This window comes from Streptomyces sp. NPDC005752, from assembly GCF_040630715.1.
In the GTDB taxonomy this organism is placed as follows: domain Bacteria; phylum Actinomycetota; class Actinomycetes; order Streptomycetales; family Streptomycetaceae; genus Streptomyces.
The window spans coordinates 1-57671 of record NZ_JBEXYB010000033.1 but is presented as its reverse complement, the minus strand read 5'-3'; the positions used below and the strand labels follow the sequence as shown (position 1 = coordinate 57671).

At 69.8% G+C, this 57671-nt stretch carries 47 protein-coding genes (1 of these 47 running past the window's edge); 14 read left to right on the top strand and 33 right to left on the bottom strand.

Features of this window, described 5'->3' with window-relative positions; all coding sequences use genetic code 11:
- The 3 genes from ABZ441_RS25515 to ABZ441_RS25505 all read right to left on the bottom strand — a co-directional run.
- Positions 1-1463 carry the 5' portion of a cation acetate symporter gene (locus ABZ441_RS25515; protein ID WP_358978256.1) on the bottom strand. 130 nt of this gene lie to the left of the window's left edge, so 1463 of the gene's 1593 nt are visible here — the first part of the coding sequence; its start codon is at positions 1461-1463; its stop codon lies beyond the left edge, outside the window.
- Complete coding sequence (locus ABZ441_RS25510) at positions 1460-1933, bottom strand: DUF485 domain-containing protein (RefSeq protein WP_358978254.1); 474 nt, start codon at positions 1931-1933, stop codon at positions 1460-1462. The genes ABZ441_RS25515 and ABZ441_RS25510 overlap by 4 nt, the downstream gene beginning before the upstream one ends.
- Positions 1934-2171: 238 nt before the next feature.
- Positions 2172-4298 carry a DNA topoisomerase IV subunit B gene (locus ABZ441_RS25505; RefSeq protein ID WP_358978252.1) on the bottom strand — a complete coding sequence of 709 codons (2127 nt, stop codon included), beginning with the start codon at positions 4296-4298 and terminating at the stop codon, positions 2172-2174.
- A gap of 433 nt (positions 4299-4731) precedes the next feature.
- On the opposite strand from ABZ441_RS25505, the gene ABZ441_RS25500 reads away from it, so the two are divergent.
- Positions 4732-4965, top strand: coding sequence for a hypothetical protein (locus ABZ441_RS25500; protein ID WP_014153643.1), 234 nt, complete (start codon positions 4732-4734; stop codon positions 4963-4965).
- A gap of 112 nt (positions 4966-5077) precedes the next feature.
- On the opposite strand, the gene ABZ441_RS25495 is transcribed toward ABZ441_RS25500, so the two are convergent.
- From ABZ441_RS25495 to ABZ441_RS25470, 6 genes are all read right to left on the bottom strand, one after another.
- Positions 5078-5908: a serine protease gene (locus tag ABZ441_RS25495; RefSeq protein ID WP_358978249.1), complete on the bottom strand. Its 831-nt coding sequence runs from the start codon at positions 5906-5908 to the stop codon at positions 5078-5080.
- Positions 5909-6038: 130 nt separating this feature from the next.
- Positions 6039-7586, bottom strand: a complete 1548-nt coding sequence (locus tag ABZ441_RS25490) for an RNA polymerase sigma factor (protein WP_358978247.1) — start codon at positions 7584-7586, stop codon at positions 6039-6041.
- A 323-nt stretch (positions 7587-7909) separates the two neighbouring features.
- The gene (locus tag ABZ441_RS25485; RefSeq protein ID WP_358978245.1) at positions 7910-8797 is read right to left on the bottom strand and encodes a FadR/GntR family transcriptional regulator; all 888 of its coding nucleotides are present in this window, start codon (positions 8795-8797) and stop codon (positions 7910-7912) included.
- 160 nt (positions 8798-8957) lie between these two features.
- Positions 8958-10715, bottom strand: a complete 1758-nt coding sequence (locus tag ABZ441_RS25480) for an ATP-binding cassette domain-containing protein (RefSeq protein ID WP_358978243.1) — start codon at positions 10713-10715, stop codon at positions 8958-8960.
- Between the two features lie 144 nt (positions 10716-10859).
- Positions 10860-11624, bottom strand: coding sequence for an NUDIX domain-containing protein (locus tag ABZ441_RS25475; protein ID WP_358978241.1), 765 nt, complete (start codon positions 11622-11624; stop codon positions 10860-10862).
- Positions 11625-11790: 166 nt separating this feature from the next.
- Positions 11791-13158: a DUF4192 family protein gene (locus ABZ441_RS25470; RefSeq protein ID WP_358978239.1), complete on the bottom strand. Its 1368-nt coding sequence runs from the start codon at positions 13156-13158 to the stop codon at positions 11791-11793.
- Positions 13159-13268: 110 nt separating this feature from the next.
- Between ABZ441_RS25470 and ABZ441_RS25465 the strand changes: the two genes are divergently transcribed.
- Entirely contained in the window at positions 13269-15440 is a 2172-nt protein-coding gene (locus ABZ441_RS25465; RefSeq protein ID WP_358978237.1) for a RecQ family ATP-dependent DNA helicase, read from the top strand.
- A 215-nt stretch (positions 15441-15655) separates the two neighbouring features.
- Complete coding sequence (locus ABZ441_RS25460; protein ID WP_358978235.1) at positions 15656-16288, top strand: hypothetical protein; 633 nt, start codon at positions 15656-15658, stop codon at positions 16286-16288.
- 57 nt (positions 16289-16345) lie between these two features.
- On the opposite strand, the gene ABZ441_RS25455 is transcribed toward ABZ441_RS25460, so the two are convergent.
- The 6 genes from ABZ441_RS25455 to ABZ441_RS25430 all read right to left on the bottom strand — a co-directional run bounded on the left by ABZ441_RS25455 (position 16346) and on the right by ABZ441_RS25430 (position 22705).
- Positions 16346-17002, bottom strand: coding sequence for a hypothetical protein (locus ABZ441_RS25455; protein WP_358978233.1), 657 nt, complete (start codon positions 17000-17002; stop codon positions 16346-16348).
- 41 nt (positions 17003-17043) lie between these two features.
- Positions 17044-17754: a ribonuclease HII gene (locus ABZ441_RS25450; RefSeq protein WP_205023567.1), complete on the bottom strand. Its 711-nt coding sequence runs from the start codon at positions 17752-17754 to the stop codon at positions 17044-17046.
- Between the two features lie 567 nt (positions 17755-18321).
- Complete coding sequence (locus tag ABZ441_RS25445; protein ID WP_358978230.1) at positions 18322-20127, bottom strand: DUF4153 domain-containing protein; 1806 nt, start codon at positions 20125-20127, stop codon at positions 18322-18324.
- Between the two features lie 275 nt (positions 20128-20402).
- The gene (locus ABZ441_RS25440) at positions 20403-21314 is read right to left on the bottom strand and encodes an ADP-ribosylglycohydrolase family protein (protein ID WP_358978228.1); all 912 of its coding nucleotides are present in this window, start codon (positions 21312-21314) and stop codon (positions 20403-20405) included.
- A gap of 12 nt (positions 21315-21326) precedes the next feature.
- Positions 21327-22007, bottom strand: coding sequence for a histidine phosphatase family protein (locus tag ABZ441_RS25435; RefSeq protein WP_358978226.1), 681 nt, complete (start codon positions 22005-22007; stop codon positions 21327-21329).
- A gap of 92 nt (positions 22008-22099) precedes the next feature.
- On the bottom strand, positions 22100-22705 hold the full coding sequence (locus tag ABZ441_RS25430; protein WP_358978224.1) for a YdbC family protein: 606 nt from the start codon (positions 22703-22705) through the stop codon (positions 22100-22102).
- A 202-nt stretch (positions 22706-22907) separates the two neighbouring features.
- Here ABZ441_RS25430 and ABZ441_RS25425 point away from each other — a divergent pair, with 202 nt between their 5' ends.
- Both ABZ441_RS25425 and ABZ441_RS25420 read left to right on the top strand, forming a co-directional pair.
- Complete coding sequence (locus ABZ441_RS25425; RefSeq protein WP_358978222.1) at positions 22908-23438, top strand: TerD family protein; 531 nt, start codon at positions 22908-22910, stop codon at positions 23436-23438.
- Positions 23439-23491: 53 nt separating this feature from the next.
- Complete coding sequence (locus ABZ441_RS25420; RefSeq protein ID WP_358978220.1) at positions 23492-24064, top strand: dihydrofolate reductase family protein; 573 nt, start codon at positions 23492-23494, stop codon at positions 24062-24064.
- 128 nt (positions 24065-24192) lie between these two features.
- Here ABZ441_RS25420 and ABZ441_RS25415 read toward each other — a convergent pair whose 3' ends face one another.
- A complete protein-coding gene (locus ABZ441_RS25415; RefSeq protein WP_358978217.1) occupies positions 24193-27096 on the bottom strand; it encodes a vitamin B12-dependent ribonucleotide reductase in 2904 nt (967 codons plus the stop codon).
- A gap of 153 nt (positions 27097-27249) precedes the next feature.
- Positions 27250-27765, bottom strand: coding sequence for a transcriptional regulator NrdR (gene nrdR / locus ABZ441_RS25410; protein ID WP_358978215.1), 516 nt, complete (start codon positions 27763-27765; stop codon positions 27250-27252).
- Between the two features lie 533 nt (positions 27766-28298).
- Between nrdR and lexA the strand changes: the two genes are divergently transcribed.
- Positions 28299-29096, top strand: a complete 798-nt coding sequence (gene lexA / locus ABZ441_RS25405; RefSeq protein ID WP_031089315.1) for a transcriptional repressor LexA — start codon at positions 28299-28301, stop codon at positions 29094-29096.
- Positions 29097-29232: 136 nt separating this feature from the next.
- Here lexA and ABZ441_RS25400 read toward each other — a convergent pair whose 3' ends face one another.
- From ABZ441_RS25400 to ABZ441_RS25380, 5 genes are read right to left on the bottom strand one after another with little or no spacing between them, the layout of a single operon-like run.
- Positions 29233-31200 carry an ATP-dependent DNA helicase gene (locus ABZ441_RS25400; protein WP_358978213.1) on the bottom strand — a complete coding sequence of 656 codons (1968 nt, stop codon included), beginning with the start codon at positions 31198-31200 and terminating at the stop codon, positions 29233-29235.
- Between the two features lie 50 nt (positions 31201-31250).
- Positions 31251-33095, bottom strand: a complete 1845-nt coding sequence (locus tag ABZ441_RS25395) for an IucA/IucC family siderophore biosynthesis protein (protein ID WP_358978211.1) — start codon at positions 33093-33095, stop codon at positions 31251-31253.
- A 60-nt stretch (positions 33096-33155) separates the two neighbouring features.
- A complete protein-coding gene (locus ABZ441_RS25390; RefSeq protein WP_358978209.1) occupies positions 33156-33875 on the bottom strand; it encodes a GNAT family N-acetyltransferase in 720 nt (239 codons plus the stop codon).
- 40 nt (positions 33876-33915) lie between these two features.
- Entirely contained in the window at positions 33916-35829 is a 1914-nt protein-coding gene (locus ABZ441_RS25385; protein ID WP_358978206.1) for an IucA/IucC family protein, read from the bottom strand.
- 41 nt (positions 35830-35870) lie between these two features.
- Positions 35871-37262 (bottom strand): diaminobutyrate--2-oxoglutarate transaminase family protein, encoded by a 1392-nt coding sequence (locus ABZ441_RS25380; protein WP_358978204.1) that lies wholly within the window; start codon positions 37260-37262, stop codon positions 35871-35873.
- A gap of 338 nt (positions 37263-37600) precedes the next feature.
- Here ABZ441_RS25380 and ABZ441_RS25375 point away from each other — a divergent pair, with 338 nt between their 5' ends.
- On the top strand, positions 37601-38812 hold the full coding sequence (locus ABZ441_RS25375) for a hypothetical protein (protein WP_358978202.1): 1212 nt from the start codon (positions 37601-37603) through the stop codon (positions 38810-38812).
- A gap of 93 nt (positions 38813-38905) precedes the next feature.
- Here ABZ441_RS25375 and hflX read toward each other — a convergent pair whose 3' ends face one another.
- From hflX to miaA, 6 genes are all read right to left on the bottom strand, one after another.
- Positions 38906-40426, bottom strand: coding sequence for a GTPase HflX (gene hflX, locus ABZ441_RS25370; RefSeq protein ID WP_358978200.1), 1521 nt, complete (start codon positions 40424-40426; stop codon positions 38906-38908).
- A 132-nt stretch (positions 40427-40558) separates the two neighbouring features.
- Entirely contained in the window at positions 40559-42049 is a 1491-nt protein-coding gene (locus tag ABZ441_RS25365; RefSeq protein WP_358978198.1) for a M1 family metallopeptidase, read from the bottom strand.
- Between the two features lie 102 nt (positions 42050-42151).
- Complete coding sequence (locus ABZ441_RS25360; RefSeq protein ID WP_358978196.1) at positions 42152-44299, bottom strand: HD domain-containing protein; 2148 nt, start codon at positions 44297-44299, stop codon at positions 42152-42154.
- Positions 44300-44439: 140 nt separating this feature from the next.
- Positions 44440-45312, bottom strand: coding sequence for a diaminopimelate epimerase (dapF, locus tag ABZ441_RS25355; protein WP_358978194.1), 873 nt, complete (start codon positions 45310-45312; stop codon positions 44440-44442).
- Positions 45313-45379: 67 nt separating this feature from the next.
- On the bottom strand, positions 45380-45817 hold the full coding sequence (locus ABZ441_RS25350) for a hypothetical protein (protein WP_358978303.1): 438 nt from the start codon (positions 45815-45817) through the stop codon (positions 45380-45382).
- Positions 45818-45924: 107 nt separating this feature from the next.
- Positions 45925-46863, bottom strand: coding sequence for a tRNA (adenosine(37)-N6)-dimethylallyltransferase MiaA (gene miaA / locus ABZ441_RS25345; protein ID WP_358978192.1), 939 nt, complete (start codon positions 46861-46863; stop codon positions 45925-45927).
- Between the two features lie 199 nt (positions 46864-47062).
- On the opposite strand from miaA, the gene ABZ441_RS25340 reads away from it, so the two are divergent.
- On the top strand, positions 47063-47308 hold the full coding sequence (locus ABZ441_RS25340) for an antitoxin (protein WP_358978190.1): 246 nt from the start codon (positions 47063-47065) through the stop codon (positions 47306-47308).
- A gap of 83 nt (positions 47309-47391) precedes the next feature.
- Here ABZ441_RS25340 and ABZ441_RS25335 read toward each other — a convergent pair whose 3' ends face one another.
- Positions 47392-48111, bottom strand: a complete 720-nt coding sequence (locus tag ABZ441_RS25335) for a class III extradiol dioxygenase subunit B-like domain-containing protein (protein ID WP_358978188.1) — start codon at positions 48109-48111, stop codon at positions 47392-47394.
- Positions 48112-48125: 14 nt separating this feature from the next.
- Entirely contained in the window at positions 48126-49646 is a 1521-nt protein-coding gene (gene miaB, locus ABZ441_RS25330) for a tRNA (N6-isopentenyl adenosine(37)-C2)-methylthiotransferase MiaB (protein WP_358978186.1), read from the bottom strand.
- A gap of 99 nt (positions 49647-49745) precedes the next feature.
- Here miaB and ABZ441_RS25325 point away from each other — a divergent pair, with 99 nt between their 5' ends.
- Positions 49746-50744 (top strand): TAXI family TRAP transporter solute-binding subunit, encoded by a 999-nt coding sequence (locus ABZ441_RS25325; RefSeq protein ID WP_358978184.1) that lies wholly within the window; start codon positions 49746-49748, stop codon positions 50742-50744.
- A 15-nt stretch (positions 50745-50759) separates the two neighbouring features.
- Here ABZ441_RS25325 and ABZ441_RS25320 read toward each other — a convergent pair whose 3' ends face one another.
- Complete coding sequence (locus tag ABZ441_RS25320) at positions 50760-52154, bottom strand: HAMP domain-containing sensor histidine kinase (protein WP_358978182.1); 1395 nt, start codon at positions 52152-52154, stop codon at positions 50760-50762.
- 15 nt (positions 52155-52169) lie between these two features.
- Positions 52170-52862, bottom strand: coding sequence for a response regulator transcription factor (locus tag ABZ441_RS25315; protein ID WP_358978180.1), 693 nt, complete (start codon positions 52860-52862; stop codon positions 52170-52172).
- A gap of 382 nt (positions 52863-53244) precedes the next feature.
- Between ABZ441_RS25315 and ABZ441_RS25310 the strand changes: the two genes are divergently transcribed.
- The 5 genes from ABZ441_RS25310 to ABZ441_RS25290 all read left to right on the top strand — a co-directional run bounded on the left by ABZ441_RS25310 (position 53245) and on the right by ABZ441_RS25290 (position 57164).
- Positions 53245-54030, top strand: a complete 786-nt coding sequence (locus ABZ441_RS25310; RefSeq protein WP_358978178.1) for an amino acid ABC transporter ATP-binding protein — start codon at positions 53245-53247, stop codon at positions 54028-54030.
- A 31-nt stretch (positions 54031-54061) separates the two neighbouring features.
- Positions 54062-54985, top strand: a complete 924-nt coding sequence (locus ABZ441_RS25305; protein ID WP_358978176.1) for a glutamate ABC transporter substrate-binding protein — start codon at positions 54062-54064, stop codon at positions 54983-54985.
- Positions 54986-55138: 153 nt separating this feature from the next.
- A complete protein-coding gene (locus tag ABZ441_RS25300; RefSeq protein ID WP_205023540.1) occupies positions 55139-55786 on the top strand; it encodes an amino acid ABC transporter permease in 648 nt (215 codons plus the stop codon).
- Positions 55783-56715, top strand: coding sequence for an amino acid ABC transporter permease (locus ABZ441_RS25295; RefSeq protein ID WP_358978172.1), 933 nt, complete (start codon positions 55783-55785; stop codon positions 56713-56715). Before ABZ441_RS25300 ends, ABZ441_RS25295 begins: the two co-directional genes overlap by 4 nt.
- A 215-nt stretch (positions 56716-56930) precedes the next feature.
- Entirely contained in the window at positions 56931-57164 is a 234-nt protein-coding gene (locus tag ABZ441_RS25290; protein ID WP_358978171.1) for a hypothetical protein, read from the top strand.
- A gap of 311 nt (positions 57165-57475) precedes the next feature.
- On the opposite strand, the gene ABZ441_RS25285 is transcribed toward ABZ441_RS25290, so the two are convergent.
- Positions 57476-57671 (bottom strand): hypothetical protein (locus ABZ441_RS25285; RefSeq protein WP_358978169.1); only part of this gene is annotated, 196 nt, incomplete at its 5' end.

The following is a 57671-nucleotide window of genomic DNA, read 5'->3' as shown; positions in this document are numbered from 1 at the left end:
GGGTTCTCCAGGGGGAAGAGCGCGAGATCCACACCGGGGAAGAGCGAGGTGGGGCTCCCCGAGACGATCGGGGAGAGCAGGACGAGCACGACTGCCGGGATCAGGCCGCCGTAGACCGCCCAGACCGCTCCCCTCGTGGTGAAGTTCCGCCAGAACAGGGAGTAGAGCAGCGCGGGCAGGTTGGCGGAGGCCGCGACGGCGAAGGCCAGACCCACCAGGAAGGCGACGTTCAGATCCTGGGCGAGGAGTCCGAGGGCGATGGCCACCACTCCGACGCCCGCCGCCGCCACCCGTGCCACGCCGACCTCGCTCCGCGGTCTGGAACCCGGCCGCCGGAAGGAGGCGTAGAGGTCGTGGGCGACGGAGGCGGAGGAGGCGAGGGTGATCCCGGCGACGACGGCGAGGATCGTGGCGAAGGCGACGGCGGCCACGACCGCGAAGAGCACCGTTCCGCCCGTCGAACCCTCCCCACCCCCGAGGACGAGCGCCAGGAGCGGGACAGCGGTGTTCCCGGAGGCATTGGACGCCCGGACGTCCGCGGAGCCGACGAGCGCGGCCGCTCCGAACCCCAGCACGATGGTCATCAGGTAGAAGCTGCCGATCAGGCCGACGGACCAGACGACGGAGCGCCGCGCCGCGCGGGCGGTGGGAACGGTGTAGAAGCGCGACAGGATGTGCGGCAGGCCGGCCGTGCCGAGGACGAGCGCGAGGCCGAGGCTGATGAAGTCGAGACGCGCCGTCCAGTTCCCCCCGTACCTGAGCCCCGGCGCGAGGAAGTCCCGGCCGTGGCCGCTGCGCTCTGCAGCCGAATTGAGCAGGGCGTTGACGTCCCCGTGGAAGCGGGCGAGGACGAGCACGGTGAGCGCGACGGCGCCGGCCATCAGCAGCACCGCCTTGACGATCTGGATCCACGTCGTGGCGCGCATGCCGCCGAAGGACACGTAGACCACCATGAGCGCTCCCACTCCGACCACCGTCCACGATCGCGCGGTGTCGCTCGTTCCACCGAGCAGCAGCGCGACCAGGCTCCCCGCCCCCACCATCTGGGCCACCAGGTAGAGAACCGAGACCGTGACGGACGAGGCGCCCACCGCCGTACGCACCGGGCGTTCCGCCATCCGGGCGGCCACCACGTCGGCGAGGGTGAACCTCCCGCAGTTACGCACCAGTTCGGCGACGAGGAGCAGGACGACGAGCCAGGCCACGAGGAAACCCACGGAGTAGAGCATGCCGTCGTAGCCGAAGAGTGCGATCAGGCCCGAGATACCGAGGAAGGACGCGGCGGACATGTAGTCACCGGCGATGGCGAATCCGTTCTCCATCGGGGAGAACAGCCGTCCGCCCGCGTAGAACTCCTCGGCGGAACCCTGCCTGTTCCGGCTGACCCAGGTGGTGATGCCGAGCGTAACCGCGATGAACACACTGAACAGCAGCAGAGCCAGGGTCTGGTGGTCCTCCCTCACCGGCCGGCCCCTCTTGTCATCTCCTGGGTGTCCCAGCGCAGTTCCAGGGCGGCGCGGTCCCGGTGGAGACGCGCGTGACGTGCATACGCCCAGGTGAGCAGGAACGTGGTGAAGAACTGGCCGAGCCCCGCCACCATGGCCACGTTGAACGCGCCGACGACGGGCCGCGCCATCAGGTCGTGTGCGGTGGTGGCCACGACGACATAGGCGAGATACCAGAGCAGGAACGCGGCCGCCGCAGGAACCACGAACCGCCTGTACCGACGGCGCACTTCGCGAAACGCCGGGCTGTTCTGCACCTCCAGATAGATCTCGGCCGCGCTGTGGCAGCGCTGCTCCGCCTGCCGGCACGGCATGTCTGCCGTGACGGCCGACGCTCCGTCCGGCTCGCCCCACCCCGTGGCCGACGGCTCGTACCACGGGTCGTCGAGCCGCATAGCCGAGGCGCCCGGCCCTGCTTCCTTCTCCACCAAGAACTCCCTTGTCCACGAGCCTTTTCGGCCGCGTAGCCAAGAATGGGCAGATCGGGTAGATCTCGGGCACTTCATTCGCCGTGCTTCACCATTTCAGGTGACGGAGATGCCGGGCGGGTGTGCGAGCCCCCGGCCGTACGCATAGCGCGCAGCCCCTGTTCCGTCGCGCGCCCCTGTCGTGGCGACGGGGCCGCCCGTGGGTGGAGAAGATGCCTCCACCCACGGGTGGAGGTCGTCAGACGTCGATGCGCGAGCGGTCCAGGGTAGCGGCGGAGCTGGTGATGAACTCCTTGCGGGGGGCGACCTCGTTGCCCATCAGCAGATCGAAGACGTGCTCCGAGGATTCGAGGTCACCGATGTTGATCCGGCGCAGGGTCCGGTGGCGCGGGTCCATCGTGGTCTCCGCCAACTGGTCGGCGTCCATCTCTCCGAGACCCTTGTAGCGCTGGATCGAGTCCTTGAACCGGACGTTCTTGCGCTGCAACTCCAGCAGGGTCTGCCGGAGCTCGTTGTCGGAGTAGGTGTAGATGTACTTGTCCTGGCCCTTCTTGGGCTGGACGAGCTCGATCCGGTGCAGCGGGGGCACGGCCGCGAAGACCCGCCCGGCCTCGACCATGGGCCGCATGTAGCGCTGGAAGAGCGTGAGCAGCAGGGTGCGGATGTGCGAACCGTCGACGTCGGCGTCCGTCATCATGATGACCTTGCCGTAGCGTGCGGCGTCGATGTCGAAGGTACGTCCGGAGCCTGCTCCTATGACCTGGATGATGGCCCCGCACTCGGCGTTCTTGAGCATGTCCGACACGGACGACTTCTGTACGTTGAGGATCTTGCCGCGGATCGGCAGCAGGGCCTGGAACTCACTGTTGCGGGCCAGCTTCGCCGTACCGAGGGCCGAGTCGCCCTCCACGATGAAGAGCTCGCTGCGCTCCACGTCGTCGCTCCGGCAGTCTGCGAGCTTCGCGGGCAGCGAGGAGGACTCCAGCGCGGTCTTGCGGCGCTGCGCGTCCTTGTGCTGGCGTGCGGCGATGCGGGTTCGGGCCGCGGCCACCGCCTTGTCGAGCACCGCTCTGGCCTGGGCTTTGGCGTCCCGCTTCGTCGACGTGAGGAACGCCTTGAGCTCCTTGGCGACCACATTGGCCACGATCCGGTTGGCAGCCGAGGTGCCCAGCACCTCCTTCGTCTGTCCTTCGAACTGCGGCTCCGCGAGCCGTACGGTGACGACCGCGGTCAGGCCTTCCAGAGCGTCGTCCTTGACGACGTCGTCCTCGGCGACGCGCAGCAGCTTGGCGGAGCGCAGCACCTCGTTCACCGTCTTCGTGAGAGAGCGCTCGAATCCGGTGACGTGGGTGCCGCCCTTGGGGGTGGCGATGATGTTGACGAAGGACTTGAGGTTGGTGTCGTAGCCGGTGCCCCAGCGCAGGGCGATGTCGACGGCCAGCTCGCGGGTGACCTCGGTCGCCGTCATGTGTCCGCGGTCGTCCAGGACCGGCACGGTCTCCTTGAAGGTCCCCGTGCCGCTCAGGCGCTGGACGTCGCAGACGGCCTTGTCCTGCGCCAGGTACTCGCAGAACTCGCTGATCCCTCCGTCGAAACGGAAGGTCTCCTCCGTCTTGCCCTCTCCGTCGATGCCTCGCTCGTCGCGTACGACGATGGTCAGGCCGGGCACGAGGAAAGCGGTCTGGCGGGCCCGCTGGTACAGCGTCTCCAGGTTGAGCTTCGCGTCCTTGAGGAAGATCTGGCGGTCCGCCCAGTACCGCACCCGGGTACCCGTACGCGTCTTGGGAACCCGCTTGCCCTTGCGGAGACCGTTGGCGGGATCGAAGGGGCTGTCCGGCCCCTGCTCGGTGAACATGCCCGGGACACCGCGCCGGAAGCTGATGGAGTGGGTCGCGCTGTTGCGGTCGACCTCGACGTCCAGTCGGGCGGAGAGCGCGTTCACGACCGAGGCGCCGACGCCGTGCAGGCCACCCGACGCCGCGTAGGACCCGCCGCCGAACTTTCCGCCGGCGTGCAGTTTGGTCATGACGACCTCGATGCCGGAGAGCCCGGTCTTAGGCTCCACGTCCACGGGAATGCCGCGGCCGTTGTCCCGCACCTCGACGGAGGCGTCGTCGTGGAGGATGACCTCGATGGTGTCGCAGTGGCCCCCGAGGGCCTCGTCGACGGAGTTGTCGATGATCTCCCAGAGGCAGTGCATGAGTCCGCGGCTGTCCGTGGACCCGATGTACATGCCGGGGCGCTTACGGACCGCTTCGAGCCCTTCGAGGACGAGAAGGTGCCGCGCGGTGTAGTTGGAGCTGTCCCTGTCTGCGCCGCCTGCTCCGGTCAGCAGCGCAGTGGACGGCACGGAATCGGCGGTCACGCGGTTCGCTCCTCGCTGAATTTTCATTTGGGGCCCAGTGGGTGACGGGCTCGGCCTCGGTGGCCGCTGAGAGCCTACCGAGGCCTGGTAGAGCGGTTGTAACGCCACCCAGGGGGAATCCTTATGCTAGTCCAGCCTCGCATACGCGTTCGATCACTCGTTGGAGTGACATGCACATCACGTTCCCTTCGAGGCATGAACCATTTAGGCTCCGGGCACGTCCTCATGAACAACCGGCAAGCCAGCCGGCGGACCGGCCCACACAAGCAACGCGAAACCGTAGCGCTACGCAATACGGCACATTCGCCGCGAACCAGCAACAGACAGCCATCCCGAGAAGAAGTTTCGAAGAAATGCCACGAGCGGGAACGTTTTCGGCCTGGTTGGATGTTGACCCTGGTACGACAGCTCGTCGAGCTAGAGAAGAGGCGACGTGACTACTGTTCTGACCCCCGCGAGCCCGCTGACCGCAGCAGACCGCTGTGACCGTTGCGGCGCCCAGGCATATCTGCGCGTCGTGCTGATCAGTGGCGGTGAACTGCTGTTCTGCGCCCACCACGGGCGCAAGTTCGAGCCGGAACTCAAGAAGATCGCCGCGGAAATACAGGATGAGACAGATCGGCTCACGGCCGTGCAGGCCAGTGCCGCCGACGAGGAACAACACTGACACCTCGCATCCACGACGAGCTATGGGCACGGTCCAGGACCGGCCGACGGGCGGCTCCCTCAGGGGAAGCCGCCCGTTCTCACGTTTTCGGACGCCTGTGCGGTCTCCGCGGTCAGGTCCGGTCAGCCATCCACCGGATCGCTGCGGAGACGCGTGTGTACACCCCAGGACTTCCGGGGCTCCCGCAGCCACTGCCCCACGAGACGAGCCCGACGAGGCGCCCACGGGCCACCAGCGGGCCTCCGCTGTCCCCCTGGCACGCGTCGCGCCCACCCGCGGCGTCACCGGCACAGAGCATCGATGAGGCGTCGTACGCGCCTTGTGCGCCGCCCGGGTAAGCCCGTCGGCAGTCGCTGTCGGACATCACCCGCACCGTGGTGGCGCGCAGTCCTGACGCGTAGGCGCCGTACCCGGTGGTGTCCCCCCAGCCGTAGACCGTCGCCGGGGTCCCTGGCTCGTAGGCGGCACTCCCGGCCCCGGCCATCGGGATGGCACTGCCCTTCGGGAGTGGCCGGTCCAGGGTGAGGACCGCGAGATCGCCGGCGTTGCTGCCCGGGTCGTAAGCCGGGTTCACCCACACCGAACGCACCGGGATCTCCTGGCCGCCGGGCTCGTTCAGCTCGTCCCGCCCGGCGATGATCCGCAGATCCCGGACCTCCTGGACCGTGGCTCCCAGGACGTCGTCCCCCATGCAGTGGGCAGCCGTCAGCACCTTGGTGGGTGCGATCGCCACACCGCCGCAGAACTGACCCGCGCGGGTTCCGCCGAACCGGTCACGGCTCGACACGGCCACGGTCCACGGACTGTCCGCGACGGCCACGGGCCGTCCGCCGACGATGATGCTGTCCGCCGAGGCGGGCACCGGAGGACCGAGCGGTATCACAGCCGCAGCGACGGCCAAGGTACAGGCGGCGGGGAGGACACGGACGAGAGCGCGGGGCATGGAGGCTCCTTACACCGAGGTGGACATTGCCCACTCAGCGTCATCCGCCCCGGTGTCGCCCGCATGCTCACATGGGCCGGGCCCGAAACCCAATGAGGTTCCGGGCCCGGCCCATGTGTGCGTCCGAGATCTAGTCGAGGTAGTCGCGCAGCACCTGCGAACGCGACGGGTGGCGCAGCTTCGACATCGTCTTGGATTCGATCTGACGGATGCGCTCGCGCGTCACCCCGTAGACCTTGCCGATCTCGTCCAGGGTCTTCGGCTGACCGTCGGTGAGACCGAAACGCATCGAGACCACACCCGCCTCGCGCTCGGAGAGCGTGTCGAGTACGGAGTGCAGCTGCTCCTGGAGCAGCGTGAAGCTCACCGCGTCCGCGGGCACGACAGCCTCGGAGTCCTCGATCAGGTCCCCGAACTCGCTGTCCCCGTCCTCACCCAGCGGGGTGTGGAGGGAAATCGGCTCACGGCCGTACTTCTGGACCTCGATGACCTTCTCGGGGGTCATGTCGAGTTCCTTGGCCAGCTCCTCCGGGGTGGGCTCACGGCCCAGGTCCTGGAGCATCTGACGCTGCACCCGCGCGAGCTTGTTGATGACCTCGACCATGTGCACCGGGATACGGATGGTGCGTGCCTGGTCGGCCATGGCGCGGGTGATCGCCTGGCGGATCCACCACGTGGCGTACGTGGAGAACTTGTAGCCCTTGGTGTAGTCGAACTTCTCGACCGCACGGATCAGACCCAGGTTGCCCTCCTGGATGAGGTCCAGGAAGAGCATGCCGCGGCCGGTGTAGCGCTTGGCCAGCGAGACCACGAGGCGGAGGTTGGCCTCCAGCAGGTGGTTCTTGGCCCGTCGGCCGTCCTCGGCGATGATCTCCAGCTCGCGCTTGAGCTTCGGTGCGAGCTTGTCGGAGTTCGCCAGCTTGTCCTCGGCGAAGAGTCCGGCCTCGATGCGCTTGGCGAGCTCGACCTCCTGCTCGGCGTTGAGGAGGGGAACCTTGCCGATCTGCTTCAGGTAGTCCTTGACCGGGTCGGCCGTGGCGCCGGCGACGGCGACCTGCTGCGCAGGTGCGTCGTCCTCGTCGTCGTCGGAGAGGACGAAGCCCTTGTTCTCGCCCTCGCCCTCCTCTTCCTCACCCTTGCCGGCCTTTACCTCTTCGACCGCCTCGTCGCCGTCGAGCAGTTCGTCGTCCTGCTTGCCGGACTTCTTCGCTGCGGTCTTCTTGACCGCGGTCTTCTTCGCTGCGGTCTTCTTGGCAACCGTCTTCTTGGCTGCCGCCTTCTTCGCGGGAGCGGCAACGGCAGCGCCGTCGGCCGCCACGTCCGCGCTCTCGGCCGCCGGGGCGGCAGATGCCGCGACGGTCCGCGTCACGGCAGTCTTGGCCGAGACGGTCTTGGTGGCGGTGCGCTTGACCGGGCTCTTCGCTGCGACGCTCTTGCGGGCGCGCTTGGGCGACTCCGCGGCACTGACCATCAGCGTCACACCCTCTTCCTCGAGGATCTGGTTGAGGCTGCGCAGAACATTCTTCCACTGGGTTGGCGGAATCTGGTCAGCCTCGAAGGCCCGACGCACGTCATCGCCGGCGATCTGCCCATCAGCCTTTCCCCGCTCGATGAGCGCCATCACAGACTCGGACTCGGCGATCTCCGGCGGGAGCGTACGGGATGTGCTGGCCGACACGAACAACCTCTCGGAACGATGGAAACGGCTTCCGGCCCGGCCCTGGAGAGGGCTGGAACCGACGACCGTCGGCTGGGGATGTCGCCGACGGCGCGGGCTTGGCCTCAGAACTGCACAGCGCACTGTGTGGCTGCTGTATTCCTTCCGCGGCGGTCACCTCTTAAGTCATCGCACTGTTTCGAGGAGTGTTACGCCCAATTCGCGTGGCCCCAGTCACACCCCATCCGCGACAAACAGACCCAGAGGTCACATCTCCGTGTAAAGATGCCGCCGAACCGCACAGGCCGGGCGATGCACGCTGCGCGTACCCGGCCTTGCGGCGTTCAGTGCTCGCGAGGCGCGGGAACCACCCTCTCACCATCGGCGTGGCCGACCAGCAGCTGCCGCATGGCGGCCTCGGCGCCTGCGGAATCACCCGACGCGAGAGCTTCGACGATCCGCGCGTGGTGACCCAGGGACGCCTCGGCCGGCCGGTCACAGCCGGTGACGGGGCCTCCGGAAACATGCAGGGCCGCCGACACGATCCCGGACAGGTGCTCGAGCATGCGGTTGCCCGCCGCCTGGATCAGCAGGGCATGGAACTCCGCATCCGCCCTGGAGAAAGTGAGGACGTCCCCCTGCCCCATGGCGTGTCCCATGATCTCGATCATGTCGCCGAGACGCTGCTGAATGTCCTCGCGCCCGTGGCCCGCGGCCAGCCGCGCGGCCAGTGGCTCGATGGTCCACCGGAGGTCGTCCAATTCGCGGCGCTGGTCATCACGCTGCGGGCCGAAGGCGCGCCATTCGATGATGTCGGGGTCCAGCAGGTTCCAGTCACTCACCGGCCGGACCCGGGTGCCCACGTTGGGCCGGGCACTGACCAGGCCCTTGGCCTCGAGAACGCGCAGGGACTCCCTCACAACGGTGCGGGACACCTCGAATCGCTGCCCGATCTCCTCCGGGACCAGCGGTCGGTCGGCACCGAGGTCACCGGAAACGATCATCTGGCCGAGTTGCTGGACCAGTTGGCCGTGAAGTCCACGGCCGCGACTGGCCGTACCGCGTCGACTCACCCGCCCGAGGTCGGATTCGGCGCCGCCCCAGGAACGGAGAGCGGCACGCTCTCCGGCCGGCGTCTCCGTGTAGGGATAACGGTCGAGTTCGCCCGGCCCGGCGAGGCCGGAGTCGGCGGAGCGGGCGGCGGTCATCATGGTGTGCGCAAGGGTACTCACGCATCCTTTTTCGGCGCGGCTCCGCCAGCCCTTGAGGTCTTTGCTGAAAAGCACACGAAAGGGTGATCGGCACCCACCCCTCAATTGACGCGTTATCGGTAGAAATCACATCTTTTCAGGTGAGTTGCCTGCAAAGCGTCATGGCCATCGGACGACGCGGTCACCAACGAGCCTTGCCTCGAAGGCTGGTGAACACATACGCGCAGATCAGGGCAGACAGCGACAAGGAAAGCGCCAGCCCCGCAGGTTGAGCAACGACGCGCACGACTGCCATGACCCATCGGTCCGTCTCGTACGGCCATTGCAGCCAGCCGAGTTCGCGCAGCCGGCCCGGCAGTCCGGCGATCGAACGGGCGGAGGGCCCCGCCAGGAGCTTCTGCATCAGCGGTACGACCAGCACGGGTACCGCCAGGACGGCCGCGACTCCGGCACCGGCCAGTCTGAACACACCCGCTCCCAGCAGCCCGGCCCAGGCACACCCGACCGAAAGCCCCGCCCAACTGGCAGCGAGCTGAACGGCGTTCGCCGGTACACCGACCAAGTCTTTCCCGTAGAAGAGCCGCAGAGCCTCTGCGTCCACCAGCACGGAGAGCACCGCCAGCAACAGCGCGACTCCCGCCGAGACAGACAGTTTGGCCAGCAGGAAGCCCAGGCGGCGCGGCACCGTCCCGCGTCCCGCGGCGAGCGCCGGGTAACGGAACTCGTCGCCGAAGGAGAGGGCGCCCAGCAGCCCGGCGGCGAACGCGGCGGGCGGAAGCGGCAGCAGGTCGGGCCAGGCGACCAGCAGGTCGGGCAGGGGTGCCCTCCCCGTGCGGGCCAGCAGCACGGAGATGCCCGCGGACACGACCAGGACGGCCGCCATGACCAGGCCGGCCGTCCTGACGCCGAAAAGGCGGCGCATCTCGTACCGCAGGGGGCGAAGCGGCCCACGGACCGGACGCACGGAGATCGGAGGGGGAAGCTTCGAGATCGCCACGGTCGAAGCGGGCCCCGGCAGGACAGTCCTCACCGGACCACCACCCGGCCGGGCCGGGACGGCCGAGGGCCCCGCGTCCCCGGTCTCGTCGGCGAGCTGGTGCACCGGGACACCGTGCCGGTAGGCCGTGTCCCCGACTTCCGCACAACTGCTGCCGTACACCGACAGCCTGCTGCCGCCCTCGGCAACCACTTCGACCGATCGCCGGGCAGCTCGGGCCTCCCTGCTCACCACAGCCGCCAGCCGGGCAGCGTGCGGAGTTCGCACGGCGACCCGCGGCCGCAGGCGGGTACGGGAGAAATCCGCGACGTCCTGGTCGGCCATGAGGCGTCCGCCGTCGATGGTGACCACTCGGTCGGCCGCACGGGCGGCCTCCTTGGGATCGCCGGTCGTGTGCAGGACCGTGCCGCCCTCGGCGGCGTGTGCGCGGAGCAGGCCGTGGAGCCAGCTCCTCTCACGGGGCGAGAGACCTGCCGTGGGCTCGTCGAGCACGAGGGTATGAGGATCACCGAGCAGTGCGGACGCGAGGCCGAGCCGTCGGTCCATACCTGCCGAGAGAGTTCCCACGCGCTGGTCCCCCAGACCTGCGAGACCGACGACCTCGAGCAGTTCGTCGGCTCGCGAAGCGGGAACCCCCGCGGCCGCGCAGAGCATGCGGAGCTGCCCCCGCGCGGTGCGCGCCGGATGCCCCGGCACGTCTCCGAGCAGCACCCCGACCTCCCGGGCGGGGTGGCCGATGCGGTGCAGCGGGCGGCCCTTGAAGTAGGTGACCCCCCGCCCCGCCTCCAGCTCGAGCATCAGACGGAGAGCCGTGGTCTTGCCTGAGCCGGGGGCACCGAGCAGCACGGTGACACTGCCGGACGGGGCTTCGAAGGTCAGGTCGTCCACGACGGGGGGACCGTCGCGGCGGGGGGCGCTGGTGAGTCCGATGGCCTGGAGCATCGCTTCTCTCGCGGAGGGTGAGACCGCTCTGCGGCAGTGGGGAGGACCCCTGCAAGATAACGCGACATTTCAGACTTTTGGCGCATCGGTGCTTCGGTGGGTGTTCCGCAGGTCTCCGTGGCGTGCGCCTGCGGACCTGTCCGGTCAGACTTCCGGCCTCAGCATCGGAGGGTTGAGCACAGTCGCTGCACCGGCCCTGAACAGTTGCGCCGGGCGGCCCCCCTGCCGCGTGGTCGTGCCTCCGGACGGAACCAGGAAGCCTGGCGTTCCCGTGACCTTGCGGTGGAAATTCCGCGGGTCGAGGACCACCCCCCACACCGCTTCGTACACCCTCCGCAGCTCACCGACGGTGAACTCGGGTGGGCAGAACGCCGTGGCCAGGGAGGAGTACTCGATCTTCGAGCGGGCCCGCTCCACTCCGTCGTCGAGGATCCTCGCGTGATCGAAGGCCAGCGGCGCGGGCTGCTCGCCTTCGCGGGCGAAGCCTCCTCCCGACCCGATCAGATCTTCGACCGACGCCCAACGGGCACTGTTCGCGTCGCCTCCGGCACGCGGCGCCGGGAGATCGGGAGCCAGTGCGAGGTGAGCGACACTGACAACCCTCATCCGGGGGTCACGCGCCGGGTCACCGTAGGTGGCCAGTTGCTCTAGGTGGGCACCGTTCCCGACGGCGGGGGCAGCCGGATCGTGCGCGCAGAGCCCGGTCTCCTCGGCGAGTTCACGCGCTGCCGCCGCACCCAGGTCCTCATCTGCTCTGACGAATCCACCGGGCAGCGCCCACCGTCCCTGGAAAGGCGATTCGCCTCGGCGTACCACCAACGCGCAGAGCGCGTGACGCCGCACCGTGAGGACGACCAGGTCGACGGTGACAGCGAAGGGCGGGAAGGTCGACGGGTCGTAGGGCGGCATACCGAAATCATAGTCGTCTCCCTGACGATAAACACTCCCTTCGCAGCAACGGTTCCACGCTCGACCCCCGTTCGTGGTCCCTTCGCCCTACGAGCCACGGGTCCCATCCCTTGAGCCACGGTCGCCCCGGAGTAGGAGTGTTGCCCGCTCCACGGGCCGCACATCGTCAATCGCGGCTCCTGGCGCCATGGTGGCCACGCCGCCGGATGTCACGGGCACGCCCCCCGCCGACGTCCGTGCCGGGGCGGGAGACGGCTCGCGGCGACGGCCGGCGCTTCGCACTCCGCTTCCGCCTTCCGGTCGAAGGGCTCCCCGGCGCGGCCGGCGCACGCACGGGCCGCGGCGAGGTCCGCCGCTCCGGGTGCACGCCGCCCTGTTCCGGAGAGGTGCCGTCGCTTCCGCCGCCGTCACGCCGGCTGCGCTCCCCACGGAGACAGAGGCGCAGCGTTTCCGGGTCCAGTCCCTGATTGCATGCCTGATGCAGCAGTTGAGCGAACGTGTAGTCGGGGTCGGCTCGCAGGGCGAGGCCCAGCGCGACCCTGGCACCCGCCTCGTCGCCGGTGGACCACGAGACCCACCCGGCCAGCGTGAGCGGCGCCGCGGCGTGTTCCACGTACGGGCCGACACACCGGCGGGCGAGAGCGCGCCACAGCCTCAACGCGGATCCGCCTTCACGGCCCTCCATCCACTCCGCGGCCCGGTCCCTGGTCTCGCGGTCCTGGAGGCCGAGAATCACAGCCGCCGCCTCGTCGGCGGTGATCAGGGCGTCGTCACGGCTGTCCTCAGCTCCGGCACCTGCGGCCGGCGCGCTCCGGAGGCGCGCCATGAGGTCACGAGCGAGCGCAAGGGTCTCGCGCGCCACCTCACCGCGCCCGTCGACGTCGAGGATGCGGGACACGAGCACCGCCCCCGCCGAATCCAGGACCCGCTCCTGCTCCTGTGCCGCCGGTGATTTCCACGGTGTGAGCCCGGCCTCCATGTCCCGCAGCGATCCACGCACCTGAACGCCGGCGTACGCCGCTGCGGCCGCCATCACTGTCGTCCCCGGCAGCGCGAGCGGATTGCCCTCGGCCGGGCAGCAGCGGTCATCGGGGCAGCAGTAGGACCAGTACCGGCCGTCGGAGATGCACAGCGCTTCGAGCACGGGGACGTCGAGCGCGCCGCAGGCCGTGCGCAGGAGCTGCGCGAGCGGCCGCAGCCGTTCCATGATCTGCGGGGCGCACTCTCCTTCGGCCGGGTCCTGGCAGAGGAAGACAATGATCGCGTCAGGGCGGGATTCGTGCTTCTCGCTCCCCGTGATCAGGCACTGCGCCAGTTGGTCGGCGACCGGTGCCCACTCCTCGGGCTCGTGCGGGATGCCCAGCCTGAGCCGGCCGCCGAAGCGGCCCCGGCCACCGTGCAGGGCCACCATGACCACGCTGTCGTTCGGATGGAAACCCATCAGGTACGGAAGGGCGTCGGCAAGTTCGGCGGGACCGCGCAGGGTGATCTGCTGCGCGTCGGACGGTCCGGTGGTTTCGTCGTGCCTGTTCATGCCATGACGGTCCCGTGGTCCGCCGATTTCCGCGACCCCTGTGGATAACTTTATCCACAGGCTCCGGCCACCGTTCGCGGTTTGTCGTACCCATCGGGTTGCATGGGGGCATGACCAACGCAGACCGCGCAGAGCTCAGAGCCTCCGCCGATTCCGTACTCGCCCGCCTGGTCGGGGACACCACGGGCGCCGCCCGGCTGCGCGAGGACCAGTGGCGGGCCATCGAGGCCCTCGTAGCCGACAAGCGCAGAGCCCTGGTCGTCCAGCGGACGGGGTGGGGCAAGTCCGCCGTGTACTTCGTCGCGACGTCGCTGCTGCGCGCACGGGGCAGTGGACCGACTGTCATCGTGTCGCCCCTGCTCGCGCTGATGCGTAACCAGGTGGCGGCGGCGGCCCGGGCGGGTATCAGCGCCCGCACGATCAATTCCTCCAACACCGAGGAGTGGGACACGGTCCAGGCCGAGGTGGCGGCGGGCGAGGTGGATGTGCTGCTGGTCAGTCCAGAGCGGCTCAACAACCCCGACTTCCGGGACCAGGTGCTGCCGCGCCTTGCCGCCGCGACGGGCCTGCTGGTGGTCGACGAGGCACACTGCATCTCCGACTGGGGCCACGACTTCCGGCCGGACTACCGACGGCTGCGGACCATGCTGGCCGACCTCCCCGCAGGCGTTCCCGTGCTCGCCACGACGGCCACCGCCAATGCCCGCGTGACCGCGGACGTCGCGGAGCAGCTCGGCACGGGGGCCGGCACGGACGCGCTGGTGCTGCGGGGGCCGCTGGACCGGGAGAGCCTCAGCCTCGGAGTACTCCAACTGCCCAATGCCGCACATCGCCTGGCCTGGCTGGGTGACCATCTCGGAGAGCTGCCGGGCTCGGGCATCATCTACACCCTCACGGTCGCCGCGGCCGAGGAGATCACCGCCTACCTCCGCCAGTGCGGGCATCAGGTCACGTCGTACACCGGACGGACGGAGAACGCCGACCGGCAGCAGGCCGAGGACGATCTCCTGGCCAACCGGGTCAAGGCCCTGGTGGCCACGTCCGCGCTCGGCATGGGCTTCGACAAGCCGGACCTCGGCTTCGTCGTGCATGTGGGATCGCCGTCGTCGCCCATCGCCTACTACCAGCAGGTCGGTCGGGCGGGACGTGGAGTCGAGCACGCCGAGGTCCTGCTGCTCCCGGGCAAGGAGGACGAAGCGATCTGGCAGTACTTCGCCTCGGTCGCCTTCCCTCCGGAGGAGCAGGTCCGGCGCACACTCGATGTCCTCGCCCAGGCAGGCCGGCCCCTGTCGCTCCCCGCCATGGAACCGCTGGTCGATCTGCGGCGCACCCGTCTCGAGACGATGCTCAAGGTGCTGGACGTCGACGGGGCCGTGAAGCGGGTGAAGGGCGGCTGGATCTCCACCGGCGAGCCCTGGGCGTACGACTCCGAGCGCTACGCCTGGGTCGCGCGGCAGCGGGCTGCCGAACAGCAGGCCATGCGCGACTACGCGTTCGGAACCGGCTGCCGCATGGAGTTCCTCCGGCGTCAGCTGGACGACGAGGAGGCCACCGCCTGCGGCCGCTGCGACAACTGCGCGGGCGCGCGATTCGACGACAAGGTCTCCACCGCCGCCCTCGACGGAGCGCGCGGCGAACTCGGCAGGCCAGGGGTCGAGGTGGAGCCGCGCAAGATGTGGCCCACGGGTCTCTCCGCGGTGGGGGTCGATCTCAAGGGCCGTATCCCCGCAGGCGAGCTGGCGCTTCCCGGCCGGGCGCTCGGCAGGCTTTCGGACATCGGCTGGGGCAACAGGCTCCGTCCGATACTCACGGCGCAGGCACCGGACGGCCCGGTCCCGGACGATGTGTCCAGCGCGGTGGTCACGGTCGTCACCGACTGGGCGAAGGGACCAGGAGGCTGGGCGACCGGGGCACCGGACGCGGCTCCTCGGCCGGTGGGTGTGGTGACCGTCGCCTCACGCCGCAGACCGCGACTGGTCCACTCTCTCGGGAGCCGTATCGCGGAGGTCGGACAGATGCCGCTGCTGGGGACGGTCACCTATGCTCCGGGCAGCGAGGAACTACTCGTCTCCCGGACCAACAGTGCGCAGCGGGTGAAGGCGTTGCACGAGGCGCTCGTCGTGGAGCCCGCCCTGGCTGAGGCGTTGACGGCCGCAGGCGGACCCGTGCTGCTCGTGGACGATCTGTCCGACAGTGGGTGGACCCTGGCCGTCGCCGCAAGGCTGCTCCGGCGTGCGGGAGCGGAAGAGGTGTTTCCGCTGGTCCTCGCAGTCCAGGCATGACGGATGGCATCGTTCGTCGCCGAACTGGGCAGGGATATCCGTGTCATTCCGTCAGATATCCGTCAACCGCCCTAATTGCTCGTTGCCGCCTGCCGGAACGACAGGAAGAATTGAAGTCGCTCCCCGCACGGTCTCTTCGCGGGCCCGGAAGGGCTGTGCCGCGGCGCGCCCTCATTCCACCCTGCCCGCACCGGGCGCGTAGCGAAGGGAGGACCGTGACCTTCGGATTCGCTCCGTCCGCAGCCACATCTCTGTCGGCGTCCGCAGGCTCCGTCAGCCATGTTGCCAGAATGCTCGAACCGGCCGAGTGGGCTGCGGCGGGCATACCTCTGCTGCGCAGTCCGCGTGAGGTGGTCAGCGGCCTTCACTCGCGGCACCGCCCGACGCCCGCCACCGCGGTCATCGCCGTCCTCGACCATGAGGAACGCCTCACGGCCAGCGCCTCCTTCGCCCGGCGGTCCACCGTCGCCACGGACGGCTGGGAGTTCCGCAATGCCCTGCTCGCACATCTGCGCCGTGTGATCCCGCACGATCTGCGCCGCCGCACCCCGGTGCGTACCGCGGTCCTGCTCTACTGCCGTGACGGCGACGAGCGTTGGACGGAGGAGGACGGGGCGTGGATGTGGGGGCTGAGAGACGCCTGCACACTGCACGGCCTTCGGTGCGGGGCCTATATCACCCTGACGCGTGCAGGCTGGCAGGTCCTCGGCGAAGGCAGGGGCGGCCGCAGTCCGACGCTGCTGTCCAGGCCTTCGGCCCTCGCGGACACCTCCACCGACCACGATCCCGTTCCGCTGCGCACCGGGGGCGGGGCGGCCGAGGCTCTGAGGCGAAGCGCAGCCCGCTGAAACGGGACATGGGCCCCGGGCGTCCTCACGGACGCCCGGGGCCCACGGACACGTGGATCAGACTCCGGCGCCGAGCGCCGAGTTGATCTTCTCCGGGTCCCCACACACGATCAACAGGGCGCCGGCGCGCTCCCGTACGCCCGTCAGCGCACGGACAGCGGCGTCGTCGAGATCGCTGTTCACCGCGACCACGACCACTGAACGGGTGGCGCAGCGGGCCGCGTTCGCCGTGCGTGCGAAGAAGACGTCGTCACCGGCGTCGTGCTGGGCCCAGTACGTCGTCTCTCCGAAGGAGAGTTCGTGCGCGGCCCAGGGGTGCTGTTCGCCGGTGGTGAGCACCAGGATGTCACCAGGTGCCCGGCCGGAGTCGAGCAAGAGGTCCACGGTCTCCTCGGCAGCCTCGATCGCGCCGTCGGCCGAGGCCGGAATGAGCTGGAACTGTGCGGTGGAACCCTGTTCGGGCACCTTTCGCACGGCGGGAACCGATGCGGCGGGAGAGCTGGGTGTGGTGTGCGGGCGCGGCGCCGGGGGTGCGGGCCGCGCGGGGCCGCGGCCCGGGCTTCCGGGGCGCGGTGTGGCCGCGGAACGCGGACCGGGTACGGGACGGGGGGTCGGCGCGGTGCGGCCGGCGGCCGGAGTGACGCGGGGACCCTGGGCGCTCTCGGTAATCTGAGGCTCCTCGAGGATGAGAGGGCATGAATGGTTGTCTGTCACGGCCGACGCGAAGACGCCGGCGGGTGGGTACGCCTGGGCGATCAGAAATCGAAGCCGAGCTGGCCCCCGCTTTCCAGTGCCGCAGCCTCCGCGGAGAACCGGACCTTCTTCAGGTGCTGCCACTTGGGCAGCGCGTCGAGGTAGGCCCAGCTGAGGCGATGGTGAGGCGTAGGTCCACGCTCCTCCAGCGCGGCCCGGTGCACCGGCGACGGATAACCGGCGTTCGCGCCGAAGGCGAAGTCTGCGTACTGCCCCGTGTCCGCACCCAGTTCGCCCATCATCGTGTCCCGGCGGACCTTGGCGATCACCGAGGCCGCCGCGACGGCGATGCAGGACTGGTCACCCTTGATCACGGTGCGGACGTTCCAGGGCGGTCCGAGGTAATCGTGCTTGCCGTCGAGGATCACGGCGTCGGGCCGCACCGGCAACGCCTCGAGCGCCCTTACGGCCGCAAGACGAAGAGCAGCGGTCATGCCGAGATCGTCGATCTCCAGCGGTGACGCGTGCCCCAGTCCGTAGGCCGTGACCCACTTCTCGAGCACGGGGGCGAGTTCCGCCCGGCGCTTGGGGCTGATCAGCTTGGAGTCGGTCAGGCCCTCAGGGGGTCTACGGAGACCGGTGACGGCCGCACACACGGTGACGGGGCCGGCCCACGCTCCGCGTCCGACCTCATCGACACCTGCGACGGTCCTGGCACCGGACGTAGCGCGCAGTGAGCGCTCGACGGTGTGCGTGGGTGGTTCGTACGGCATGGCGCCTGCCAGGTTACGCCGATGGGGACGGCAAGAACACCCCGGGGTACCGTCCTGCGGTCCGGCACCGCCCAACCCCGTCCGGAGCGCCCGGGGCCGGTGCGCGGCGGGAGCCGGCTCGGCGCCCGAAGCGGAGCCACCGCGCCCATGGCCTGACCGGGCCCCGGCATGGTTGTGCGGGTGACAGCCCTGTCCCGCCCGCTTCCGCACTCCGCTCCCGGCCGGGAGCAAACTCGCCCGGCGCCTACTGCAGTTGTACGTCGGCCGCCTGCCACGTCAGGTCGGGGACGGCACGTGGCACGGGCCTCGTGTCGACCGGCCGGCGTTCCCGAACACCGTCGACCCAACAGGTGTTCGGGATGTCCAGGGCCGGCGCGGGTGAGGAATCGACCGGCGGCACGTGCTGCGGAGAGACACGGACGGAACCGTGTGGGCCGCCTCCCCTCGAAGGGGAAGCGGCCCACACGACGTACACACGACCACGGCCGGGCAAGGGGCAAGCCGGCTTCACGACGGGGCACCCCTCAGCACGGGTGACAGCCCGGCCGGCTCAGTGCGGTTGAGGGCTCAGTACGGATCGTAGGAGTCATCCTCCTCGTAGCCCTCGCGCTCGCCGGTTTCCTGGCCTTGGCGGTAGCACTCGGTCCCGTGGTTCTGTACGGGATGCTTCTCCAGGATGTCCCGGGCCCTGACTTCGCCCCAGCTGGAGGCGTACCACGGAGCGTCCATGACCGTGAGATCGCGATCGAGGTTCTCCAGGGCACAGGACCTCAGCGGTTCGGGCAGCGTGTCCAGGGCCGGTACGGCGTCCGCGGAAAGCCCCTTGAGGTATTCGATGTCGATCGGCCTGTCACTGCGGTGCCGCTGGACGCTCTGTTCGGCGATCAGTCCGTCCGGCGAGACCAGTCCGAAGGCGAGCACGCCGACGGCAGCGCTCACGGCGATCGCGCGCGGCAGCAGTCTGGCTCCGAGGACACCGGCCGCGAGGATCAGGACCAGCACCACTCCGAGCCACAGCTCCGCAGCGGCCACGGAGATCCGCAGCCGGGTCAGACCGAAGGCGTCCACGTAGAGGTCCATACGACGCAGCGCGGAGGCCACGACGACGAGCGTGAGGACGCACAGGACACCGAGGACGCTCCGAACCAGGGTCCGGTCGTGCGCTCCGCCCCTAGGGGCCCAGCGCAGGGCGAGTGCGATGACGATCAGGGTCAGCACCGTGGCCCAGAGGAGTTGCCAGAAGCCCTGGCGGGCGTATGCGGCGGGGGTCAGCCCCGTCTCCTCCAGCACTTTGTCGTACCCGCCGAGGAGGACGACGAGCTGGAGCGTGATGAAGGCGGCGAAGAGCAGGTTGAGCACGATCAGCGGCAGCGCCCACTCGGCCCTGTTCCGGGCCTTGCCCGGCCGGATGGTGATGCCGTCCCAGCGCACCGGCGCAGCGGCGCTGTACGCGGCGGCGAGTGCTCCGACGAGCCCGAGTGCGAAGAGGAAGACGCGCCAGGGGCTGTCACCGACCGACGCGTCGGGGGTGAGGCTGCCCAGCAGGTCGGCGAAGGCCGCGTCCGCCGAGGCGAAGAGCGCGCCGAACACGACGAGCAGCACCACGGCCACCGCAGTGCTGCGCACTACGGTGCGCACCCGGCCCCGGGAGTCGTCCGCTCGGGCGCGCACCCCCTGCCACCCCCAGCGCACTCCCGCCGCGGCCGAGGGGAACAGCCCCACCGAGCCGAGCAGCACACCCGGCCAGCTGCGGCTTCCGTGCAGGGCGAGGGAGCCCAGGGCGAGGGCCGAGACGACTGCCAGGAAGACCGGCCATCCTGCTGCCCGGAGCGCCGGGACCGCCAGGAGCGCAAGGCCGCCCACCGCCCAGACTGCGGTCCAGGGCCGCAGCCCGCGCCCGGCGGAGCGCGCGGCGAAGAAGGCCCCCAGGGCTGCGGGCAGGGCCACGATCAGCAGGTTGGGCCCGAGGCCGTCGCCGAGCAGCAGGGCGCTGAGCAGCGCTGTGGCGAAGGCCGACCAGAGTGTGCCCGGTCCGATCGCGGGCGGGGACGCGGCCCGCAGCCGGGAGAGCACACCGGGCGGCGGCGGCTGCTGCCTCCGCTTCTGCCAGACGTCCCCGGGCGGGGCCTGGAGATAGGCGGGCACCTTGGGCACGTCAGGTCCGGCGTTCTGCGGTGGAACCGGCGGGGTGGAAGCCCGTGCGAGCTCCTTGCCCGCAGCCGGCTGCTCCCCGGCGGTCTTCGCCCGGCCGCCGCCTCCGGGTGGCGCCTCGCTCACCGGCTCGGGCACTGAACCTGACGTAGTTCCCGCCGCGTCACGGGACTCCGCCGGTGTCTCGGGCCTGCTGGACGCATCGGACGACTGATCGGACATTGGGACCCCTCCCCCACCGAGGTCCGCTCGCACGGCCACATCGCGGCACGACGGCCCCGGCGTCTCTAGGCGCACGCCCACCAAGATCGATGAGGGCGTCGTGGCCGAAAGGGTAAGTTCCGTCCTGGCTGTCCGGACGGTCGCGGTCACTGCTGTGGCAGGACCGTGACAGTGAAGCTGCCGATACCAGGGCAGGGCCCGCGGGTCCGGTTGCACGTCAGCCACGCCCGCAGGCCCGGCTGTACGTCAGCCACGCCCGCGGGTCCAGCGGTATGTCAGCCGCGTACCGGAGCGAGCGGGACCCAGGCCGGCAGCTGCTCCGTCCGGGCCAGCCAGTCCGCGGGAGGGGCGCCGGCCGGCTCCGCGGCGACGATTCCGCCGACGATGGCGCAGGTGGTGTCCACGTCGCCTCCCGCCTGCGCCGTCGCCCAGAAGGCCTGCTCGAAGTCGCCGAGGCTCCGCGCGGCGGACCAGAGCGCGAACGGGACCGTGTCGTGCGCACTCGTACGCCGGCCGTTGCCGAGAACCGCCGCGACCGTCCCCGCGTCCCGGTAGTCGAGCATGTCGCGCGCCCTGCGCAGCCCTGCGCCGACAGCGCTGCGCGGCACGAGGGCGACGACGCCGTCGATCAGGTCCTCCGGTGTCGGCGGCCCTCCCGGTGCGGCGACGAGGGCGGCGGCCGCCGCGACGGCCATGGACCCGACGACGGCTTCGCGGTGCTGATGGGTGGTGTACGAGGAGATCTCCGCCTGGTGGGTGGCCTGCTCCGGGTCGTCCGCGTACCAGGCGCCCAGCGGCGCGATGCGCATCGCCGAACCGTTGCCCCAGGACCCCTGGCCCTGGAAGAGGGCGGATGCCAGCTCCCGCCAGTCGCCGCCCTCTCTCACCAGCCTGAGCAGCCGGTTGACCGCGGGCCCGTAGCCCCGGTCGAAGTCGTGGTGGTGGGCGAAGGAGTGGGCGAGCGCGTCCTGGTCGATCCGCCCCTGGGCGGCCAGCACGGACAGCACGGAGCAGGCCATCTCGGTGTCATCGGTCCACTGCCAGCCGTCGGGCGGCAGGTCGCGGCTCTTGAGCAGGGGGTAATGGGCCGGGACGAAGAACTGGGAGCCGAGGGCATCCCCCACGGACAGTCCACGCAGGCTGGCCAGAGCGCGTTCGAAGCGGTCGGTAGCAGAGTCAGCGGTCATCGCCCTGCCACTCTATCCGGTGACGCCGTACGGCTCACCGGTGACGCCGTACGGTTCAGGGGTGCGCCACTGCTCGAAGGGCCGGTCGAGCGTGTAGCGGCCGTCCTCACCGAGCAGCAGCACTCTGGATTCCCCGTTCCCGGGATTGGACAGCGACTCGAATTCCGCGACCGACCAGTGGAACCAGCGCATGCAGAAGAGCCTCATGGTCAGGCCATGTGTGACCAGCAGGACGTTCGGCGGGTGGTCAGGGGCCTCGAAGCTGCGGTGGAGGCTCTCCAGGAAGGCGTCGACCCGGTCGTACACATCGGCACCGGACTCGCCCTGCGCGAAACGGTAGAAGAAGTGCCCGTAGGCGTCCCGGTAGGCCTTCTGCAGCCTGACGTCGTCCCGGTCCTGCCAGTTGCCCCAGTCCTGCTCGCGCAGCCGGGGCTCCTCCCTGACGCGCACGTGCTCCGGTTCGAGGCCGAACGCCCTGAACGTCTCATGAGTGCGCCGGTAGGGCGAGACGTAGACGCTGACGCGCTCGTCACCGAAGGTCCCACGCATCTCGGAGCCCGTTGCCGCCGCCTGACGCCTGCCCCGCGCCGTGAGTCTGAGGGCGTGGTCGGGCTCGCGTTCGTAGACCGTGTCGTCGACATTGCCCTCGGACTCGCCGTGGCGGACGAGAACGATGCGTTGCGGTCGTGCCATGTACCGACCCTAGACGGCGTCCGGCCCGATCGAGCAACTGTGCGGGCTCCATCGGGCGCATGTGACCAAGGAAACGACCGGAGGAGCGCCGCTCAGACCGTCCACGACGGTTCGAGCTGCACCACGTCCCCCGTGAGCGATTCGACGTCCTTCTCGGTCTCCGCCCGCGCCGACAGCCGGGCGACACCCTCGGGCCGGTACTTGCCTCGTTCGGCGCTCGACTGCCACATGGACAGCACCAGGAACTCGTGTCCCGGCGCTTCTCCGAAGACTCCGCGCAGCATGCCGGGGGAACCGGCCATGGCGGGGTTCCACACACGTTGCTGCATCAGAGCGAAGTGGTCGACGCGGTCCTCGTACACCCGGCTGTGCGCGACCCTGACCACGTCGGCGTCGGTGAAATCCGGCGCGAAACCGGTCTTCACATCGAAGCGGTACTCGAAGAGGCTGACACTCAGGTCCTTGTACATGCCGGACTGCGCCGCGGCCAGCGTGTCGTGCCCGCGGGCCATGAAGGAGTCGTAGAAGACCCGGTTCTCCCAGAACGCGAACACGTGGGCGACGTCGGGCCGCCCTCGGCTCCACCCGCCGCTCTGGGTACGGAATCCCGGCTCACCGAGCAGCCCCGCCCACTTCCGCTGCCCCCGCTCGAAACCGCGGCGGTCCACCACGGTGCAGCGAATCCACTTGACCAGCACTGCGCCATCGTACGGCGCCCGGCGTGGCGCGGGTCACGCTCCCCGGCGGGCGGAGCCTGCCGACGCCGCCGGCGCACAACTCCGGCCACACCATGGCCCGAATGTGACGTCCGTTTCCAACGCGGTTGGATCCACGGACAGTTACGGACATGATCTGAGGATGCAAGAGGTCCGACGGTCCAGCAGCGAGGAGGCACGTCCGATGAGCACTCCCAACAAGGACATCGAGAAGGTCGAAGTGAGGGTCAAGTGGGACCCCAGCGCCACCGGCGAGCCCGCCAACGACCTCGACATCATCGCGGCGACGTACGGGACGGACGCCCCCTACGGCAGCCCCGCCTATCTCGTGCACTTCGACAGCAGGTCGCCGGACGGGACGATCACACTGAACCGGGACAGCCGGACCGGACAGGGGTTCGGCTTCGACGAGGTCATGACGCTCGAACTGGACCGGTTGTCGGACGCCTACTCCAGGGTCGTCGTGGGAGTGGCCATCCAGCAGCGCGACGGCCACAAGACCTTCGGCCAGATAGAGCACACGGCCGTGCAGATCCGCGAGGGCTACACGAATCTGGCGGAGGACGACTTCTCGGCGGTGGCCGCCGCCACCGCCGCGGTGGTTGCGGAATTCGTCCGGGACGCCTCGGGTTCCTGGGGTTTCAAGGGGGACGTCCGCGGATTCGACGGCGATCCTGATTCGTTCGCCACGATGATGGGGAGCCGGTCCGACTGAGACCCGACGGGCGCCGGCCCCTCACTCCACCGCGAGAACACACGCGAGGGCACATGCGAAAGATCATCCTGATGATGTCGGTGTCCCTCGACGGCTTCTTCGAGGGACCGGACCGAGAGCTGGACTGGCACCTCGTCGACGAGGAGGTGCACGGTCATTTCAACCGGCGGATGAGCACGGTGGGTGCTTTCCTGGACGGCCGTGTCACCTACGAGATGATGGCCGGGTTCTGGCCGACCGCGGACAGTGCCCCGTCGAGCCCGGCCTCGGTGACGGAATTCGCGGCCATCTGGCGGGACATGCCGAAGTTCGTGTTCTCCAGAACCCTGGACCGGGCGGGCTGGAACACCACCGTGGTACGCGACGTCGTCGTCGAGGACATCCGCGCACTGCAGGCGCAACCGGGCGGGGACATGCTGGTGGGCGGTGCCGATCTCGCCGCGACCTTCATGCGCCTGGGCCTGATCGACGAGTTCGAGCTGTACGTCCATCCGGTCGTTCTCGGCCGGGGCACTCCGCTGTTCTCGCCGTCCGGGGTGACACCGTTGCCTCTCCGGCTCACCGGCACCCACACCTTCGGCAACGGCGTCGTCCTGCTCCACTACCGCCGCCCGCTGGACGAGTAGCCCCTGACCACGACGGCGTGACGGCACGCCGAAGGGGACCGGCCGACGGCCGGTCCCCTTCGCGAGCCGCTGGTCAGCCACCCGTGCGGGCCGCACCGGATGTCACGTCCGGTGCGGCTCCGCCCGTGTCAGCTGCACCCGCTGGTGGAGCCGCAGCCCTCGCAGATGTAGCAGGAGCCGGCGCGCTGCATCTTCGTGCCGCACGAGAAGCACAGCGGCGCGTCCGCACTGATGCCCAGCTGCATCTCGACCAGTTCGGCCGAGGTGTGCGCGGTCCTGGGGGCCGGCTTCTCAGCGGCACCCTTCTCGGGCGCCGCGACGGCCTTCAGCGGCTCCACGGGAGCGGACTGGGCCAGGCTCTCCACGTCCAGCTCGTCGTTCCCGAAGGCGGGCTCGTACGACCCGGTGTCGAGGTGGCGCTGACGCTCCTCGGCGGAGTGGATGCCGAGCGCGGACCGCGTCTCGAACGGCAGGAAGTCGAGTGCCAGGCGCCGGAAGATGTAGTCGACGATCGACTGTGCCATCCGTACGTCCGGGTCGTCCGTCATGCCGGCCGGCTCGAAGCGCATGTTGGTGAACTTGGAGACGTAGGTCTCCAGCGGCACGCCGTACTGCAGACCGACCGAGACGGCGATGGAGAAGGCGTCCATCATGCCCGCGAGGGTGGAGCCCTGCTTGGACATCTTCAGGAAGACCTCGCCGAGACCGTCGTCCGGGTAGGAGTTGGCGGTCATGTAGCCCTCGGCGCCTCCCACCGTGAAGGAGGTGGTGATGCCGGGACGGCCCTTGGGCAGACGCTTGCGGACCGGGCGGTACTCGACGACCTTCTCGACGGCCGTGCGAATGGTGTCCTCGGCCTTGACGGTGACCGCCTGCTTCTCCTTCTCCTTCGTCTTCGCGGAGAGGGGCTGGCCCACCTTGCAGTTGTCGCGGTAGATCGCGAGCGCCTTGACGCCCATCTTCCACGCCTCGAAGTAGACCTCCTCGACGTCCTCGACGGTGGCCGTTTCCGGCAGGTTCACCGTCTTGGACAGCGCGCCGGAGATCCACGGCTGGATGGCCGCCATCATCCGGACGTGCCCCATGGCCGAGATGGAACGCTCACCCATGGCGCAGTCGAAGACCTCGTAGTGCTCGGTCCTGAGCGCGGGGGCGTCGATCACGTTGCCGTTGTCGGCGATGTGGGCGACGATCGCCTCGATCTGCTCCGGCTGGTAGCCGAGACGGCGCAGGGCCTGTGGCACCGTGCCGTTGACGATCTGCATCGAGCCGCCGCCGACGAGCTTCTTGAACTTGACCAGGGCGAGGTCCGGCTCGAGGCCGGTGGTGTCACAGGACATCGCGAGACCGATGGTGCCGGTCGGGGCGATGACCGAGGCCTGGGCGTTGCGGAAGCCGTTCTTCGCGCCGAGGCGGATCACGTCCTGCCAGGCCTCCGTGGCGGCGGCCCAGACCGGCGAGTCCAGGTCGTCGACGTGGACGGCCACGGCGTTGGCGTCCGAGTGCTGCTTCATGACGCGCTGGTGCGGCTCGGCGTTGCGGGCGTAGCCGTCGTACGGACCGACGACAGCGGCGAGCTCGGCGGAGCGCCGGTAGGACGTGCCCGTCATCAGCGAGGTGATGGCGCCGGCGAGCGCACGGCCGCCGTCGCTGTCGTACGCGTGCCCGGTGGCCATCAGCAGGGCGCCCAGGTTGGCGTAGCCGATGCCCAGCTGGCGGTAGGCGCGGGTGTTCTCGCCGATCTTCTGCGTCGGGAAGTCCGCGAAGCAGATCGAGATGTCCATCGCGGTGATGACGAGCTCGACGACCTTGGCGAAACGCTCGACCTCGAAGGACTGGTGCCCCTCGCCGTCGTCCTTGAGGAACTTCATCAGGTTCAGCGAGGCGAGGTTGCACGAGGTGTTGTCCAGGTGCATGTACTCGCTGCACGGGTTCGAGCCGTTGATCCGGCCGGACTCCGGGCAGGTGTGCCACTGGTTGATGGTGTCGTCGTACTGGATGCCGGGGTCGGCACAGGCCCAGGCCGCTTCCGCCATCTTGCGGAAGAGGGACTTGGCCTCCACCTCCTCGATGACGTCACCGGTCATCCGGGCGCGCAGTCCGAACTTCCCGCCGGACTCGACGGCCTTCATGAACTCGTCGTTCACGCGGACCGAGTTGTTGGCGTTCTGGTACTGGACGGACGTGATGTCGTCGCCGCCCAGGTCCATGTCGAAGCCCGCGTCACGCAGGGCGCGGATCTTCTCCTCTTCCTTCACCTTGGTCTCGATGAAGTTCTCGATGTCGGGGTGGTCGACGTCGAGGATGACCATCTTGGCCGCGCGGCGGGTGGCGCCACCGGACTTGATCGTTCCCGCCGAGGCGTCCGCGCCGCGCATGAAGGAGACGGGGCCCGAGGCGTTGCCGCCGGAGGAGAGCAGCTCCTTGGAGGAGCGGATGCGGGACAGGTTCAGGCCGGCGCCGGAGCCGCCCTTGAAGATCATGCCCTCTTCCTTGTACCAGTCGAGAATCGACTCCATGGAGTCGTCGACGGCCAGGATGAAGCAGGCCGAGACCTGCTGCGGCTGGGGCGTTCCGACGTTGAACCAGACCGGAGAGTTGAAGCTGAAGATCTGGTGCAGGAGGGCGTAGGCCAGCTCGTGCTCGAAGATCTCGGCGTCGGCGGGGGAGGCGAAGTAACCGTGTTCCTCGCCGGCCTTCCGGTACGTCTTCACGATCCGGTCGATCAGCTGCCGCAGACCTGTCTCGCGCTGCGGCGTGCCGACGGCCCCCCGGAAGTACTTGCTGGTGACGATGTTGACCGCGTTCACCGACCAGAAGCCGGGGAACTCGACGCCACGCTGCTCGAAGTTGATCGAGCCGTCGCGCCAGTTGGTCATGACGACGTCACGGCTCTCCCACGCGACCTCGTCGTACGGATGCACGCCGGGAGTCGTGTGGATGCGCTCGATGCGCAGGCCCTGCTTGGTCGCAGTCGACTTGGCTCCCTTGGTGCGGGAACCTCGTGCCGGGCCGCTCGCCGTCTCTGTCATGCCGCCTCCCATATGTGGGCAAAAACGCCCTGAAGTGCCCAGTTCTTCCCAGGGCACAGTGTGTGTCTGATGCTCCGGACGCCACGTTCGGCGTCGCGGAACAGGTCTGGTGCCGCCCTCCACCGCCCTGCGGGGGGGGGCCGGCTTCATTGGTCAATCAGCGGCGACTGCGGCGGGCGCGGGGACCTCGAGGGTCTCGCCGCCCCCGCACCGCTCCGCTCCGGGCCGCTGCTCACGGAGCTCGGCGATGGCCGTCTCGAAGTCCTCGAGCGAGTCGAACGCCCGGTACACGGAGGCGAAACGCAGGTACGCGACCAGGTCGAGCTCCTGCAGGGGCCCGAGTATGGCGAGACCGACGTCGTGTGTCGTCAGCTCGGCACTCCCCGTGGCCCGCACGGCCTCCTCGACCCGCTGGCCGAGCTTCGCCAGGGCGTCCTCCGTGACGGGGCGGCCCTGGCACGCCTTGCGTACCCCCGAGATGACCTTGGTGCGGCTGAAGGGTTCGGTCACGCCACTACGCTTGACCACCATCAGCGAGCAGGTCTCCACCGTCGTGAAGCGGCGGGAACAGTCGGGGCACTGCCGACGCCGCCGGATCGACGTCCCGTCGTCCGTCGTGCGGCTGTCCACGACCCTGCTGTCGGGGTGCCTGCAGAAGGGGCAGTGCATGTCTCCGAACCCTCCTTCACAGCACGACTGAATGGCCCTCCGTGCCCCGTTCGGGGCCCCTGAGGACACTCGCAAGCATAGGCGATGAACACGACCCCGTTGGACTGGGGACCACTACTTATGGGCGGCACGAGCAATGCAACCACTACATCTAGGGTTTTGCTCCACTCTCACCCTCCGCGCGTGTCGCGCTGCGGCGGGGGCCGGCGGGCAGCTTACGGCCCGGCACGAGGGTACGGGAAACACGCGGCCCTCCGGGCCGCGGGGCCCTCGGCGGCGGACCCGGGGCACGACCCCCGGGCCTCCCTCACGGCATGCCGGAGACGCACCCCGCAGCCGGAAGCGAACCGTCGGAACGCTAGCGTGATCCTCCGGATCCACCGCTCCTTTCCGGCCTGCCGCTCAAGCACATACACCCCTCGACAGGTCCGGGGCGGCCCTTTATTTGTTTTTCACTCGAACGTGTGTTTGGCGCAACCTTTCGAAAGCTACTACCGTTGCCTAACCAGGGAGACCATTCGAGAGGGGCCGACGTGACCACCACCGCAGACAGCGCCACCATCACTGCCCAGGACCACCGCTCCCAGGGCCGACTTGAGCCGGTGCATGCCATGAATGACTCAGTCATGAACGCGGAGGGCCCGGAACCCACGCGACCCGCACGCTCCTTGCCCGGCCGTCCCCCAGGAATCAGGGCGGACAGTTCGGGGCTCACGGACCGGCAGCGGCGCGTGATCGAGGTGATCCGGGATTCCGTACAGAGGCGCGGTTATCCCCCGTCGATGCGCGAGATCGGTCAGGCGGTGGGACTGTCCAGCACCTCGTCCGTCGCCCACCAGCTGATGGCCCTCGAGCGCAAGGGCTTCCTGCGCCGCGACCCTCACCGGCCCCGCGCCTACGAGGTCCGGGGCTCGGACCAGCCCACCTCACAGCCGACGGACACCACCGGCAAGCCCGCAGCGTCGTACGTGCCGCTGGTCGGCCGGATCGCCGCCGGCGGGCCGATCCTCGCCGAGGAGTCCGTCGAGGACGTCTTCCCGCTCCCCCGCCAGCTCGTCGGAGACGGTGAGCTCTTCGTGCTGAAGGTCGTCGGTGACTCGATGATCGAGGCGGCGATCATGGACGGGGACTGGGTCACGGTGCGCCGCCAGCCCGTCGCGGAGAACGGCGACATCGTGGCGGCCATGCTGGACGGCGAAGCGACGGTCAAGCGCTTCAAGCGCGAGGACGGCCATGTGTGGCTGCTCCCGCACAACTCCGCCTACCAGCCGATCCCCGGTGACGAGGCGACGATCCTGGGCAAGGTCGTGGCGGTGCTGCGGCGGGTCTGAACCCCGCCGGGCGCCTTGCAGGGCCTCGGGACCTCTGCGTCGGTCCCGGGGCCCTGTCACGCGCCCATCGACCTTCCCGGAGCCGGGCGGGCCCTGCGGCGGGCCGCCCGAGGGTTTCCGGCGGCCCGCTTTCCCCTCACTCCGCGGCCTTGGCCGCCGCGTCGATGGCAGCGAGTGACCGCCGCGCCTGGTTGCGGTCGGTGGTGTACCAGAAGTCCGGCAGGGAGGCGCGGAGATAGCTCCCGTACCGGGCGTTGGCCAGTCGGGGGTCGAGCACCGCGACCACACCTTTGTCACCCATGGCCCTGACGAGCCTGCCCGCGCCCTGCGCCATCAGCAGCGCCGCGTGGGTCGCCGCCACCGCCATGAACCCGTTCCCCCCGGCTTCCTCGACCGCCTTCTGGCGGGCGCTCATCAGCGGGTCGTCCGGCCGGGGGAAGGGAATCCGGTCCATGACCACGAGCTGACAGCTCGTGCCGGGCACGTCCACGCCCTGCCACAGGGACAGCGTCCCGAACAGACAGGTCTCCGGGTCGGCCGCGAAGTTCTTGATCAGCTCGCCCAGGGTCTCCTCTCCCTGCAGCAGGATCGGCTTGTCCTGACGGCCGCGCAGCTCCTCGGCCGCCGCCTGGGCCGCCCGCATGGAGGAGAAGAGCCCCAGGGTGCGACCGCCCGCAGCCTCCACCAGCTCGGCGAGCTCGGCGAGCATGTCGGTACGGGAGCCCTCCCTGCCCGGCGTGGCCAGGTGCCGGGCGACATACAGAATGCCCTGTTTCGGGTAGTCGAAGGGCGAGCCGACGTCGAGGCCCTTCCACTGCGGGACGTCGTCGCCCGCCATGCCCTCGGGCGCGAGTCCCAGCGACGCACCCACCCCGTTGAAGTCGCCGCCGAGCTTGAGCGTGGCCGAGGTCAGCACAACCGACCGCTCGGCGAACAGTTTCTCGCGCAGCAGCCCGGAAACGGAGAGCGGCGCGATCCGGACCGAAGCCCCGAAGCGGTCGTGACGCTCGTACCAGACGACGTCGTACTCGGAGCCCTGTGTGATGCGCTCCGCGACACTGTGGATGGACTCGACGGACGCCATGGCCTGCTTGCGCACCGCGTCCTCGTCCTGGACGGACTTGTCCCGGGTACCGCCGAGGGCGGAGATCACCGTACGCGCGGCGTCGCGCAGCGCCATCAGCGCGTAACCCAGGTCTTCCGGCACCTCTTCGAGGCGCCCGGGAAGCGCCAGCTCCATGACACGCTCGAACCCTTCCGACGCGGTCAGCAGGGCGTCGGCCGCCTTCTCGTTGACCAGCTTCGCCGCACGGCGAACCGCTCGGTTCACCTGGCCGGGGGTCAGCTCGCCCGTGGCCACCCCGGTGACCCGGGAGACCAGCTCATGGGCCTCGTCGACGATGAGCACCTCGTGCTTGGGGAGCACCGGGGCGCCTTCGATCGCGTCGATCGCGAGCAGGGCGTGGTTGGTGACGACGACATCGGCGAGCTTGGCCCGCTCCCGGGCCGCCTCCGCGAAGCATTCCGCGCCGTACGCGCACTTCGTCGCACCGAGGCACTCACGCGAGGAGACGGAGATCTGCGACCAGGCACGGTCCGAGACACCGGGTGTCAGGTCGTCCCGGTCGCCGGTCTCCGTCTCGTCCGACCAGTCGCGCAGGCGCAGCAGGTCCTGACCCAGCTTGCTCGACGGCGCGGCCGCCTCGAACTGGTCGAAGAGCCCCTCCTCCTCGTCCTGCGGCGCACCCTCGTGGAGCCGGTGGAGACAGAGGTAGTTCGAGCGGCCCTTGAGCATGGCGAACTGCGGCCGACGGCGCAGCAGCGGGTGCAGCGCGTCGACCGTGCGCGGAAGGTCCCGCTCCACCAGTTGGCGCTGGAGGGCCAGCGTCGCGGTGGCCACCACGACCCGCTCGCCGTGGGCCAGCGCCGGCACCAGATAGCCCAGGGACTTGCCCGTGCCGGTGCCGGCCTGCACGAGCAGGTGGGCGTTGTCGTCGACGGCCTCGGCGACGGCCTCGGCCATGGATACCTGGCCGGGCCGTTCCGTGCCGCCGACGGCGGCGACGGCGGCGTGGAGGAGGTCGGGGAGAGATGGCTTCGTCATAGCGCGTCCACCCTACGGCGCCCCACCGACAACACCGATCGCTCCCGGCCTCACGCGGAGGGGTGGAGCGGGTTGGGGACAGTGCCGTGGACGGCGGCGTGCGGGCGCTGCGACCGGTCGCGGTAGCCGTCCAGATGCAGACGGTTGCGGTTGAGACACAGGCGCGCGATCGTCGGCGTCAGCATGTCGAAGATCTCGAACCGCTCCTTGAGGTCGGGGAAGCGGGCGTGGTGCCTCAGGATCTCGGCACGGACGAGTGACCAGAATTCACTCTCCGGCACATCCAGTTGCTCCTCGCAGAGCGGGGAGAGGTAGCGGAAGACACCCACGAAGAGCCCCGAGTGGATGAACTGGGTGAGGAAGGCGGGATCCTCCGTCAGCAGGACGCTCCGGACGTCCGCAGGCATCGTGTCGTGCTCGGGCAGCGGCCGGCCGCTGACGTTCACGTCGTCGACGAAGTCCTTGATCGCGAGGCGTACCGGCACGTCGTGATCGTCGAAGACGACGATGGCGTTCTCGCCGTGCGGGGAGAACACCGTGCCGTAGCGGTAGAGGAAGTGCAGCAGCGGGGGCAGCAGGGCGCCGAAGAGCCGGGTCAGCCAGGCGACGGGGGCCAGACCCGAGCGGGCGACGAGTTCTGCGGTGAACGAGCGGCCCTCGGGGTCCGTGTGCAGCAGGGAGGCCAGTGTGCGGGCGCGTTCCCCGGGTGCGAGCCGCGGCTGGAGGGGCTCCCGCCAGATCGCTCCGAGGATCTCCTTGAACTGGTACGGCGACTCCGGGAGGCGGTCGTAGAGCGGGTGCTCGACGGCCACCGAGGCGACCTCGCCGAGCAGGACGACGCCACAGGTGTCACGGAGGAACGGATCGCCGTCGCACAGCCCCTGGACCCATGCGGTGACGGCTGGGGCGGCGAGCGTGCGCTCGGTGGGCAGGCCACGCCAGACGAGGGTGTTGAGGATCGACAGGGGGAGTTTGACCGTGTGCCGGTCGGGCCGCCCCACATTGGTGAAGGTGCGGATGGACTGCTGCGGCAGCCGCAGGTCGTCATCGGGGTGCAGAAGCACGATGTCGCCGTCCGCGATCGCGGGGGCGAAGAGGGGGGTGATCCACTCGTCCCACTGCCAGGGATGCACGGGAAGGAACAGATAGTCCGCGGGATCCAGGGCCCGTACGCGCAGGGTCGCGGCGAACGACTCGCGGACGCGTGGGTCCAGTTCCTGGTCGTAGAGGGCATCGGGGGTGGTGAGGTGCCCCACTCCCCGGTAACCGGCTATGCGGGAGCTGACGGCGATCCAGGGCAGTACGGCGGCCGTTCGGGCCTCCGGTGTGAAGCGGGCGGCGTCCGCGGCGGAGAAGCCGAGGCGGCCCTTGTTCGCCACGAGCCAGGGATGCCCGGTCTGGTGTCCTTCGAGCTCGGCGTAAGGGAGTTCGGCGAGCTGCGGCGCACGGAGCGCGGTGCGGTCGAGGCGAACGTCGGCCGCGAGTGTGGCGGTGAGTTCTCGGATGAGGTGGGCGAGCGTGGCCCCGTCGAGCCCGAGGAGCCCGCTGCCTCGGACGAGGAACAGCAGGGGGTCGCGAAAGGGGATGCCCTCGGCACCTGTGGCGCTGCCCTCGCGGATCGTCGCCGCGTCGACGCGCCAACTGCCGTAGACACCCCGCCTGGCGTGGAAGCTCAGGTTCGCGCCGTCGTCGAGCGGCACCGTGTAGTCACCGGTCCGCCCGGCGCCGCTGTCCGTCCGGAGCGTCGGCTCGATGATCTCCTCGTAGGCGAACTCACCGAGCATCTTGGCGAGGAGCCTCACCGCGGCCCGGTCCCATGCGACCCGGTCGAGTTCCGGACGGTCGAGCGGCGCGGAGGGCTTCGCCGGATGGTGGCTCGCAGGATATGTCGGCACGTGGACTCCTCCGGGTGGGACCGATGGGCTTCGAGCGGGCTGTTCGGTGCGGCGAGTTCTTCACAGGTGGTCACGGTGGGCTCGGTCGCGGACCATCAGGGCGGCGCGCTTGTCCGGAAGGTCCACTTCCGCACAGAAGCGGAAGCCGGCGCCCAGAAAGGCGGACACGGAGGGCGTGTTGCGCAGGTCCGGCTCGGCGACCACACGGCCGCAGAGCGGACGGTTGTCCAGGACCAGGTCGGCAACCGCCCTGAGGAGCGCGGTGCCGATACCCCGTCCCCGATTGCCCACACCACCGATGAGGAGGTGGACCCCCATGTCGTGGGGTCGCGCCGGGTAGTGACGGGCCAGCGGGTCCAGGTCCGCCCGGTAGATCTCCCAGTAGCTCATGGGCGTACCGCCCAGGACACCGAGGCACGGAATGCTTCGGCCGTCGCCCGCCAACTGTCGGCGGAGGTGGTCGTCGGTGACCGAATCCGGCCCGGCGAGCTCCCAGAAGGCGGCGACCGCCGGGTCGTTCATCCAGCGGCTGATCACCGAGAGATCGCGTTCCCTTTCCACCACGACGAGCTGGAACACACCGGCGGGGGTCGTGACCGGCAGCCACGCGCCGGGGTCGCCCACGAGAGCGGAGGCGGCGGCCCCCGCGGCGGTCGCCGCGGGGACGTCGCCGAGCACGGCGAGAAGTTCCTCTGTGAGCCGCAGTTCCAGAGTGTCCTCGGTGCCGGTGGTGGCGGGCGGGACGGCACCGGTCCCGGTGTCGGCATCGGATCGACTCACCGTGACGCTCCCCTTTCGTGCGTTCGGCCGGTCGTGTCTCTCAGGCGTGCAGCGGGTTGGCGACGGAGACGTACACGGACTGCGTGTCGACCGGCCCGACGAGTTCGTCGAGGCCGTGCATCCGGGTCAGCAGGTTGGCCTTGCAACGGAGCTTGCCGGTTTCCAGCAGGTAGGCGGGCAGGGGGGAGCCCAGCGGGACGGCGCCTTCGAGGAAGCGGCGGAACGCGGCGAGGAGCAGTTCCTCGTCGGCGAGCCGCTGGGAGCCGAAGGCACCGATCAGCCCGAACACGTTGTTGATGCCGAGGTAGTAGGCGAGCCGCTCGTCCGTGACGGCGTCGGAGACGAAGGTGTCGCTGACGGCGCCGATGCCCGGGAGCCGGCGCTCGAGCGCGGACCGGTGGGATTCCCGGAAGTAGTAACCCTGGTTGTCGCGGTACCTGCCGCCGACGGGCCAGCCGTCCGCGTCGAGGAGCACGATCGAGTTCTGCTGGTGTGCCTCGAGGGCCACGCCGGCGTGTGCGTCGAGCCAGAGGACGGGGAGGACGACGCGGTCGAGGTAGCGCACGAACCATTCGGCGCACACGGCTCCGGTCGTCCTGCCCGTACGGGCGGCCAGCGAGGAGATCGTGTCGGAGAGCCGCGAGTGCGTGCCCGGACGGCCGGGCCACGGACGGAGAGCGGTGAGTCCGGCGATGCATACCGCGTCGTCGGCCGGTCCGAACGGGTTGTGACGGAGCAGCACGTCGAGCCCGGACACGGGACTGCCGTCCGGGTGGTCCACGGCCAGCCAGGCGGGATCGCGGACGATGTCGAAGCCGGGGTGCGCCGCCTGCCACCGCTCCGCCAGTCCGGTGCGCAGCAGCCGGTGGACCTCGGCTCCGCGGTGGAGCTCCTTGCGAAGGTTCTCCCGGCGGGAGTTGGTGATGCGTACGCCCAGGGACAGCTTCAGCATCAGGTCGGAGCCGGGCCGGTGCACGGTACGGACGGAGGACGTGGGATGCCAGCGCCGGCCGTGGGGACCGAGGTCGTGCAGGAGGCCCTTCTCGCACAGGGAGACGACCTCGGGGCGGCGGAGGACCTCCGCCGCCTGCCAGGGATGGAGCGGGAGCGCCGCGGTTCCCTCCGGGAGACTCAGCCCCTGGGCGTGGGGTGCGAGGAGTGCCTCGGCGGAAATGGCCCTGCCGGCCTTCGTCCATGTGGACTCGGTGGCCAGTACGGAATGGTCAACGGCCATCCAGTGGAGCGGGAAGGAACCACGCAGCTCGGGTGAGTAGAGCAGCGTCTCGGATTCGGAGAGCCCTTCGCGGCTCTTCGGTGTGGGATGCAGGGGGTGGCCCAGGACGAGGGACTGCTCGGCGGTGAGGAAGAGGTCGGCCTCGGGCGACGAGGTGGGTGTGCGGCGGCGGCCCGCGATGAAGGTCGCCGTGTGCCGTACGGAGTCGGCCACCCTGGCCACCAGGTCGGTCCCGGCGTTCCGCTCGCACTCACGGCTCAGCAGTGCGGCCACGGTGACGGCGTCGACGCCCGGGGCGCCGACGGGAGCGTTCTCGAGGACCGGTGACCCGAAGCGGTGGAGGCCCGTCGCGGACCAGTGGGTCACCTGGACGATCAGGGCGGTACCGCTCTCGGGGAGCGGAATGCGCAGTGTGCTTCCAGACGGACGGGGCAGGTCGTTCTCCCTGGTCCAGCAGCGCAGCAGATTCTCCGTCCCGGCCGAGTCCGCTGCCCTGAACGGGTCGGGATCGTCCAGCGGATCCGGCTCGACGTGGCCGGGGCGGTCAGCCGCGACGGCGACCGCGGCGGTGTCGGCCCCGGGACCCGGGGTTCCGTGCGGGCCGGCCTTCTGGCGCGGCACGGTCGTCGACTCGACGGCGAGTTGGCCCTCCGGCAGGTCGTGTCCTCGCTGCTGACTGGTCAGGGGTCCGTCTGCCTCGGGCGCGGGGGTGGGGTTCACGGAGGTCTTCCTTCTGGGGGGTCCGGCTGGGGGGTCCGGGATCAGCGGGTCGGCCCGGCAGCGGCCCGGCGGTACGAAGAGCGCTCGGCCGCTCTCAGTGCGTCGGCGAGGCGATCGACGACCGCCGTCGCCTGTTCGTCGGTGAGAGTGAGAGGAGGGAGCAGTCGGACCACTGCGCTGTTTCGTCCGCCGAGTTCGACGATGAGGCCGCGGCGCAGGCATTCCTGCTGCACCGCGGCGGCGAGTTCGGGATCGGGCGGCGGGGCGGAGCCGTTCTCGGCGGTGACGTCCAGCGGTTCGGCCCCGGGATCGACGAGCTCGATGCCGATCATGAGACCGCGGCCCCGGACGTCGCCGATGCTCGGATGGTCCGCGCTCAGCGCCTGGAGCCTGGCGATCATGCGCGCGCCCAACGTCCCCGCGCGCTCGGCGAGCCCGTTCTCGCGTACGTACGCCAGGGTCGCGGCACCGGCCGCCATGGCGAGCTGGTTGCCCCGGAAGGTGCCCGCGTGGGCACCGGGCGGCCAGAGATCGAGCTCGGAGCGGTAGACGATCACCGCGAGGGGCAGCGAGCCGCCGATGGCTTTGGAGAGCACCATCACGTCGGGCACGATACCGCTGTGTTCGACCGCCCAGAAGGTACCGGTCCTGCCGACGCCGGTCTGTACCTCGTCCGCGATCAGGGCGATGGAACGCTCCTGCGTGATCTCCCGCATGCGGCGCATCCAGCCGTCGGGGGCGGGATTCACCCCGCCCTCGCCCTGGACGGGCTCCAGGATCATGGCGGCCGGAGCGGGTACTCCGCCCTTGGGGTCGTCCAGGAGGTACTCGGTCCAGTGCGCGGCGATGTCCGCGCCGCGTTCCCCGCCGGCTCCGAAGGGGCAGCGGTAGTTCTGGGGGAAGGGCAGTCGCGTCACCCGTACGTCCGTGGCGCCGCCGGAGGCGGCCAGGGCACCGGCGGTCATGCCGTGGTACGCGCCGGTGAACGCCAGGAGTTCGCTGCGTCCGCTCGCCGCCCGGGCCAGCTTGAACGCAGCCTCCACGGCATCCGTGCCCGCCGGACCGCAGAACTGGATCCGCGCGTTGTCGGCCAGCTCCCGGGGCAGGGTGGCGAACAGCTCGGTGGTGAAGGCGTCCTTGACCGGGGTGGCGAGATCGAGCACATGCAGGGGTGCGCCGGAGTCGATGACCTTCCTGATGGCTTCGAGCACCACCGGGTGGTTGTGGCCGAGGGCCAGTGTGCCGGCTCCTGACAGACAGTCGAGGTAGCGCCGTCCGTCGGCTCCCTCGATCGTCATGCCCCGCGCGCGCACGGGCACGATCGGCAGGGACCGCGCGTAGGTGCGGGCGGCGGACTCCCGTAGCGCCTGGCGCCGCAGGATCCCTTCGTGCGCAGGGGAAGTTGCCACCGGAGCTGAATCGGTCACGGCCACGGCTGTTCGGTCCTCCTGCGGTAACAGTTGCGTTGCACCTCGGTGCGGTCCCCCGGGGACCGACCGCGCCGGTGAACGCCGTCCGGGTGTTCCCCGTACGTACCAACGACGCGGAACCCGGGAGATCACGGGTAAATCGGAAGATCCTTGCGCAGGCGGAACCGTGGCCCTGCCGCGCACCGTCCCCAACGGCACCGGCATAGTAGGGGCCGCACCACGGACGGAGCCGCGCTCCGGGGCGACGTCCCCCAGCCCACAGGGCGGGGCAGCGCGCCCCGAGTCCGCAGTGCGGTAACGAAGTCAGTGACGAAGTCCCAGGGGGATCCCAGATGCGACCCATGCGCCCGACCGATACCGCACACCTCGGGGGGAGCCTGCGTCGGGCCCCCCGGGTGTTCGCCGCAGCCGCCCTCGCCGCTGTCCTCACCCTCACCGCCACCGCCTGCGGGCCGGAGGAGGACGGCGCGGCCGCCGAGCCGAGCAGTGCCACCGGCCAGTCCCCCGACGGGAAGGTCGTCATCCCGGACGACCTCAAGGACCGGCTCAAGGAGCACGGGATCGATCTCGACAAGTGGCGGGACGGCGAGTGGAAGAACTGGGACAAGGACACCTGGCTGCGTGAGGCCAAGGACTACGTCAATCCGATCATCGAGGACCTCTGGGACCCCGACCGGATGCGTGACGCCGACAAGCCGCCGGAGAACCCCGTCGACCCCGACATCTCCGGCGACGAGGGCGTGACGGACCCGACCCCCGCACCGGTCGAGGCCGCCGACGTCCAGACGCCGTACCACGGCAGCGCCCCGGAGTCCGGAAAGCTCCTGTTCGACGGCCCCGAGGGCTCGATGGTCTGCTCGGCGACCGTGGTGCAGGACCCGGCTCACCCGGGCAAGTCCAACATGGTGTGGACCGCCGGGCATTGTGTGCACGCCGGCAAGAACGGCGGCTGGTACCGCAACATCGCCTTCGTCCCCTCGTACAACGACAGCGGCATGTCGACGGCCGAGCTGGAGAACGCGTCCAAGGAGCAGATCGCTCCCTACGGTGTGTGGTGGGGCCAGTGGGCGCAGACCTCCGATCAGTGGATCAGCCAGGGTGCCGCGACCGGTGGCCAGGGCGCACCGTACGACTTCGCGGTGCTGCAGGTCGCACCGGAGAAGGGCTCGACGGGCAAGTCCCTGGAGGAGACCGTCGGTTCGGCGCTTCCGGTCGACTTCAACGCCCCGGCCGTCCCTGAGATCGACAGCATGACGGCCACCGGCTATCCGGCGGCCCCGCCGTTCGACGGCCAGAAGGCGCTCCGGTGCGCGGACCGGCCCGGCCGCCTGACCGTCTTCGAGCAGCAGCCCACGATGTACCGCATCGGGTGCACGATGACCGGCGGTTCCTCCGGCGGCGGCTGGGTCGCGAAGGGCCAGGACGGTAAGCCGGCTCTGGTCTCCAACACCTCCATCGGCCCGGTGACGGCAGGCTGGCTGGCCGGCCCCCGCCTGGGCAAGGAGGCCGAGGGCGTCTACAAGTCCGTGAGCAAGAAGTACGCGGGACAGTAGGGACCGCACGCAGGAGGCCGGGCCCCCCGCGGGAAGGGGGACCCGGCCTCCTGTGCGTTTTCACCGCGTCAGTGCGGCACCGCGTTCACCGCGTCAGTGCGGCACCGGAGCGAAGACCGCGAGGTCCGATCCGAGCTCCTCGTGCACCCGCGCCTTGAGCAGTGTGCCCTCCGCCGTGTGCTCCTCGGAGATCACCTCACCCTCGGCGTGCACCCGGGAGACGAGACCGCCCTGGGTGTACGGCACGAGCGCTTCGATCTCCACGGACGGCCGCGGCAGCTCGGCGTCGATGAGCGCGAGGAGCTCGTCGATACCGGCGCCGGTCCGTGCCGACACCGCGATCGCGTGCTTCTCGGTGCGCAGCAGGCGCTGCAGCACGAGCGGGTCCGCCGCGTCCGCCTTGTTGATCACGACGACCTCGGGTACGTCGACCGCGCCGACTTCCCGGATCACCTGGCGCACGGCGGCGAGCTGCTCCTCGGGCACCGGGTGGGAGCCGTCCACCACGTGCAGGATCAGGTCGGACTCTCCGACCTCCTCCATGGTGGAGCGGAAGGCCTCGACCAGGTGGTGGGGCAGGTGCCGCACGAAGCCCACGGTGTCGGCCAGGGTGTAGATACGGCCACTCGGCGTCTCGGCCCGGCGCACGGTCGGGTCGAGGGTCGCGAACAGGGAGTTCTCCACGAGGACGCCCGCGCCGGTCAGCCGGTTGAGCAGCGAGGACTTGCCCGCGTTGGTGTATCCGGCGATCGCCACCGAGGGCACCTTGTTGCGCCTGCGCTCCTGCCGCTTGATCTCACGGCCGGTCTTCATCTCCGCGATCTCCCGGCGCATCTTCGCCATCTTCTCGCGGATCCGTCGACGGTCCGTCTCGATCTTGGTCTCACCGGGACCACGGGTGGCCATGCCGCCACCGCCGCTGGAACCGCCGCCGCCCATCTGACGGGACAGCGACTGCCCCCAGCCGCGCAGGCGCGGGAGCATGTACTGCATCTGCGCCAGCGACACCTGTGCCTTGCCCTCCCGGGACTTGGCGTGCTGGGCGAAGATGTCGAGGATCAGGGCGGTCCTGTCGACCACCTTGACCTTGACGACGTCTTCCAGATGGATCAGCTGGCCGGGGCTGAGCTCACCGTCACAGACGACGGTGTCGGCGCCGGATTCGAGAACGATGTCGCGCAGCTCCAGCGCCTTGCCGGAGCCGATGTAGGTGGCCGGGTCCGGCTTGTCGCGCCGCTGGAACACGGCGTCGAGCACCTGGGCGCCCGCCGTCTCGGCGAGGGCGGCGAGCTCCGCGAGGGAGATCTCCGCGTCGTGGACGGTCCCCGATGTCCAGACACCGACGAGCACCACGCGTTCGAGGCGCAACTGCCGGTACTCGACCTCGGTGACGTCTTCGAGCTCGGTGGAGAGACCCGCCACACGGCGCAGCGCCGCGCGCTCGGAACGGTCGAGCTGTTCGCCGTCCCGCTCTCCGTCGATCTCGTGGCTCCAGGCGACGTCCTCTTCCATCAGGGCGTCGGCCCGAAGGCTCTCATTGAGGCTCTCGGAGGTGGCTTCCGTGGCGCTCCGCGCGTCCTGCGCGTCCTGGGGAAGGGAGGAAGAGGAGGTCATTGGATCCTTACGTCGGTAGAAGTCTGATTCGTCAGTCACAACGCGTGACACAGCCGGAAGATTCCCACGAAGCGATTCTCCGGCCGGCCGCCGCACCGACGCGTCGATGGTGGCATGTCCCCGCCCGGCTCGTCACCAGGGTTTCCGTGCAGCCGCGGGACTCTTCCCGCCTGCGGCGTCGCGGGTCGTCCCGCTTCGCCACTCCGGGTGTCCCGGCATCGGCGGGGTCTTCGTGCCGTACAGCCACCCTTCGAAGAAGTCCGTCAGGTCCCGCCCGGCGATACGGGAGGCCAGGGACGTGAACTGCCGGGTGGTCGCCGATCCGTCCCGGTGGGCACGCACCCAGGTCCGCTCCAGGCGGTCGAACGCGGCCTCGCCGATCTCCTCGCGCAGGGCGTACAGGATGAGTGCGCTCCCGTCGTACACGACGGGGCGGAACAGGCTGATCTTGTGGTCGGGCGTGGGGACGTCGGGGCGGGCGGGCGGCCCGCCCGCGGCGCGCCAGGCGTCGGAGCGGGCGTAGGCCTCACGCATGCGCCGCTCCATCGGCTTCTGCGCGTGCTCCTCGGCGTAGCGGGCCTCGTACCAGGTCGCGTGGCCCTCGTTGAGCCACAGATCGGACCAGGACCGCGGGGAGACGCTGTTGCCGAACCACTGGTGGGCGAGCTCGTGGACCATGATCGAGTCGACGTACCACTCGGGATATCCGGTCCCGGTGAACAGGGAGCGTTCGAAGAGCGAGAGGGTCTGGGTCTCCAGCTCGAAGCCCGTCTCGGTGTCCGCGACCAGGAGTCCGTACGTCTCGAACGGATACGGGCCGACCTGCTCCTCCATCCACGCCAGCTGCGCCGGAGTCTTCTTGAGCCAGGGCCCGAGCTTCTCGCGGTCGGCCGCGGGCACCACGTCCCGGACCGGCAGTCCGCCCGGTCCGGTGCGGTGCAGGACGGCGGAGCGCCCGATGGACACCTGGGCGAGTTCCGTCGCCATCGGGTGCTCGGTGCGGTAGGTCCAGGTGGTCGCGCCCGCGTGGTCCCGTTTTCCCGCGGGGAGGCCGCCCGCCACGACCGTGAGGTCCTTCGGCGCGGTCACCCGGAAGGTGAAGTACGCCTTGTCGGCCGGGTGGTCGTTTCCGGGGAAGACCCGGTGCGCGGCATCGGCCTGGTTGGCCATCGCGAGGCCGTCGGCGGTCCGGACCCAGCCCCCGTCGGCCTGGTCCCCGGAGGGGTCGCTCGTGTGCCGGACGGTGACCCGCACGGGGGTGCCCGCCGGGATGCGGGACGGCGCGTCGACGACCAGGTCCTCACCCGCGGTGGCGAACTCCCAGTTCCGCCCGTTGACTTCGACGGAGCGGACGGCGCCCCGGGCGAAGTCGAGATTGATGCGTTCCAGCGGTTCGGTGGTCCGCGCGTCGATCGTGGTGACGGCGTCGAGGGGCTTGTCGTTGCTGCCCTTGTAGGTGAGCGAGATGTCGTACGAGAGGACGTCGTAGCCGGGATTGCCGAGGTGCGGGAACAGGCGGTCGCCGATGCCCAGCGGCTCGGGTGCGGGCAGAGTGGCGGCGACGAGGGTGACCGACGCGGTGGCCAGCAGAGCGGCTCGCAGTCGGCGGGAGGTGAGCGGCATGGACTACGGCTACCAGCGCGCACGCCCCGCACGGGGGTGGCGCGCGCCGCACCACCCGAACGGGGCCGCCGGGAAGCGGCAAGGAGAGGACCGGGACAGGGCTCAGCCCGTGGCGGCGGGCTGCTGGGCGCGGCTCACGTCGTACACGCCGGGCACGTCGCGCATGGCCCGCATGAGGCCCGGCAGGGCTGCCGCGTCCGGCAGTTGCAGTGTGTAGGTGTGGCGTACGCGCTGCTCACTGGGCGGTTCGACGGTCGCCGACACGATGGCCGCCTCCGCGGTGGCGATGGCCTCGGTGAGATCGGCGAGGAGCCTGGGCCGTCCGAACGACTCCGCGACGAGCGTGACCCGGTAGTCGGCGGTGCCGCTCCTGTCGTCCGGGTCGTCCCAGCGGGCCTCGACGGCCGTCCGGCCGACGGCCCGCATGCGGGCCACCGCCGGGCACTCGTCGCGGTGCACGGTGACGGCCCCGCCGCGCACCGTGAATCCGGTGATGCGGTCGGGCGGGACGGGGGTGCAGCAGCCGGCGAGACGTACCGGCGCGCCGGGTGTTCCGACGGCCACGGAGGGAGCCCGGCCGGCGGCCGCGGACCGGCTGCTCGGAGCGTCGTCGGCGGGGTGGGCCGGCGGCCTCGGCGCGTCGGGCCGGCTCTTGTGGGCCCCTTGCCCGCCGTCGGGATGGGCGTCGAGCCACGCGGTGATCGCGATCCGGGCGGTAGGGGTGCGCGCGTGGTCGAGCCACTCCGGGGAGGGGCCGGACGAGGCGTCCTGGGCCAGCAGCAACTGCACGGTGTCGCCGTCGTTCAGTGCGGTACCGAGCGTGGCCAGCCGGCCGTTGACGCGGGCTCCGATGCACCCGTGCGCCTCGTCGCCGTACTGTGCGTAGGCGGCGTCGACGCAGCTGGCGCCCGCAGGCAGCCCGAGCGTCCCGCCGTCGGTGCGGAAGACCGTGATCTCCCGGTCCTGTGCGAGGTCCGCGCGGAGCGTGGCCCAGAACGTGTCGGAGTCCGTCGCGGATTCCTGCCAGTCCAGGAGGCGGGAGAGCCAGCCGGGCCTGGTCGGGTCGGCGCGTTCGCCGTCGGCGGGCTCGGCCTGGTGCGCGGCGGCCGTGCCGTCCTGGGCGTAGGGATTGCCGAGCGCCACGACACCCGCCTCGGCGACCGTGTGCATGCGGTGCGTGCGGATGAGGACCTCGGCGACCGCGCCCTCGGGGCCGACGACCGCCGTGTGCAGCGACTGGTAGAGGTTGAACTTGGGAGCGGCGATGAAGTCCTTGAACTCGGAGATCACCGGGGTGAAACAGGTGTGCAGTTCACCCAGGACCGCGTAGCAGTCGGCGTCCTCGCCGACCAGCACCAGCAGCCGTCCGAAGTCGGTGCCCCGCATCTCGCCCCGTTTGACCCTCACCCGGTGCACCGAGAAGAAGTGACGTGGTCTGATGAGCACTTCGGCGCTGATACCGGCTTCCCGCAGGGTCGACCTGACGCTGTCGGCGATCTCCGTGAGCGGGTCCTGCGCATCGTCCCAGGCGGAGATCAGGGCCCGGGTGCGTTCGTACTCCTCCGGGTGCAGGATCGCGAAGACGAGGTCCTCGAGCTCCGTCTTGAGCGCCTGGACGCCGAGGCGTTCGGCGAGCGGGATGAGTACGTCGCGGGTGACCTTGGCGATCCTGGCCTGTTTCTCGGGGCGCATGACCCCTAGGGTCCTCATGTTGTGCAGCCGGTCGGCCAGCTTGATCGACATGACGCGGACGTCGTTCCCGGTCGCGACGAGCATCTTGCGGAAGGTCTCGGGCTCGGCGGCGGCTCCGTAGTCGACCTTCTCGAGCTTGGTGACGCCGTCGACCAGATAGCAGACCTCGTCGCCGAACTCCTCCCGCACCTGATCGAGCGTCACCTCGGTGTCCTCGACCGTGTCGTGGAGCAGGGAGGCCGTCAGGGTCGTCGTCCCCGCGCCGAGCTCGGCGAGAATCAGGGTGACCGCGAGCGGATGGGTGATGTACGGCTCACCGCTCTTGCGCATCTGGCCGCGATGAGAGGACTCGGCGAGGACGTACGCCTTGCTGAGAACGGTCAGATCGGCGTCCGGACAGTGCGCGCGGTGCGCCTCCGCCACGTGCCCGATGGCATCGGGAAGCCGGTCACGGGAGACCGGCCCGAGCAGGGCGACACGGCTCAGTCTGCGCAGATCGATCCGCGCGCGACCGCGCTTGCGAAGGGGAGCACCTGGATTGGCGGCCTCTGCGCTCATGGGGCACCTCCGGCGACGTCGACCGGCGGGGAAGGGGTGCGGGTACACCCCCGGGCCGGTGCTTGATGCTATCGACCCCACCGCGTGGCGCAGTCCCGCTCTCGCCCAGCGTGAAACGGATCACCCATTCGAGCGAAGCTCTAACCGATCATCGTTTCGATCCACGCGGAGTCGATCACACCCTCGGCGACGATGACCGCGGGCCCCGTCATGTCGACCCCGCCGTCGGGGTGTTCGGTGATCACCAGGGTGCCCCCGGGGAGGTCCACCGTGTAGGTGACCGGCGCCCCGGTCAGCGCCGGGTCCACACCGTCCCTGCGTGCGGTGGCGACGGCCACGGCACAGGCGCCCGTCCCGCAGGAGCGTGTCTCGCCGGAGCCGCGCTCGTGGACGCGCATCGCGACGTGCCTCGGGCCCCGGTCCGCGACGAACTCGATGTTGACCCCGTCCGGGTAGACGGACTGCGGGCTGAACGGCGGTACGGAGAACAGGTCTCCGGCGTGGTCCAGGTCCTCGACGAACGCGACGGCGTGCGGATTGCCCATGTTCACGTTCCGGGCGTCCCAGCTGCGGCCGTCCACGGTGACCGTGACGCCGGCGCCGGGCAGAACCGCCCGCCCCATGGCGACCGTGATGTCGCCGTCCTCGGCGAGGTGCACCCGCTTGACCCCGCCCCGGGTCGCGACGGCCAGATCTCCCTCGGTGACGAACCCGGCACGCTGCAGATAGTGCGCGAAGACACGCACCCCGTTGCCGCACATCTCGGCGACCGATCCGTCGGCGTTGCGGTAGTCCATGAACCATTCGGCCTCGGCCGCCATGCCCTCGGCGTCGGGGTGCGCCGAGGACCGTACGACGTGCAGCAGTCCGTCCCCGCCGATGCCCGCCCGGCGGTCGCAGAGCAGGGCGACGGCGGAAACCGGCAGGTCGAGGGCGTTGTCCGGATCAGGAACGATCACGAAGTCGTTCTCGGTGCCGTGGCCCTTGAGGAAGGTGATCTGCGCAGTGCTCACGGATCAACTGTACGAGGCCGTGCCGCCGGTCCGCCGGGCCGGGGCCACGGTGCGTGCCCCGCGCGTGTCAGCGGAGGCGGGCCACGCGCCAGACGGCCAGTGCCACCAGCACGGCGCACGCGGCCACGTAGAGCGCGACCACACGCCAGTCGGGGCGTTCGCCCGGGCCGCTGCTCGGCAGACCGGGCCAGGTGTGGCCCACCCGGCGGGCGGCCATCATGCCCCAGCCCGCGGCGCAGCAGCTGATGAGAAGTCCCAGCATCGCCACCACGGCGCCACCGCCCCCGAACTCGAAGGCGAGCGGGAAGGCGAACATCAGGGAGCCCACCGCCGCAAGCACCACGATCGGCGCGAGCTGCCAGATCCGCAGGCGACGGGCGGGGCGGAGCTCGACCTCGACCTCGGCGGTCACCTCGAGCTCGTCCGGCCCGTCAGGGCTCAGACGTCCTGCCTCGTGCTGCGTCTCCGGTGTGTCCCGGTCTGTGTCGCGAGGGCCGGCCTCCATCGCCACGCGCCCTCCCAACTCGGACTCCACTGGTCGATCGTCGCTCGATGATGGCACGGCACCGGCCGCCGAAATGACGGGCGGAGCGTCCCGATGCCATCACGTGATCAGGCTGTGACCGCCCGTTCGACCAACGCCAGCGCCCGGTGCGGGAGTTCCCCGCACCGTTCCTCCGCACCGCTCAGCCACCGGACGCGCGGGTCGCGCCGGAACCAGGAGTCCTGGCGACGCGCGAAGCGTTTGGTGGCGCGTACCGTCTCGATGCGCGCCTCGTCCTCGGTGCACTCCCCCGCCAGCGCCGCCAGCACCTGCTGGTAGCCGAGGGCACGCGAGGCGGTGCGCCCCTCCCGCAGCCCGCGGGCCTCGAGGGCGCGCACCTCGTCGACGAGCCCGGCCTCCCACATCCGGTCCACGCGGGTACGGATCCGTTCGTCGAGTTCCGGGCGCTCGACGTCGACCCCGATCTGAAGGGCGTCGTAGACCGCTTCGTCGCCCGGGAGGTTGGCCGTGAAGGGCTTGCCCGTGATCTCGATGACCTCCAGCGCGCGGACGATACGGCGCCCGTTGCTCGCCAGGATGGCGCGGGCGGCCTCGGGGTCCGCCGTCGCGAGCCGTGCGTGCAGGGCACCGGAGCCGCGCTCCGTCAGCTCCCGTTCGAGGCGTGCGCGGACGTCCGGGTCCGTCCCCGGGAATTCGAGGGCGTCGATCGCGCCCTTCACATAGAGGCCGGAACCGCCCACGAGGACGGGAGTTCGCCCTTCGGCCAGCAGTCGGTCGATCTCGGTCCGGGCGAGCCGTTGGTACTCGGCGACGCTGGCGGCCTCGGTGACGTCCCAGATGTCCAGCAGGTGGTGGGGTACGCCGGCGCGCTCCGGAGGAGTCAGCTTCGCGGTGCCGATGTCCATGCCCCGGTAGAGCTGCATGGAGTCGGCGTTGACCACCTCGCCACCGAGTCGCTGGGCGAGGAAGACTCCCAGATCGGACTTTCCGGCAGCGGTGGGACCGACGACGGTGATGACGCGGGGGGTGGGAGCTGGTCTTCTCACGGGGACAGTCTCCCAAACTTCCGGACACGTCCCGAACGGCGGAGAGTGAGCGACCGCGCCGTCGATCCGGCGGGGACCCACCGCTCCGTCCGGCGGGATCCCCCGCCACAGCCCCGCGCGGACGGACACGGCGAGTGACGCGTGATTGCGCACAGACGAGTAAAATGAGACCACAGTCCCCCAGCACGGAAGGTGACCCATGGGTTTCCTGGACAACCTGAAGGCCAAGCTGGCCCCGGCCAAGGAGAAGGTCGGCGACCTCGCGCAGCAGCACGGGGGCAAGATCGACCAAGGCCTCGACAAGGCCGCCCGCACGGTCGACCAAAGGACCAAGGGCAAGTACAGCGACAAGATCGTGACAGGCACACAGAAGGCCAAGGACGCGGTCGACCGCCTGGGCCACAAGAACGAGGGCGGCACGCCGCCTCCGCCGCCCGCATCCTGACCCGGGTCCCGGCGGAACTGAGGGCCGTGGAGCGCAGTCGCTCCACGGCCCTCAGTCATGTCCGGTGAGGACCCGGACGCGGATCACGACCAGGCTGCGACGGCGTAGCCGACACCGTACGGGGCGTCCTCGTACAGCAACTGCCCGTCGAGACCGGCTCCCCGGGCCGCCCCCGCGAGCACCTGCCAGGGCGCCCGGCCTGCCGCCTTCAGCTCGTACGCGAGCGAGGGGTCCAGGGCGCTTAGCGCCGCCAGGTCCGCACTGCCCAGCGCACGGACGGCAGCAGCGTCGAAGTCCGCCGCCCGCTCGTCCAGATAGCCGGGCGCCTTGACCGTGCGGCAGGCACTGCCGTCACCCATGACCAGCAGCGCCACCCGCTCCGCCCTGACCGCAAGGTCCGCTCCGGCCCGCAGGCAGCCGTCCGTGGCGAGCCGCTCCTCCACACCGATCCCCTCGACCGGGGCGCCGCCGCAGCGGGCCTGCTCGAGCAGCCAGGCGCCGACGCCGAGCGACGCCGGGAGCGGACGTCGCGGTACGGGGGATCCGGCGGGCGACTCACCCAGCCGCACCGTCAGACCGACGCCGAACCCGGCGAAGGAGCCGGCCGAGCCGGCGGGGTACGGACCTCGTTCGTCCGGCTCCGCGGGCCCGGCCACGATCAGCAGATCCGGTTTCGCGGCGGCGAGCACGCCCAGTGCGTCGAGGCACGCGTTCCTCGCGGCGTCGAGCTCGGGCCCGGCTCCCGCGGCCACCTCGGGGACCAGCAGCGGCGGGCAGGGGCAGACGGCGGCGGCGACAAGCATGCCGGTCAGCGTACTCAGTCGCAGCCGCATCCCGGAGTGGCGGCCGCGGGCAGCGGGGCGGGGGCGCCGATGCCCGGCAGGCCGAGCATCACTCCGGCGGGCCCGCCGGCGGGAGCCGCGTTGCGCTTCGCCCAGGCGTCTCCGGACCGCGTACGCCGGACGCCCAGGGGCGCGCCCTCGGCGAGCAGGTGGTGCGGGGCGGCGTAGCTGATCTCGACGGTCACGACGTCGCCGGGACGGACGTCCTGGGACGGCTTGGTGAAGTGGACCAGGCGGTTGTCGGGCGCGCGGCCGGAGAGCCGGTGCGTGGCACCGTCCTTGCGGCCCTCGCCCTCCGCGACCATGACGTCCAGGGTGCGGCCGACCTGCTTCTTGTTCTCGTCCCAGGAGATCTGCTCCTGGAGGGCGGACAGGCGCATGTAGCGCTCCTGGACGACCTCCTTGGGGATCTGCCCCTCCATCTCGGCGGCGGGTGTCCCGGGGCGCTTGGAGTACTGGAAGGTGAAGGCGTTCGCGAAGCGGGCCTCGCGCACGGCGTGCATCGTCTGCTCGAAGTCCTCCTCGGTCTCCCCGGGGAAGCCGACGATGATGTCGGTGGAGATGGCGGCGTCCGGCATGGCCGCGCGCACCTTCTCGATGATGCCGAGGAAGCGCTCCTGCCGGTACGAGCGGCGCATGGCCTTGAGGATCGTGTCCGAGCCGGACTGCATCGGCATGTGCAGCTGGGGCATCACGTTCGGCGTCTCGGCCATCGCCGCGATCACGTCGTCGGTGAAGTCGCGTGGGTGGGGTGAGGTGAAACGGACGCGCTCCAGGCCCTCGATCGTGCCGCACGCCCGGAGCAGCTTGGAGAAGGCCTCCCGGTCGCCGATGTCGGAACCGTAGGCGTTGACGTTCTGGCCGAGCAGCGTGATCTCGCTGACGCCTTCCGCGACGAGGGCCTCGATCTCGGCCAGGATGTCGCCGGTGCGGCGGTCCTTCTCCTTGCCCCGCAGTGCCGGGACGATGCAGAAGGTGCAGGTGTTGTTGCAGCCCACGGAGATCGACACCCACGCGGCGTACGCGGACTCCCGGCGGGTGGGCAGCGTCGAGGGGAACGCCTCCAGGGACTCGGCGATCTCGACCTGAGCCTCCTCCTGGACCCGGGCACGCTCCAGGAGCACCGGCAGCTTGCCGATGTTGTGCGTACCGAAGACGACGTCCACCCAGGGGGCCCGGCGCACGATGGTGTCGCGGTCCTTCTGTGCGAGGCAGCCGCCGACGGCGATCTGCATCCCGGGACGCTTCGTCTTCATGGGGGCCAGACGGCCGAGGTTGCCGTAGAGCTTGTTGTCGGCGTTCTCGCGCACCGCGCAGGTGTTGAAGACCACGACGTCCGCGTCACCGTCGGAGCCCTGCGGGGCGCGCACGTATCCGGCGTCCTCCAGCAGACCCGACAAGCGTTCGGAGTCGTGGACGTTCATCTGGCACCCGTAGGTGCGTACCTCGTAGCTCTTCTGGACGTCCACTGCTTCGCTCCGGTTGCCGCTGGTCATGGGACAAGGGTAGGCGGTGACGGCGCCGCTCCCGCCGCCGGAGCCCGTGCCCCGGATCAGGCCTGGCCAGGACGGGGCACGGCCTGGCAGGATCGCGCCATGCTGCACGCACTGTCCCGGTTCGACCGGCGCCGCACCCTTCAGGGGGGAGCCGCCCTCGTGGTCGTGCTCGGACTGCTGCTGTGGTGGGTGCTCCCGCTCGGGGAGGAGGAGCCGAGCGGTTCGCTCACGTTCTCCACCGGCGTACGGAGCGGGGTCTACCAGCGTTACGGGCAGCGGCTCGAGGGCGCGCTGGCCAAGGACATGCCCAAGGTGTCGATACAGCTGCGGACCAGCGAGGGCTCCCAGCAGAACATCGAACGGGTGGCGGCCGGGAAGGCCGACTTCACCATCGCCACCGCGGACGCCGTGTCGACCTACCTGCGGAGCGGGAAACCGGGCAGCGAGCGGCTGCGCGGCTGTGTACGGCTGTACGACGACTACGTCCAGCTGGTCGTGCCCCGGGACTCCAAGATCCGCAAGGTCTCCGATCTGCGCGGCAAGCGGGTCGGTGTGGGACAGAAGGGGTCGGGGGTGCTTCTCGTCGCGGACCGGCTGATGAAGGCGGCGGGCGTCGATCCGACCGCGGACATCACGCCCGTACACGCCGGGATCGACACGATGCCGGCGCGGCTGACGGACGGCGGGCTGGACGCCTTCTTCTGGTCCGGGGGGCTTCCGACCGGAGCGGTGCAGGATCTCTCGGAGAAGTTCGCGATCCGGCTGGTACCACTGGAGGAGACACTGGTCACCGCGCTCCAGGCGGCCGGCGGGTCCACGCGCTACTACCGCTCGGCCGTGATGCCGGCCGACGCCTATCCGCACGCGCAGCAGGGGCAGGCCGTCCCCACCGTCGCGGTCTCCAACCTGCTGATCACCACGGACCGTACGGATCCGCTGATGACCGAGGCGTTCACCCGGACCGTGATCGACAGCCGGGACCGGATAGGCCGCGAGGTGCACTCGGCGCAGCTGGTGGATCTGCGGACGGCGATCTACACCGATCCGCTGCCGCTGCACGAGGGTGCCAGCCGCTACTACCGCTCGGCCAAACCCTGACGCTGCGGCGCGGGCTCACACGTGCGGAGGGTTACGGGGCACCGTGACCGTCACCCGCAGTCCGTGCGGCTCGTGCGTGTCGTAGCGGATCGTTCCGCCGCCCGCCGCGAGCAGGGCACGCGAGATGGAGAGTCCGAGGCCGGACCCCTTGATGTTCTGGTGCCGGCCGCTGCGCCAGAAGCGGTCGCCGACGCGTTCGAGCTCCTGCTCGGTCAGGCCGGGTCCCCGGTCCGCGACGACGACCGTGGCACCGTCACCCCCGGATTCCACCGTGACCAGGACCTCCTCGCCCCGCGGGGTGAATTTCAGCGCGTTGTCGATGACCGCGTCCAGTGCGCTGGACAGGGCGATCGGGTCCGCCCAGCCGGTGACCGCGGGTGCTCCGTCCAGCGTCAGCCGTACGCCCTTCTCCTCGGCCAGCGGGCGCCATGAAGCGACCCGTTCGCCGGTGAGTGCGGCGACGTCCGTGAGCTGGAGATCCGCTTCCGTGTGCTCGGCCAGCGCCAGGTCCAGCAGGTCGTCGAGGACCTGGGCGAGGCGCTTGCCCTCCGTGCGGACCGAGGCGATCTCCTCGTTGCCCTCGGGGAGTTCGAGTGCCAGGAGCTCGATCCTGAGCAGCAGCGCGGCGAGCGGGTTGCGCAGCTGGTGCGAGGCGTCGGCGACGAAGGCACGCTGCTGCTCCAGCACGTCCTCGACGTTGTCGGCCATCTCGTTGAACGAACGGGCGAGGCGCCGGAGCTCCGGCGGGCCGCCGGACGCGGCGACCCTGGACCTCATCCTGCCGCTCGCGATGTCGTGTGTGGCCGCGTCCAGGACCCGTACGGGAAGCAGCACCCATCCGGTGAGGCGGAACGCGGCACCGAGCGCCACCAGCATGGCCACGGCCTCGCCGAGGGCGATGAGGAGCCAGCCCCGCAGCGTCCGCGACCGCATGTCGCCGGTGGGCGAGTCGGTCACGACGACGGCGACCACGTCGCCGTCGCGTACGACCGGGGAGGCGACGGCGATCCGCTTGCTCTGCCAGGGCCAGACCTGGGGCGGGTCGTGCGAGCGCCGGCCGAGGAGGGCTTCGGCGAAGGCCTCCCGGCCCTCCCCCTCGGCAGGCAGGGACCAGGAGGCGGGGGCCTTGGCCAGCGCCGTGTCGTCCCGGTAGAAGACACCGGCCCGTATCCCGTACACGGAGTCGTAGGCCTCGAGCTCGGTCTGCAGGATCCGCTGCCGCTCATCGGTGCCCCCGAGGGGTTCGTCGACGAACTGGGCGAGCGCGCCGAAGCGCGCGGTGTCGTCGATCCGGTCGATGACGACGCGCTGCTGCTCGGCGGCGGCCACCCGGACCGCGAGCGGGAAGCCGAGGGCGAGCAGCACAGCGGCCATCAGGACGATGAGCAGGGGGAGCAGGCGGGTGCGCACGGGGAACGGACGTCCTCAGGCCGACGGTGGGACGAGCCGGTAGCCGACGCCCCGTACGGTCTCGACCAGTGCGGGCAGCCGCAGCTTGGAGCGCAGCGACGCGACGTGCACCTCCAGGGTGCGTCCCGTCCCCTCCCAGCTCGTACGCCAGACCTCGCTGATGATCTGCTCCCGGCGGAAGACCACGCCGGGACGCTGTGCGAGCAGCGCGAGCAGGTCGAACTCCTTGCGGGTGAGCTGGACCTCGCGACCGTCGACGCTGACCCTGCGGGTGGGCAGCTCGATGTGGACCTGGCCGATCCGCAGGCCGGCGAGCGGGGTCGCTCCGGTGTCCTCACCGGCCGTCCTGCGCCGGGCGACGGCATGGATCCTGGCGAGGAGCTCACCGGGGTCGTACGGCTTCACGACGTAGTCGTCGGCCCCGAGGTTGAGGCCGTGGATCCGTGAGCGGACATCGGACCGCGCGGTCACCATGATCACAGGGATCGCCGAACGCTTGCGGATCTTCCCGCACACCTCGTAGCCGTCCTGATCGGGCAGCCCGAGATCGAGGAGTACGACCCCGAAGGGCTCCTTCTCGGCCGGCAGCAGCGCCTGCAGGGCCTCCTCGCCACTACGCGCGTGCACGACCTGGAAGCCGTGGCGCGAGAGCACGGCGGTCAGAGCAGCCGCGACATGGTCGTCGTCCTCCACGAGCAGCAGTCTCATGGCCCCCCTCTCCGCCTCATGATGCGTTCATCATCTCCCTCGCGACGTCCTCGCGAGGTCCCTTGCGACGACATTGGAGCCGTGCGTGACGGTCCTCCGGTGTTCCGCCCGGCGAAACGTCCCGCACAGCGGCGATTCACGTCGTCCCCGTACACAGGGCATCCACGCCGATGACGGGTGCCCCAGTCAAGTCCCTGCCCGTTGCCACCAGGTTTCCGTTATGCAGCCGACACGCCTCCGAGCGCCCCGTGTCGCCCCGTTCACACGGAGTGTCCTGCTGAGGCCGGATCGTTATGCTCAATTTCCGCTCAGATGTAATGACGCTGGTAGCACTGCGTCACTAGGGTCCTTGCCTAACCGAGGAGGACGGAGCAATAAGCCGATGAGCGGAGTTTCAGTGAACAAGGCCGCCGAGGATGCCGCACCTGCGGGTGACGACCTTGTCGTACTGAGCAACGTCAACAAGCACTTCGGCGCGCTGCATGTGCTCCAGGACATCGACCTGACCATCGCCAGCGGCGAGGTCGTCGTAGTCATCGGACCCTCCGGGTCCGGGAAGTCCACGCTGTGCCGCACGATCAACCGCTTGGAGACGATCGACTCGGGCGCGATCTCGATCGACGGCAAGCCCCTGCCCCAGGAGGGCAAGGAGCTCGCAAGGCTGCGTGCTGATGTCGGCATGGTCTTCCAGTCGTTCAATCTCTTCGCGCACAAGACGGTGCTCGAGAACGTGATGCTGGGCCAGGTCAAGGTCCGCGGAACGGACAAGAAGACCGCTGAGGAGAAGGCCCGGAACCTGCTCGACCGCGTGGGGGTCGGCGTGCAGGCGGACAAGTACCCGGCGCAGCTCTCCGGCGGTCAGCAGCAGCGCGTCGCCATCGCACGCGCCCTGGCGATGGACCCCAAGGTCATGCTCTTCGACGAGCCCACGTCGGCGCTCGACCCAGAGATGATCAACGAAGTGCTCGAGGTCATGCAGCAGTTGGCCCGGGAGGGGATGACCATGGTCGTCGTCACCCACGAGATGGGTTTCGCCCGTTCCGCGGCCAACCGTGTGGTCTTCATGGCGGACGGAAAGATCGTCGAAGAGGCGACTCCCGACCAGTTCTTCAGTAATCCGCGCAGCGACCGGGCCAAGGACTTCCTGTCGAAGATCCTTCACCACTGAACCGACGACCTACGACACGAGGATTGTTCACATGAAGCTCCGCAAGCCGGCCGCCGTTGCGGCCATCGCCGTGCTCGCCCTGACCGCGACCGCCTGTGGCGGCAAGGAGGGTTCCGCCGGCGACAAGCCGTCGGGCGTCAAGCCCGGTTCGTCCGAGGCGCCGAAGCTCCCGACGTACACCGTCGCGACCGGTGTCGACCTGGACTCGCCGGTCTTCAAGAAGGCGAAGCAGCGCGGCAAGCTGGTCATCGGCGCGAAGGCCGACCAGCCCTACCTCGGCTTCGAGGACCAGTCGACGAAGGAGCGCTCCGGCTTCGACATCGAGATCGCCAAGATGATCGCGGCCGACCTCGGCTTCTCCGAGAAGCAGATCGAGTGGAAGACCGTCGACTCCGGCATTCGCGAGACGGCCATCTCCAAGGGCCAGGTCGACTACTTCGTCGGTACGTACACGATCAACGACGAGCGCAAGAAGCAGGTCGGCTTCGCGGGGCCGTACTACAAGGCCGGCGCGGACCTCCTCGTGCGCAAGGACGAGACCTCCATCACCGGCAAGGAGTCGGTGAAGGACAAGAAGGTCTGCTCGATCGTGGGCTCCACCCCGCTCCAGGAGATCAAGAAGCCCGAGTACGGCGCGCAGGTCGTCGAGCTGGCCAAGTACTCGGACTGCGTGCAGCAGCTCCTGACGAAGCAGGTCGACGCCGTCACCACCGACGACTCGATCCTCAAGGGCTACGCCGCGGCCAACTCGGGCAAGCTCAAGGTCGTCGGCAAGCCGTTCACCGACGAGCCCTACGGCGTCGGCCTGAACAAGGACGACAAGGCTCTCCGCGAGGCGATCAACAAGTCGCTGGAGACCCACGTCAAGGACGGCACGTACAAGAAGATCTACGAGGCGACCCTGGGTCTGTCCGGCTCGGAGTACACCGAGCCGCCGGCCATCGAGAGCTACTGACGCAGCTCTGTCGCTGACGTCCTTCACTGACGTCCCTCACTGACGTCAACCGCGTGAGCGAGACGTCCCGTACGCCGCTGTCACTGTGCACAGCGGCGTACGGGGCGCCCCTCCCCCTGCCCTGATGCCGCTGACCGCCGACGCGGAGACCCCATGAACGTATTGCTCGATAATTTCCCGGAATTCCGCGACGGCTTCATAGGCACCGTGTCGATCACCGTCATCAGCTCGGTCATCGCCCTGGTCCTGGGCGTCGCCATAGCCGGCTGCCGGGTGTCACCGGTGCCGCCGCTGCGTTACTTCGGCACCGCCTGGGTGACCCTGCTGCGCAACACGCCGCTGACTCTTCTCTTCCTGATCTTCTTCTTCGTGGTGCCGGAGATCCTCTTCCCCGGCATGAGCCCCTTCCTCCTCGGCTCGCTGGCTCTCGGCTTCTACACCTCCTCCTTCGTCTGCGAGGCGGTCCGCTCGGGCATCAACACCGTCTCCCTGGGGCAGGCCGAGGCCGCGCGCTCCATCGGTATGACGTTCGCCCAGACCCTGCGGATCGTTGTTCTCCCGCAGGCCACGAGGTCGGTCATCCCGCCGCTGAGCAGCATCTTCATCGCGCTCACGAAGAACTCGGCGATCGCCGGCGCCTTCAGCGTCACCGAACTCTTCGGATGGCAGAAGCTGATGAGCGACCGGGGTTACGAGATCACACCCGTCTTCATCTGGGTGGCACTCGGCTACCTGGTCGTCACGTTCACCATCAGCGGTCTCTTCCGGCTGCTGGAGCGCCGTATGGAGGTCGCCCGATGAGCGCCAGCGTTCTCTACGACGCCCCGGGACCCAAGGCCGCGGTCCGCAACCGGATCTACGCCGTTGCCGGAACCCTCGCCATCCTGGCCCTGATCGGCATCAGCGTGATGCGGCTGTCCGAGAAGGGGCACCTCGCCCCCGAGATGTGGGACATCTTCAACTACACGGGCATCCGGCAGAACATCGCCGACGCCTTGCTCGCCACGCTGAAGGCCTTCGGTCTGGCAGCGATCGGTTCACTGATCCTCGGAGTCCTGCTCGCCGTCGGCCGCCTCTCCGACCACAAGCCGGTCCGCTGGTTCGCGATCACCTTCATCGAGCTCTTCCGCTCGATCCCGCTGCTGATCACCATCTACGCCATCTGGGTCGGCTTCCTCACCGACTACTCGATGTGGGCCCTCGCGCTCGGGCTGTCGGTCTACAACGGCTGCGTCCAGGCCGAAGTCCTGCGCGCGGGCATCAATTCCGTACCCAAGGGGCAGAGCGAAGCGGCGTACGCCCTGGGGATGAGCAAGACCCAGGTCATGGTCACGGTGCTGATGCCGCAGGCGGTCCGCGCGATGCTGCCGACGATCATCAGTCAGCTGGTGGTGACCCTCAAGGACACCTCGCTCGGCTTCATCATCCTGTACCCCGAGCTGCTCCAGACCGCGCGTCTGATCGCCTCCAACACGCAGGTCAACTCCCAGTACCCGTACGTCTCGACCATCGCGGTCATCGGCACGATCTATGTGGCGATGTGTCTGCTCCTGTCGGCGCTCGCCACCTGGATCGAGAAGCGCGGCCGGCGTGCCAAGACGGGTATCGCGGTGGCCGCGGCCGCCGAACCCGCGGAGGCACCTGGCGTCCTCGAGACCTCCGGCACACGGAACCCCGAGGGCGACGGAGCCGGTCCGGACGCTCCCGAGGAGCCCGTCCGCAAGAGCTAGGAGTTACGTCTCAACCAGTCGTACAACGCACTGGTCGAACGGGTTTCCCCGTCGGGTGACCTTTCGGTGGTGCGAGCGTGGAGGCAGGGCCTCCCGGCAACTCGGCGATGCGAATCGAGCCGAGCAGCGCCGGGGGGCCCTGTCGCCTTGTGGCCGGGTCCTGCTCAGGGGAGGCCGGTGAGGACACCGCCCGGCAAATTCCTGACGTCGGAACCATGGCGCACCCCACGGGTTGCTCCTATGAGGTGCCGGGAAAGTGGGGCGGTGTCGCCATCTGCTCGAAGACACATGGCGGCGCCTACCGAGCCCTGGCCCTGTGCAAGAACCCGGACAACGGAAAGATATACAACTACGCAGGCCAGTGGCGGACGACCGGATTCTCCTGCGCCTACTGCCAGGGAAACACCATCGCCTCTTCGGCAGGCGTGGAGACGCGCTACAGCAACTGACCTCGGCCTCTCATAACCGGCCTCCCGTTCTCGATGGAGTCGCTGCGACAGGTGGTCGGCCGATCAGCCCGTGAGGAGTTCGGACAAGCGCTCGGCTGGGGTTTCCCCAGCCGAGCGCTTGCGTGGACGGGTACCGAGTCCGGCGAAATCCGAGCCGGCCCGTCGCGGGTGTGCCGGGACAGATCGGCGCCTCGGGCAAGAACTGACCGGAGCGGGCCACTGATGCCCCGTCGGAGCCTCACCGCCAGGCCCGGCCGGGTCACAGCCACCGACGGATATTCAGTCGGGCCCCACGACGCTGCCCGCGGCCCTCACCGGAAAGCCGCCATGCTGAACGACACGGCGCTCAACGGCGCGGTGCTGCCGGCTGCAGGGCAGGCTGCGTTGCGGCAGGAGGGGCACCGGCCCGGTGGCCCGACGTGCCGCAGACCGGGAAGCCCGTCCCGCACCCCGGTGTCGGTCTCCGCGTGGGCGGCGCTCTCGACGACGACCGCGACCGCGCCCGAG

Bases quoted from the DNA above. Each gene is read 5' to 3' on its own strand.
- ABZ441_RS25495 (WP_358978249.1), bottom strand. From the start codon at position 5,908: ATGCCCCGCGCTCTCGTCCGTGTCCTCCCCGCCGCCTGTACCTTGGCC.
- ABZ441_RS25480 (WP_358978243.1), bottom strand. From the start codon at position 10,715: ATGCTCCAGGCCATCGGACTCACCAGCGCCCCCCGCCGCGACGGTCCC.
- ABZ441_RS25475 (WP_358978241.1), bottom strand. From the start codon at position 11,624: ATGCCGCCCTACGACCCGTCGACCTTCCCGCCCTTCGCTGTCACCGTC.
- ABZ441_RS25470 (WP_358978239.1), bottom strand. From the start codon at position 13,158: ATGAACAGGCACGACGAAACCACCGGACCGTCCGACGCGCAGCAGATC.
- ABZ441_RS25465 (WP_358978237.1), top strand. From the start codon at position 13,269: ATGACCAACGCAGACCGCGCAGAGCTCAGAGCCTCCGCCGATTCCGTA.
- ABZ441_RS25450 (WP_205023567.1), bottom strand. From the start codon at position 17,754: ATGCCGTACGAACCACCCACGCACACCGTCGAGCGCTCACTGCGCGCT.
- ABZ441_RS25445 (WP_358978230.1), bottom strand. From the start codon at position 20,127: ATGTCCGATCAGTCGTCCGATGCGTCCAGCAGGCCCGAGACACCGGCG.
- ABZ441_RS25440 (WP_358978228.1), bottom strand. From the start codon at position 21,314: ATGACCGCTGACTCTGCTACCGACCGCTTCGAACGCGCTCTGGCCAGC.
- ABZ441_RS25435 (WP_358978226.1), bottom strand. From the start codon at position 22,007: ATGGCACGACCGCAACGCATCGTTCTCGTCCGCCACGGCGAGTCCGAG.
- ABZ441_RS25425 (WP_358978222.1), top strand. From the start codon at position 22,908: ATGAGCACTCCCAACAAGGACATCGAGAAGGTCGAAGTGAGGGTCAAG.
- ABZ441_RS25420 (WP_358978220.1), top strand. From the start codon at position 23,492: ATGCGAAAGATCATCCTGATGATGTCGGTGTCCCTCGACGGCTTCTTC.
- ABZ441_RS25415 (WP_358978217.1), bottom strand. From the start codon at position 27,096: ATGACAGAGACGGCGAGCGGCCCGGCACGAGGTTCCCGCACCAAGGGA.
- nrdR (WP_358978215.1), bottom strand. From the start codon at position 27,765: ATGCACTGCCCCTTCTGCAGGCACCCCGACAGCAGGGTCGTGGACAGC.
- ABZ441_RS25400 (WP_358978213.1), bottom strand. From the start codon at position 31,200: ATGACGAAGCCATCTCTCCCCGACCTCCTCCACGCCGCCGTCGCCGCC.
- ABZ441_RS25375 (WP_358978202.1), top strand. From the start codon at position 37,601: ATGCGCCCGACCGATACCGCACACCTCGGGGGGAGCCTGCGTCGGGCC.
- hflX (WP_358978200.1), bottom strand. From the start codon at position 40,426: ATGACCTCCTCTTCCTCCCTTCCCCAGGACGCGCAGGACGCGCGGAGC.
- ABZ441_RS25365 (WP_358978198.1), bottom strand. From the start codon at position 42,049: ATGCCGCTCACCTCCCGCCGACTGCGAGCCGCTCTGCTGGCCACCGCG.
- ABZ441_RS25360 (WP_358978196.1), bottom strand. From the start codon at position 44,299: ATGAGCGCAGAGGCCGCCAATCCAGGTGCTCCCCTTCGCAAGCGCGGT.
- ABZ441_RS25350 (WP_358978303.1), bottom strand. From the start codon at position 45,817: ATGGAGGCCGGCCCTCGCGACACAGACCGGGACACACCGGAGACGCAG.
- ABZ441_RS25340 (WP_358978190.1), top strand. From the start codon at position 47,063: ATGGGTTTCCTGGACAACCTGAAGGCCAAGCTGGCCCCGGCCAAGGAG.
- ABZ441_RS25335 (WP_358978188.1), bottom strand. From the start codon at position 48,111: ATGCTTGTCGCCGCCGCCGTCTGCCCCTGCCCGCCGCTGCTGGTCCCC.
- miaB (WP_358978186.1), bottom strand. From the start codon at position 49,646: ATGACCAGCGGCAACCGGAGCGAAGCAGTGGACGTCCAGAAGAGCTAC.
- ABZ441_RS25325 (WP_358978184.1), top strand. From the start codon at position 49,746: ATGCTGCACGCACTGTCCCGGTTCGACCGGCGCCGCACCCTTCAGGGG.
- ABZ441_RS25315 (WP_358978180.1), bottom strand. From the start codon at position 52,862: ATGAGACTGCTGCTCGTGGAGGACGACGACCATGTCGCGGCTGCTCTG.
- ABZ441_RS25310 (WP_358978178.1), top strand. From the start codon at position 53,245: ATGAGCGGAGTTTCAGTGAACAAGGCCGCCGAGGATGCCGCACCTGCG.
- ABZ441_RS25305 (WP_358978176.1), top strand. From the start codon at position 54,062: ATGAAGCTCCGCAAGCCGGCCGCCGTTGCGGCCATCGCCGTGCTCGCC.
- ABZ441_RS25300 (WP_205023540.1), top strand. From the start codon at position 55,139: ATGAACGTATTGCTCGATAATTTCCCGGAATTCCGCGACGGCTTCATA.
- ABZ441_RS25295 (WP_358978172.1), top strand. From the start codon at position 55,783: ATGAGCGCCAGCGTTCTCTACGACGCCCCGGGACCCAAGGCCGCGGTC.
- ABZ441_RS25290 (WP_358978171.1), top strand. From the start codon at position 56,931: ATGGCGCACCCCACGGGTTGCTCCTATGAGGTGCCGGGAAAGTGGGGC.